General features: G+C 68.5%; 52 protein-coding genes and 3 tRNA genes (1 of these 55 running past the window's edge). 24 read left to right on the plus strand and 31 right to left on the minus strand.

Annotated features, from left to right (window positions below; genetic code table 11):
* The 3 genes from ACIRA5_RS41270 to ACIRA5_RS41280 form a co-directional block, all read right to left on the minus strand.
* Positions 1–91, minus strand: a 91-nt coding sequence (locus ACIRA5_RS41270; protein WP_308427085.1) for a biotin carboxylase N-terminal domain-containing protein, incomplete at its 3' end; no start/stop codon positions are given.
* Positions 92–504: 413 nt separating this feature from the next.
* Positions 505–1,518, minus strand: a complete 1,014-nt coding sequence (locus ACIRA5_RS41275; RefSeq protein WP_403700032.1) for an NAD-dependent epimerase/dehydratase family protein — start codon at positions 1,516–1,518, stop codon at positions 505–507.
* A 56-nt stretch (positions 1,519–1,574) separates the two neighbouring features.
* Positions 1,575–2,657 carry a ScbA/BarX family gamma-butyrolactone biosynthesis protein gene (locus tag ACIRA5_RS41280; RefSeq protein WP_403700034.1) on the minus strand — a complete coding sequence of 361 codons (1,083 nt, stop codon included), beginning with the start codon at positions 2,655–2,657 and terminating at the stop codon, positions 1,575–1,577.
* Positions 2,658–3,131: 474 nt separating this feature from the next.
* Here ACIRA5_RS41280 and ACIRA5_RS41285 point away from each other — a divergent pair, with 474 nt between their 5' ends.
* Both ACIRA5_RS41285 and ACIRA5_RS41290 read left to right on the plus strand, forming a co-directional pair.
* On the plus strand, positions 3,132–3,926 hold the full coding sequence (locus tag ACIRA5_RS41285) for a response regulator transcription factor (RefSeq protein ID WP_403700037.1): 795 nt from the start codon (positions 3,132–3,134) through the stop codon (positions 3,924–3,926).
* 221 nt (positions 3,927–4,147) lie between these two features.
* The gene (locus ACIRA5_RS41290; RefSeq protein WP_403700040.1) at positions 4,148–4,768 is read left to right on the plus strand and encodes a ScbR family autoregulator-binding transcription factor; all 621 of its coding nucleotides are present in this window, start codon (positions 4,148–4,150) and stop codon (positions 4,766–4,768) included.
* Between the two features lie 427 nt (positions 4,769–5,195).
* On the opposite strand, the gene ACIRA5_RS41295 is transcribed toward ACIRA5_RS41290, so the two are convergent.
* Positions 5,196–5,801 carry a TetR family transcriptional regulator gene (locus tag ACIRA5_RS41295; protein WP_403700043.1) on the minus strand — a complete coding sequence of 202 codons (606 nt, stop codon included), beginning with the start codon at positions 5,799–5,801 and terminating at the stop codon, positions 5,196–5,198.
* Between the two features lie 311 nt (positions 5,802–6,112).
* On the opposite strand from ACIRA5_RS41295, the gene ACIRA5_RS41300 reads away from it, so the two are divergent.
* The gene (locus tag ACIRA5_RS41300; RefSeq protein WP_403700046.1) at positions 6,113–7,318 is read left to right on the plus strand and encodes a sensor histidine kinase; all 1,206 of its coding nucleotides are present in this window, start codon (positions 6,113–6,115) and stop codon (positions 7,316–7,318) included.
* 135 nt (positions 7,319–7,453) lie between these two features.
* Here ACIRA5_RS41300 and ACIRA5_RS41305 read toward each other — a convergent pair.
* A tRNA-Leu gene (locus tag ACIRA5_RS41305) sits at positions 7,454–7,540 on the minus strand.
* A gap of 367 nt (positions 7,541–7,907) precedes the next feature.
* On the opposite strand from ACIRA5_RS41305, the gene ACIRA5_RS41310 reads away from it, so the two are divergent.
* The 7 genes from ACIRA5_RS41310 to pknB all read left to right on the plus strand — a co-directional run bounded on the left by ACIRA5_RS41310 (position 7,908) and on the right by pknB (position 16,237).
* A complete protein-coding gene (locus ACIRA5_RS41310) occupies positions 7,908–8,051 on the plus strand; it encodes a hypothetical protein (protein ID WP_159064449.1) in 144 nt (47 codons plus the stop codon).
* The gene (locus ACIRA5_RS41315) at positions 8,039–8,896 is read left to right on the plus strand and encodes an FhaA domain-containing protein (protein WP_403700050.1); all 858 of its coding nucleotides are present in this window, start codon (positions 8,039–8,041) and stop codon (positions 8,894–8,896) included. The genes ACIRA5_RS41310 and ACIRA5_RS41315 overlap by 13 nt, the downstream gene beginning before the upstream one ends.
* A gap of 10 nt (positions 8,897–8,906) precedes the next feature.
* Complete coding sequence (locus ACIRA5_RS41320; protein ID WP_054236405.1) at positions 8,907–9,434, plus strand: FHA domain-containing protein; 528 nt, start codon at positions 8,907–8,909, stop codon at positions 9,432–9,434.
* Positions 9,435–9,532: 98 nt separating this feature from the next.
* Entirely contained in the window at positions 9,533–11,119 is a 1,587-nt protein-coding gene (locus ACIRA5_RS41325; RefSeq protein WP_403700414.1) for a Stp1/IreP family PP2C-type Ser/Thr phosphatase, read from the plus strand.
* Between the two features lie 26 nt (positions 11,120–11,145).
* Positions 11,146–12,594, plus strand: a complete 1,449-nt coding sequence (locus ACIRA5_RS41330; protein ID WP_403700053.1) for an FtsW/RodA/SpoVE family cell cycle protein — start codon at positions 11,146–11,148, stop codon at positions 12,592–12,594.
* Positions 12,591–14,075, plus strand: coding sequence for a penicillin-binding transpeptidase domain-containing protein (locus ACIRA5_RS41335; RefSeq protein WP_403700057.1), 1,485 nt, complete (start codon positions 12,591–12,593; stop codon positions 14,073–14,075). Before ACIRA5_RS41330 ends, ACIRA5_RS41335 begins: the two co-directional genes overlap by 4 nt.
* A gap of 170 nt (positions 14,076–14,245) precedes the next feature.
* Entirely contained in the window at positions 14,246–16,237 is a 1,992-nt protein-coding gene (gene pknB, locus ACIRA5_RS41340; protein WP_403700060.1) for a Stk1 family PASTA domain-containing Ser/Thr kinase, read from the plus strand.
* Between the two features lie 117 nt (positions 16,238–16,354).
* Here pknB and ACIRA5_RS41345 read toward each other — a convergent pair whose 3' ends face one another.
* The 6 genes from ACIRA5_RS41345 to ACIRA5_RS41370 all read right to left on the minus strand — a co-directional run bounded on the left by ACIRA5_RS41345 (position 16,355) and on the right by ACIRA5_RS41370 (position 20,854).
* Positions 16,355–17,107 carry a class E sortase gene (locus ACIRA5_RS41345; protein WP_403700063.1) on the minus strand — a complete coding sequence of 251 codons (753 nt, stop codon included), beginning with the start codon at positions 17,105–17,107 and terminating at the stop codon, positions 16,355–16,357.
* A gap of 62 nt (positions 17,108–17,169) precedes the next feature.
* The gene (locus ACIRA5_RS41350; protein ID WP_403700066.1) at positions 17,170–18,441 is read right to left on the minus strand and encodes a class E sortase; all 1,272 of its coding nucleotides are present in this window, start codon (positions 18,439–18,441) and stop codon (positions 17,170–17,172) included.
* Positions 18,438–19,076, minus strand: a complete 639-nt coding sequence (locus ACIRA5_RS41355) for an aminodeoxychorismate/anthranilate synthase component II (protein ID WP_067376619.1) — start codon at positions 19,074–19,076, stop codon at positions 18,438–18,440. Before ACIRA5_RS41355 ends, ACIRA5_RS41350 begins: the two co-directional genes overlap by 4 nt.
* Positions 19,073–19,234 (minus strand): hypothetical protein, encoded by a 162-nt coding sequence (locus ACIRA5_RS41360; protein WP_403700069.1) that lies wholly within the window; start codon positions 19,232–19,234, stop codon positions 19,073–19,075. The genes ACIRA5_RS41355 and ACIRA5_RS41360 overlap by 4 nt, the downstream gene beginning before the upstream one ends.
* Positions 19,235–19,307: 73 nt before the next feature.
* On the minus strand, positions 19,308–20,039 hold the full coding sequence (locus tag ACIRA5_RS41365) for a class E sortase (RefSeq protein ID WP_403700417.1): 732 nt from the start codon (positions 20,037–20,039) through the stop codon (positions 19,308–19,310).
* A 35-nt stretch (positions 20,040–20,074) separates the two neighbouring features.
* Entirely contained in the window at positions 20,075–20,854 is a 780-nt protein-coding gene (locus ACIRA5_RS41370; protein WP_403700072.1) for a DUF881 domain-containing protein, read from the minus strand.
* Between the two features lie 142 nt (positions 20,855–20,996).
* On the opposite strand from ACIRA5_RS41370, the gene crgA reads away from it, so the two are divergent.
* Positions 20,997–21,251 (plus strand): cell division protein CrgA, encoded by a 255-nt coding sequence (crgA, locus tag ACIRA5_RS41375; RefSeq protein ID WP_054236413.1) that lies wholly within the window; start codon positions 20,997–20,999, stop codon positions 21,249–21,251.
* A 265-nt stretch (positions 21,252–21,516) separates the two neighbouring features.
* Here the strand turns inward: crgA and ACIRA5_RS41380 are convergent, their stop codons facing one another.
* Together ACIRA5_RS41380 and ACIRA5_RS41385 are read right to left on the minus strand one after the other, a co-directional pair.
* On the minus strand, positions 21,517–22,428 hold the full coding sequence (locus ACIRA5_RS41380; RefSeq protein WP_403700075.1) for a rhomboid family intramembrane serine protease: 912 nt from the start codon (positions 22,426–22,428) through the stop codon (positions 21,517–21,519).
* Positions 22,429–22,584: 156 nt separating this feature from the next.
* Positions 22,585–23,118: a peptidylprolyl isomerase gene (locus ACIRA5_RS41385; RefSeq protein WP_403700078.1), complete on the minus strand. Its 534-nt coding sequence runs from the start codon at positions 23,116–23,118 to the stop codon at positions 22,585–22,587.
* A 312-nt stretch (positions 23,119–23,430) separates the two neighbouring features.
* Between ACIRA5_RS41385 and ACIRA5_RS41390 the strand changes: the two genes are divergently transcribed.
* Complete coding sequence (locus ACIRA5_RS41390; RefSeq protein WP_403700081.1) at positions 23,431–24,117, plus strand: DUF5324 family protein; 687 nt, start codon at positions 23,431–23,433, stop codon at positions 24,115–24,117.
* A gap of 642 nt (positions 24,118–24,759) precedes the next feature.
* Here the strand turns inward: ACIRA5_RS41390 and ACIRA5_RS41395 are convergent.
* A tRNA-Ala gene (locus tag ACIRA5_RS41395) sits at positions 24,760–24,832 on the minus strand.
* A gap of 182 nt (positions 24,833–25,014) precedes the next feature.
* Between ACIRA5_RS41395 and ACIRA5_RS41400 the strand changes: the two genes are divergently transcribed.
* Positions 25,015–25,563: a DNA-binding protein gene (locus ACIRA5_RS41400; protein ID WP_067376635.1), complete on the plus strand. Its 549-nt coding sequence runs from the start codon at positions 25,015–25,017 to the stop codon at positions 25,561–25,563.
* A 132-nt stretch (positions 25,564–25,695) separates the two neighbouring features.
* Complete coding sequence (locus ACIRA5_RS41405) at positions 25,696–27,324, plus strand: protein kinase (RefSeq protein WP_403700084.1); 1,629 nt, start codon at positions 25,696–25,698, stop codon at positions 27,322–27,324.
* A 38-nt stretch (positions 27,325–27,362) separates the two neighbouring features.
* Here the strand turns inward: ACIRA5_RS41405 and ACIRA5_RS41410 are convergent, their stop codons facing one another.
* A complete protein-coding gene (locus ACIRA5_RS41410) occupies positions 27,363–28,763 on the minus strand; it encodes a hypothetical protein (protein ID WP_403700087.1) in 1,401 nt (466 codons plus the stop codon).
* Positions 28,764–28,932: 169 nt separating this feature from the next.
* Positions 28,933–29,061 carry a DLW-39 family protein gene (locus tag ACIRA5_RS41415; protein ID WP_003999697.1) on the minus strand — a complete coding sequence of 43 codons (129 nt, stop codon included), beginning with the start codon at positions 29,059–29,061 and terminating at the stop codon, positions 28,933–28,935.
* A gap of 348 nt (positions 29,062–29,409) precedes the next feature.
* Here ACIRA5_RS41415 and ACIRA5_RS41420 point away from each other — a divergent pair, with 348 nt between their 5' ends.
* A complete protein-coding gene (locus tag ACIRA5_RS41420; protein ID WP_352051877.1) occupies positions 29,410–29,763 on the plus strand; it encodes a DUF6344 domain-containing protein in 354 nt (117 codons plus the stop codon).
* Between the two features lie 466 nt (positions 29,764–30,229).
* Here ACIRA5_RS41420 and ACIRA5_RS41425 read toward each other — a convergent pair.
* The 9 genes from ACIRA5_RS41425 to dnaA form a co-directional block, all read right to left on the minus strand.
* Positions 30,230–30,303 (minus strand) — tRNA-Ile (locus ACIRA5_RS41425).
* Between the two features lie 112 nt (positions 30,304–30,415).
* The gene (locus tag ACIRA5_RS41430) at positions 30,416–31,195 is read right to left on the minus strand and encodes a DUF3566 domain-containing protein (RefSeq protein ID WP_403700092.1); all 780 of its coding nucleotides are present in this window, start codon (positions 31,193–31,195) and stop codon (positions 30,416–30,418) included.
* An 18-nt stretch (positions 31,196–31,213) separates the two neighbouring features.
* Complete coding sequence (gene gyrA, locus ACIRA5_RS41435) at positions 31,214–33,808, minus strand: DNA gyrase subunit A (RefSeq protein WP_403700095.1); 2,595 nt, start codon at positions 33,806–33,808, stop codon at positions 31,214–31,216.
* A gap of 42 nt (positions 33,809–33,850) precedes the next feature.
* Entirely contained in the window at positions 33,851–35,935 is a 2,085-nt protein-coding gene (gyrB, locus tag ACIRA5_RS41440) for a DNA topoisomerase (ATP-hydrolyzing) subunit B (RefSeq protein ID WP_403700098.1), read from the minus strand.
* 341 nt (positions 35,936–36,276) lie between these two features.
* Entirely contained in the window at positions 36,277–36,864 is a 588-nt protein-coding gene (locus tag ACIRA5_RS41445; protein ID WP_403700101.1) for a DUF721 domain-containing protein, read from the minus strand.
* Positions 36,861–37,982, minus strand: coding sequence for a DNA replication/repair protein RecF (gene recF, locus ACIRA5_RS41450; protein WP_382119527.1), 1,122 nt, complete (start codon positions 37,980–37,982; stop codon positions 36,861–36,863). Before recF ends, ACIRA5_RS41445 begins: the two co-directional genes overlap by 4 nt.
* A 63-nt stretch (positions 37,983–38,045) precedes the next feature.
* The gene (gene gnd, locus ACIRA5_RS41455; protein WP_352051883.1) at positions 38,046–38,921 is read right to left on the minus strand and encodes a phosphogluconate dehydrogenase (NAD(+)-dependent, decarboxylating); all 876 of its coding nucleotides are present in this window, start codon (positions 38,919–38,921) and stop codon (positions 38,046–38,048) included.
* A gap of 170 nt (positions 38,922–39,091) precedes the next feature.
* Entirely contained in the window at positions 39,092–40,222 is a 1,131-nt protein-coding gene (dnaN, locus tag ACIRA5_RS41460; protein ID WP_403700106.1) for a DNA polymerase III subunit beta, read from the minus strand.
* Positions 40,223–41,321: 1,099 nt separating this feature from the next.
* Positions 41,322–43,403, minus strand: coding sequence for a chromosomal replication initiator protein DnaA (dnaA, locus tag ACIRA5_RS41465; RefSeq protein ID WP_403700109.1), 2,082 nt, complete (start codon positions 43,401–43,403; stop codon positions 41,322–41,324).
* Positions 43,404–43,801: 398 nt separating this feature from the next.
* Between dnaA and rpmH the strand changes: the two genes are divergently transcribed.
* From rpmH to ACIRA5_RS41510, 9 genes are all read left to right on the plus strand, one after another.
* Positions 43,802–43,939 (plus strand): 50S ribosomal protein L34, encoded by a 138-nt coding sequence (rpmH, locus tag ACIRA5_RS41470; protein WP_010985740.1) that lies wholly within the window; start codon positions 43,802–43,804, stop codon positions 43,937–43,939.
* Between the two features lie 20 nt (positions 43,940–43,959).
* Entirely contained in the window at positions 43,960–44,331 is a 372-nt protein-coding gene (gene rnpA / locus ACIRA5_RS41475) for a ribonuclease P protein component (protein ID WP_075031495.1), read from the plus strand.
* On the plus strand, positions 44,328–44,693 hold the full coding sequence (gene yidD, locus ACIRA5_RS41480) for a membrane protein insertion efficiency factor YidD (RefSeq protein WP_054236429.1): 366 nt from the start codon (positions 44,328–44,330) through the stop codon (positions 44,691–44,693). Before rnpA ends, yidD begins: the two co-directional genes overlap by 4 nt.
* 3 nt (positions 44,694–44,696) lie before the next feature.
* Positions 44,697–45,989, plus strand: coding sequence for a membrane protein insertase YidC (gene yidC / locus ACIRA5_RS41485; protein WP_403700114.1), 1,293 nt, complete (start codon positions 44,697–44,699; stop codon positions 45,987–45,989).
* Positions 45,990–46,004: 15 nt separating this feature from the next.
* A complete protein-coding gene (locus ACIRA5_RS41490) occupies positions 46,005–46,514 on the plus strand; it encodes a protein jag (RefSeq protein WP_403700116.1) in 510 nt (169 codons plus the stop codon).
* Between the two features lie 147 nt (positions 46,515–46,661).
* On the plus strand, positions 46,662–47,378 hold the full coding sequence (rsmG, locus tag ACIRA5_RS41495) for a 16S rRNA (guanine(527)-N(7))-methyltransferase RsmG (RefSeq protein ID WP_403700119.1): 717 nt from the start codon (positions 46,662–46,664) through the stop codon (positions 47,376–47,378).
* 339 nt (positions 47,379–47,717) lie between these two features.
* On the plus strand, positions 47,718–48,791 hold the full coding sequence (locus ACIRA5_RS41500; protein WP_403700420.1) for a ParA family protein: 1,074 nt from the start codon (positions 47,718–47,720) through the stop codon (positions 48,789–48,791).
* The gene (locus ACIRA5_RS41505) at positions 48,788–49,882 is read left to right on the plus strand and encodes a ParB/RepB/Spo0J family partition protein (protein WP_403700122.1); all 1,095 of its coding nucleotides are present in this window, start codon (positions 48,788–48,790) and stop codon (positions 49,880–49,882) included. Before ACIRA5_RS41500 ends, ACIRA5_RS41505 begins: the two co-directional genes overlap by 4 nt.
* A 326-nt stretch (positions 49,883–50,208) precedes the next feature.
* Positions 50,209–50,826, plus strand: a complete 618-nt coding sequence (locus ACIRA5_RS41510) for a GNAT family N-acetyltransferase (RefSeq protein WP_403700125.1) — start codon at positions 50,209–50,211, stop codon at positions 50,824–50,826.
* Between the two features lie 124 nt (positions 50,827–50,950).
* On the opposite strand, the gene trxA is transcribed toward ACIRA5_RS41510, so the two are convergent.
* The 6 genes from trxA to murJ all read right to left on the minus strand — a co-directional run.
* A complete protein-coding gene (trxA, locus tag ACIRA5_RS41515; RefSeq protein ID WP_329533345.1) occupies positions 50,951–51,301 on the minus strand; it encodes a thioredoxin in 351 nt (116 codons plus the stop codon).
* A 42-nt stretch (positions 51,302–51,343) separates the two neighbouring features.
* The gene (trxB, locus tag ACIRA5_RS41520) at positions 51,344–52,306 is read right to left on the minus strand and encodes a thioredoxin-disulfide reductase (protein ID WP_403700128.1); all 963 of its coding nucleotides are present in this window, start codon (positions 52,304–52,306) and stop codon (positions 51,344–51,346) included.
* A 184-nt stretch (positions 52,307–52,490) separates the two neighbouring features.
* Positions 52,491–53,435 (minus strand): anti-sigma factor family protein, encoded by a 945-nt coding sequence (locus ACIRA5_RS41525; RefSeq protein ID WP_403700131.1) that lies wholly within the window; start codon positions 53,433–53,435, stop codon positions 52,491–52,493.
* Positions 53,432–54,163: an RNA polymerase sigma factor SigM gene (gene sigM, locus ACIRA5_RS41530; RefSeq protein ID WP_403700134.1), complete on the minus strand. Its 732-nt coding sequence runs from the start codon at positions 54,161–54,163 to the stop codon at positions 53,432–53,434. The genes ACIRA5_RS41525 and sigM overlap by 4 nt, the downstream gene beginning before the upstream one ends.
* A gap of 28 nt (positions 54,164–54,191) precedes the next feature.
* Complete coding sequence (locus tag ACIRA5_RS41535; protein ID WP_403700137.1) at positions 54,192–55,907, minus strand: serine/threonine protein kinase; 1,716 nt, start codon at positions 55,905–55,907, stop codon at positions 54,192–54,194.
* Positions 55,908–56,025: 118 nt separating this feature from the next.
* Positions 56,026–57,671 carry the 3' portion of a murein biosynthesis integral membrane protein MurJ gene (gene murJ, locus ACIRA5_RS41540; protein ID WP_403700140.1) on the minus strand. The gene runs 658 nt beyond the window's last position, so the window shows 1,646 of its 2,304 coding nt (coding positions 659–2,304); its start codon lies beyond the right edge, outside the window; its stop codon occupies positions 56,026–56,028.

The following is a 57,671-nucleotide window of genomic DNA, read 5'->3' on the forward strand; positions in this document are numbered from 1 at the left end:
ACACGGCAACGCTCGCGATCCCGGCATCCCGGCACGCCCGGGCCACGCGGACAGCGATTTCGCCACGGTTGGCGATGAGCACCTTGCGCACGATGAACCTCCCCAGACTCCGCTCGGAGCCACAAGACTGTTCGAGTGCGCACTTCTCCTTCAATACGGTCCGTTGCAGAACTGGGTCAGAATCCGCAGACCCGGGGCAGCACTTACCGGAAGAGGAAAGGGGAAGGTCAGACCTCCGTCAAATAGCCGGGCCCGGCGGACGGATCCGCCGGGCCCGGAAAGAAAAGGAATGCGCCATTCCGCGGAGAATTTCGAGGGACGGTCGAGAAGCGTTCGGAGGCGTTCCGCAGCGGCGTTCGGAAGGGGTTCGGGAGGCGTTCGGAAGGAGTTCGGAAGGGGTCCGGAAGGCTCGGGAGGCGCTTCCCGCCGTCCCGCGGGGTTTCGCGGACCGGTCGACCACTTGGTCAGTTGATCACCTGGCCTGTTGATCACCTGGCCCGTTGATCACTTGGCCGGTCGGGCTCCCGGGCTCGTCCCCGGCCAACCGTCCCGCAGTGCCTTGCGGTACCAAGGCGCCGCGAGGGAGAAACCGGTGTCGAAACCGGCGCCGGGTGCGCGACGCAGGTCGGACCAGAGCGGGGTGCTGTCGAAAACGTGGTCGGTGGTGAACATGTCGAGTCCGGACGGCGGTACGCCGTTCTCGGCCAGGACCGCCCTGGCTCGGTCCACGGTCAGTTCCCGGTCCGGCCAGTCGACCCCGGTGCACTCGGCGACCGCGCGCAGAAGGGTGTCCACGGGGAGGGGCTCCGGGTGGGCGGCGTGGTAGACGGAGGCGGTCAGGTCGGCGGCGGGGGCGAGCGCGGTGGCCACCAGCAGCGCGGCCAGTTCGGGTACGGCGACAGCGGAGCTCCGGGCGGGCCAGCCCTCCACCGTGCCGGGCAGCACGCGCAGCATCCGGGTCAGGCCGGGCACCACCCACCTGTCGCCCTCCCCGTACACCAGGTGCGGGCGCAGGACGACGCCGCCGGCCGCGAGAACGGTGTCCTCGGCCGCGGCCCGGGTGCGGGACGTGGGCGAGCCCGGGTTGCGGCGCAGCTCTTCGGGCCGGTCGCCGCGGAAGGTGCCACGGCCGTAGACGGACGCGGTGCTCAGCTGGACGATGCGCGCAACCCCCGCGCGGCGCGCTTCCTCGATGAGCGCCGCCGTGCCACGGGCGTTGACGGCCTCGTTGGCCTCGACGCCGCCGCCGATCTGCGAGGCGCAGTGGATCAGGACGTCGACGCCGTCGCACACCCCGCGCAAGGACGCGGGGTCGGTCAGATCGGCCCGTACGACGCGAGTACCGTCATGGCCCGCAGGACGCTCCTGGGTCGGGGGACCCTCCTGGGTCGGCGGACCGGAGCCGAGCAGGGGACTGCGATGGGACATGAGCCTCAAGTCGGCCCGGTACCGGGCCGCTTCACGGGTGACGTGTCCGCCGACGAATCCGGCGGCGCCGGTGATCAGGATGGTGGGCACGGGTCTGTCTCCTCGGAATGGGGACGCTCTCCCAGGCGTACGGAGGATGCGCGGGCTCAGCGGCCGCGCGGGCTCAGGACGAGCTCGGCGGTGAAGACGGTCTCAGCGTGCTGCGTACCGCGCACCCGCACCAGTACGCCGCCCTCCGTACCGTGCGGTTCGGCCTGCGGCTCGATCCAGCAGGGCGCGTCGAACTCGGCGTAGCGCGCGAAGTTGCTCTTGAGACCCAGCAGGAGGGCGTCCGGCATCCCGGTCGACACGAGGGCGGCCTGCCGGGCGGCTTCCAGCAGGACCATGCCTGGTATGTGATCGACGGGGTGGTCGAAGAAGGTGGGGTGGGCGGTGTCGACGCGCAGTTCCCAGCGGTCGCCGCTGCCGGAGGCCGATCCGGGCTCGGCAAGCAGCACGTGCCGGTCGTCGAAGTGGCCCACCGCGGCCGGGTCGATCGCGGGCGGCACGACGCGGTCGGTGGTGGTGGGCCGGCCGGCGCGCAGCCTGCGGTGGACGGCGGGACTGGTACAGCTGAACGCGGCGCCCGCGGTGGCCAGCGCCTTTCCGTCGCGCAGCACGGTGACGTCGTAGCGCATACCGCCGAGTACCCGGCCCCTGCGGACGATGTCGCGGCAGACCGTGCGCAGTTCGACCTCCGTGGGGACGGCGTCCGCGACGAGGAGTTCGGGGGAGGTGCTGAAGAACATGTCCCACATCAGGAACTGGTGCCCGAAGGGGACGCCGAACTCCGCGTGTGCGAGCAGGGAACCGATCTGGCGGACGGACTCGATCAGGAGCATCGGGTCCTGGTAGCCGCCGGACTGGGTGAAGAAGGAGTGGCTGCGCGGCCATTGGGCGCTGACCGCGAATTCGTCCGGGTCGGGTCCGGCTGGTTCGGCGGCGGCTTCCCAGCCGGTCAGCAACACCTCCGAGACGGCGGCGCGATGGACGTACTCGCGCGGAACCGTCGTGGTCAGCCGCGGCGTCAGAGTTCGCGCGGCGGTCTGGACGGAGGCCTGGGCAGAGACCTGGGCAGAGGTCTGAACGGCGGGTTGAACGGCGCTTCGGGCAGCGGGTCGTGCGGCGCTGGTGCCCACCGTCGCGACGTCGTCTTCGACGGACACACGGGTGGAGGTGGTGTACGACATGTACGGCACTCCTGTCTGTTTCCGAGCAGGGGGCAGCAATCCGTACCGCCGGCAGCCACCCCCCGTGGCCGACGTTCTCTCGCCCACACAAGATACAGACATGTCTGTTCGGTTTTTCAAGTAAAGCTTTAGCATCCTTCGAGCGATGAGCCGCCGCTACGCGCCGGTACAGCACGATTGCGCCACCAGGAACGCCCGATCTTTCAAACCGTGCAGACCTGCATGGTTAGCGCCAAGGACACGCACAGGACAAGGGGGTCCACCCCGACGGCAACCTGCCGGAAACATGACCTTGAAGCCGGAGATCTCTCCACATACCCGCAGGTCAACGTGGGTAGATTGGAAAAGGTACGGACCGACGCGCGGGGGATTTCGAACGCGTTGACAATCAGACAAGTCTGTTTGCTATCGTCCTCATTGTGAGAGTTCAGCAGTCCGTTCCGTGATGACGAGACTGTGCCTCAGGAGGAGCAGATGAATCGGCAAGCCGTGGATCTACTCGACGCCCGATCGCAGCGCAATCTTCCGCACCGCCCCACGATTCCCCAGCCCGGGCGGGCCGTTGCCCCACAGACGGCCGCCGACCACCCCAGCCCCCCGGCCGGAGCACTGCGCGTCCTGGTCGTAGAAAACGATGTCAGGGCCGCCGACTCCCTCGTCCAGGGCCTGTTGCGGCAGGGGTACGCCGCGCAGAGCGTGGCCACCGGCACCAAGGCGCTCCAGGCGCACCGCGATGCCGATCTCCTGCTGCTCGACCTGGACCTGCCCGACCTGGACGGGCTCGAGGTGTGCCGGGGCATCCGGGCGGTCTGCGACACCCCGGTCATCGCCGTCACCGCGCGCGGCTCCGAGCTCGATCGCGTGCTCGGACTGCAGGCCGGCTCGGACGACTACCTGGTCAAGCCGTACGGCTTCCGCGAGTTGCTGGCCCGGATGGAGGCGGTGATGCGCCGGGTGCGTCAACAGCCCGCCGCCGCCCAGGTCATCACCCACGGGCCGCTGCGCATCGACGTCGGAACCCGGGTGGCCACGCTGAACGGGAAGCCGGTGGACCTGACCCGCAAGGAGTTCGACCTGCTGCATCTGCTGGCCTCGCAGCCCGGCACCGTCATGCCGCGGCGCCAGCTCATGGCGCAGGTCTGGGACGACACCTGGTCCCACCGCGGGCGCACCATCGACACCCATGTCAGCAGCCTGCGCGGCAAGCTCGGTTCGAGCAGTTGGATCATCACCGTACGCGGTGTCGGTTTTCGGCTCGGCCACCCGTGAGCGGCACCCGCAGGCCGTACGAGGACCACGTGAAGGCCGCTTGAGGGCTGCTTGGAGACCACTCGAGGTCCACTTGAGAAGCACGCGATGAATGGCCGAGGACCGACCGAAAATCGAGCCAAACCGGAAGCAAATACTCCCGCCTACTGGCGGCGTGCCGCCTTGCCGATACAATACAGACCAGTCGGTAAAATTCCAGTGGGCGAGAGCAAGGACCTGGTATGGCCACACAAGAGCGCGGGACGAGGTCGAGGCACTCGATCCTGGAGTCCGCGGCCCGCGTGTTCGACGAGCGCGGCTACGACGCGGCGAGCACCAACGACATCCTGGCCCGGACGGGCCTCACTCGAGGCGCGCTGTACCACCACTTCCCCTCCAAGGAAGCGATCGCCGTGGCCCTCGTGACCGCGCACAGCGAGGCGCTGGTGGTGCCGGACCAGGCGGTGAAGCTCCAGGCCGTCATCGACCTCACCCTGGAGTTCGCCCAGCGCCTCCAGCGCGATCCGGTGCTACGGGCCAGCGTGCGGCTCGCCGTCGAGCAGACGTCGTTCTCGCGGCCGCCGCAGACGGCGTACGAGCAGTCGGGCGCCGCCATACTCGCCCTGCTGCGGCAGGCCGAGGAGCAGGGCGAGATCCTGCCGGGCGTGGACATCCAGGAAGCCACGTCGACCATCGTCGGCGCCTTCACCGGAATGCAGTTGATGTCCCAGGTCTACAGCAACCGCGAGGATCTGCCGGAACGCATCGGTGCGTTCTGGCGCTTCATGCTGCCCGGCCTGGCCACGCCCGGCATGCTCGGCCGCCTCCGCACCATCCCGCCGCCGGCCCGCGAGACGGCCTGACCCCCGCCAGGACCCCACAGCCAAGCCCCACGCCCTGTCCCACACCCTGTCCCACACCCTGCACCGCGCCCTGCACCGCCAGTCGAACAGCACACGGCGCCCCGAACGCGAACTCCCGGGCGGGGCCGCCTACCCGTGACGGACCCGAGCCCGACACCTCACCCGGGCCGATCCCCCCACCACGGGTGCCTTTCGCATGCCGTCCCGTTCACGGGCACCGCCCCGCAACCGGCCTCTGGACACCGAGGGCTCCGCCCACACCCGGGCTCCAGCCCCTCCCGCCTCCCGGACGGGGCCGGCGTCCCCCAGGTCCTGGGCCACGCACCCAAGCCCTGCCGAGTTGCGCGCCGGCCCTCAGGCCAACTCCGCCCAGGACGCGCGATCTTGAGGAGACGGCAGGGGCCCGCCCTCACCCCCGCTTCAGAACTCAGACCCCCTCGGACCCGCTCCCCACCCGTCGTTCCTCCTGCGCCAGTCCCTCCCCGGCCAACGAGAACAACGGGCGCAACAACGCCCACAACCGCTTGGACGTCTTGGGGTCCCACCACTCCGCGTCCGTGTGCCCGAGCGACTCCAGCCCCGCGGCCACCACCACCGCCAGCTCGGCCAGATCCTCCGGCGCCGGCACGACGTCCCGGTGCGCGTCGACCACCCGCCTGCGCACCAACGCCAGTACGTCGTCACGCAACCGAGGCGGCCCCGCCGACCCGTCCACCGCCAGCTGTATGCCGGCCCGGACCAGTTCCTCCGTACGCAACGCCTCGCACAGGGCGACCAGGAGGCGCTCCGGGGCATCCTCCACAGGCCCCTCGAAGGCCTCGTCCATCAGCGCGACGACCCGCTCGTGCGCCTGCTCGTACACCGCGGCCGTCAACTCCGCGGTGGAGGTGAAGTGGTGGTAGAGAGCCCCCCGGCTCACCCCGGCCCGGCGGCAGATGTTGACCAGTCCCGCATCGGAGAGCCGGCCGTTCGCTATCAGTTCCGCCGCGGCACGGACGAGAGCCTGACGGGTCTGTTCAGACCGGGTCTGCATCAGGCTGCACCTGCCTATTCCTGCTCTTGGCATGAAGGAGCGCGCGGGTGCCCCGAAGGCGCCAGCAGCAACCGGAATCATACAACCATGCCTGTTTTAGTCGACAGCCCCGTGCACCCAGACCTTCATGCAATCCCCATAAATCATGCAGCTCTTGCCCATGGACGGGCTCTTGACGACCGGGCGATCCCGTGAGCACACCCCATCCGGAACGCCCGTCCACTCTTGACAATCAGACAAGTCTGTTTGTTACGTTGGCGCTGGCCACGTTGCCCCGGCACCCAAGCGTCACCCGAGCGTCGAGGAGTCCGATGAGCAGCACGACCGCCCCCACCGCGCCCACCTCCACGAGCGCGCCGACCTCACCGACCGGCCCGATCCCCCCTGTCACCGCGGCGATCCCCCTGGTCGGCAGTGGATTCGGCGAAGCCCTGCACGAGGGCCTGGTCCGCGCGGCGGCCCGGATGTCGTCCCGCCCGGGCCACTCCCCACTCATGGCGTCCGCCACCACCCTGGGGTCCTGGGAGACCGGCGCCGTCCTGGACCGCTTCACCACCCGCCTCCCCACCGCACTCGCCCCCGCCGAGGCGGAAGTGCCCACCTTGCGCACCACGCTGACGGAGTTCGCCCGCACCGTCCTGACCCGCGCCGCGGACACCACCCCCGCACCCACCCCCATCGCCCCGCCCGCCGCCTCCCCGCACCAGGTGGCCGCCGCGGTCGCCCTGCTCCTCGAGTGCGCCCTCCTGCACGTCCTGGAGAACGGCATCGCGCGCCACGAGAGCGCGCTGCCCCGCGCGGTCGCGGTCGTCCGGCGCCTCGGCGAGGTCGTCCGGGAGGCAGGGGAGGGCATGTGGTCCGGCGACGACGGCCGCGGCGAGCGCCGCCGGCTGGCCCGGCAGCTGCACGACGAACTGGGCGGCGCCCTGTCCCTCGCCCGACTCAGCCTCGACGCCGCCGCGACCTGCGCCCCCGTCAGGACCGGCTCATCCGCCCCTGGCTCTCCCGGCGCCGTCGCGGCCCACCTCGCCACCGCCCAAGGGGCACTGGCCGCGGCGGCCAGGGAGAACCAGGCGCTCATCGACGGCGTGCGCCACCGCGCCGACCTGCCGCCCCTGCGCGAGGCCCTGGAGGCCTTCCTCGCGGGCCCTCGTCCCGTCGACGGCCGCCGTATCCAGGCCTCCGTCGAGGTCATCGGTGACGAGTGGACCCTCTCCGAGCGGCACCGGGAGGAGACCTTCCTCGCCCTGCGCGAGGCCCTGCGCGACCGCCTGGCCCGCTCGGGCGCGCGCCGCGTGGACACCGTCGTACGCGTCACCAGGCGCTGGCTGTATGCGAAGGTGACCGACGACGGCCAGGGCCCCGCGGCGGGTTCCGCCGGCTCCGCCGATTCCGCGCGGGCCCTACGCTCCCTCACCGACCGCGTCGAGGACCTCGGTGGGCGGACCGGCATCACTCCGGGCACCCCCACCGGCACCCTGCTGGAGATCCATCTGCCCCTGCGCGGACACCCCTGAGCCCCGCCCGAGGAAAACTGAGAGACAGAACACACTCCGACCAGCGCCCCGGCCGACCCCACCCCGGCCCCGCCCGAGGACCCGTACCGGAGACATGGAAAAGGGCCCATCGTCTTGACGATGAGCCCTTTTCGCTGGTGCGCGAGGGGGGAGTTGAACCCCCACGCCCTTGCGGGCACTGGAACCTGAATCCAGCGCGTCTGCCTATTCCGCCACCCGCGCATTGGGTGTGTCTTTGGTCTCTCACCGAGTGGTGCGAGCCCCTGTCGACATGCAGAAGATTAGCACGCTGTCCGGGGTGGAATCACATCCCTTTCCACGGCCACGGGCCCCGCCGGCACCGCACGTCTCAGGCCTAACCGGTTCACGTATCAACCTCGTACCGGTCCAGGCCATCTCTCCAGGAGCAGGACAGGGTGCACAGTCAGGTGCGGGACACTGGTCTCGGGCCGCCTCTACGATCCATGGCAGGAGTAGTGCCGGGAAGTGTTCGAAGAGGAGCCCCGGAGGGAACTCCGGGAAGGGACTTCGGAAGGCGTCGACACCCGTCGACAGGGCCGACAGGGGGAACCAGCCGATTTCCCGACGCGTGGATACGATCAGTAAGCAGTACCAGCAGGACCAGGACGACTACGGCAGGCCGTACGACACGGCGGGCCGTACGCAGTACGACGTGGACAGCAGGCAGAACCAGGACGGTTACGAAGGAGGAGGTGCCCCATGGGAGTCCTGAAGAAGTTCGAGCAGCGCCTCGAAGGTCTGGTCAACGGCACCTTCGCCAAGGTGTTCAAGTCCGAGGTCCAGCCCGTGGAGATCGCCGGAGCACTACAGCGCGAGTGCGACAACAACGCCACGATCTGGAACCGCGACCGGACCGTCGTACCCAACGACTTCATCGTGGAGCTGAGCGCGCCGGACTTCGAGCGCCTCAGTCCCTACTCCGGCCAGCTCGGCGACGAGCTCGCCGGGATGGTGCGCGACTACGCCAAGCAGCAGCGCTACACCTTCATGGGCCCCATCAAGGTCCACCTGGAGAAGGCGGACGACCTCGACACCGGTCTCTACCGGGTGCGCAGCCGTACGCTCGCCTCCTCCACCGACCAGCAGGCCCCCGAGCGCGCCCCGGCGGGCCCGCCCCCCGGCCGTCCCGGTGGCTACGGCTATCCGGCGGCCGCCCCGGGCGCGGGTCCCACGGGCGCTCCCCCGATGCCGTCCGCGCCGCCGCCCGGCGTGCGCCCCGGCCCGTCGCCGATGGGCTCCCGGCCCGGCGCGGCTCCGGGCCCGGTGGCAGGCGGCCGCATGCGGCACTGGATCGAGATCAACGGCACCCGCCATCAGATCTCCCGCCCGACGTTGGTGATGGGCCGCAGCACCGAAGCCGACGTGCGGATCGACGACCCCGGCGTATCCCGCCGGCACTGCGAGATCCGGACCGGAACGCCCTCGACGATCCAGGATCTCGGGTCCACCAACGGCATCGTGGTGGACGGGCAGCACACCACCCGCGCTACGCTCCGCGACGGCTCGCGGATCGTCGTGGGCAGCACCACCATCATTTACCGGCAAGCCGAAGGGTGAAGCGGGGGCAATGTCAGAGCTGACCCTCACGGTCATGCGGCTGGGTTTCCTGGCCGTACTGTGGCTGTTCGTGATCGTGGCCGTGCAGGTCATCCGCAGCGACCTGTTCGGAACGCGCGTCACACAGCGCGGCTCGCGCAGGGACGCCTCCAGGCCGCAGCAGGCCGCGCGCCAGGCCACACCACCTCCGCAGCGCCAGCAAGCGGCGCCGCCGAGCGGCGGCGGTGGCCGACAGCGCCGCGGCGCCCCCACCAAGCTGGTCGTTTCCGAAGGCACTCTCACGGGCACGACCGTCGCGCTCCAGGGGCAGACCATCACCCTGGGCCGCGCGCACGACAGCACCATCGTGCTGGACGACGACTACGCGTCCAGCCGCCATGCCAGGATCTACCCGGACCGGGACGGCCAGTGGATCGTCGAGGACCTCGGCTCCACCAATGGCACGTATCTCGACCGGAGCCGACTGACGACTCCCACGCCTGTTCCGCTGGGCGCGCCGATCCGCATCGGCAAGACCGTCATCGAGCTGCGGAAGTAGTGCTACGTCATGAATGAGCGCGAGCGGAGCGAGCACGCAGCAGTGGTCCACACGACGGACCCCGGCGCGCTCCCGACCGGAGGGTGGGCACCGTGCGGATGTACCCGGAGCCGACGGGCGAGGTGCGCATGAGTCTGTCACTGCGCTTCGCCGCCGGATCGCACAAAGGCATGATCCGCGAGGGCAACGAGGACTCCGGTTACGCCGGTCCCCGGCTGCTCGCGATCGCCGACGGTATGGGCGGCCAGGCCGCCGGTGAGGTCGCCTCCTCAGAGGTGATCTCCACCATCGTCGCGCTCGACGACGACGTCCCGGGCTCCGACATCCTCACCTCGCTGGGCACCGCCGTGCAGCGTGCCAACGACCAGCTGCGGATGATGGTCGAGGAGGACCCCCAGCTGGAGGGCATGGGGACCACCCTCACCGCACTCCTGTGGACCGGTCAGCGCCTCGGCCTCGTGCACGTCGGCGACTCGCGCGCGTACCTCCTGCGTGACGGCGTCCTCACGCAGATCACCCAGGACCACACGTGGGTGCAGCGCCTCGTCGACGAGGGCCGCATCACCGAAGAGGAAGCCACCACCCACCCGCAGCGCTCCCTCCTGATGCGCGCGCTGGGCAGCGGCGACCACGTCGAGCCGGACCTCTCCATCCGCGAAGTCCGCGCCGGCGACCGCTACTTGATCTGCTCCGACGGCCTGTCCGGCGTCGTCTCCCATCAGACGATGGAGGACACCCTCGCCAGCTACCAGGGCCCGCAGGAGACAGTCCAGAACCTCATCGAGCTCGCGCTGCGCGGCGGCGGCCCCGACAACATCACCGTCATCATCGCCGACGTCCTCGACATCGACTCGGGCGACACCCTCGCCGCCCAGCTCTCCGACACCCCGGTCGTGGTCGGCGCGGTCGCCGAGAACCAGCACCAGCACCAGCTGCACGACAACGGCGCCATGCAGACCCCCGCGGGCCGCGCCTCCAGCCTCGGCCGTCCGGTGCCCGGACAGGGCGGTGGCGGCGAGTTCGGCCCGCCCGGCAGCGGCGACACCACCGGTTACGTCTCCACGGGCGGCTACGGCGACTACTCCGACGAGGACTTCGTCAAGCCGAGCGCCGGACGCAAGTGGCTGAAGAGATCCCTCTACACCGCGCTGGCCCTCGCCGTCGTCGGCGGCGGTCTGTACGGCGGCTACCGGTGGACGCAGACGCAGTACTACGTCGGCACCCAGGACCAGCACGTCGCGCTGTACCGCGGGATCAGCCAGGACCTGGCCTGGGTCTCGCTCTCGAAGGTGGAGAAGGATCACCCCGAGATCGAACTCAAGTACCTGCCGCCGTACCAGCAGAAGCAGGTCAAGGCGACGATCGCGGAGGGCGGCCTCCAGAACGCCCAGAAGAAGGTCAGCGAGCTCGCCACACAGGCCTCCGCGTGCAAGAAGGACGCCGAGCGCCGCGCCGTCGACAGCCAGAACAGCGCGAAGACCGGCACGGGCCAGGCAGGTGGAACCACGGGAACCACAACCACCTCGCTGACGTCCAAGGCCACGTCCAGCCCGTCCGCGACGCCGAACCCATCGAGCTCGGCACCGTCTTCGAAACCGTCCACCTCCGCCGCACCCACTCCCACACCCGGCCCCAGCCTCTCCGACGAGGAGCAGAAGCTGGTCTCGCTGTGCGGTAAGCAGTAAGAAGCCGTGAGGGGCCCTGTCACACCATGAGCAGTAGTACGAACACGCCGACGCACCACACATCGACCATCGGTTCGATCGGCACACCGAGCCGCCGTAACACCGAGTTGGCGCTGCTGGTGTTCGCCGTCCTCATCCCGGTCTTCGCGTACGCCAACGTGGGCCTCGCCATCGACGAGAAGGTGCCCTCCGGCCTGCTGAGCTACGGCCTCGGCCTCGGCCTGATCGCGGGCGTCGGCCATCTCGGCGTCCGCAAGTTCGCGCCGTACGCCGACCCGCTGCTGCTGCCGCTGGCGACGCTGCTCAACGGCCTCGGCCTGGTGATGATCTGGCGTCTCGACCAGTCCAAGCTGCTCCAGTCGCTGCCCAACTTCGCCCCGGCAGCACCCCGCCAGCTGATGTACACCGCGCTGGGCATCGGTCTGTTCGTCGCCGTGCTGATCTTCCTGAAGGACCACCGCGTCCTGCAGCGCTACACCTACATCTCCATGTTCGGCGCCCTGGTCCTGCTCCTGCTGCCGCTGGTCCCGGGCCTCGGCGCCAACATCTACGGCGCCAAGATCTGGATCTCGATCCCCGGTCTGGGCACCCTCCAGCCCGGCGAGTTCGCGAAGATCATCCTTGCGGTCTTCTTCGCCGGCTACCTCATGGTGAAGCGTGACGCGCTGGCCCTCGCCAGCCGCCGCTTCATGGGCCTCTACCTGCCGCGCGGCCGCGACCTCGGCCCGATCTTGGTCGTCTGGTTCGTCTCCATCCTGATCCTGGTCTTCGAGACCGACCTCGGTACCTCGCTGCTGTTCTTCGGCATGTTCGTGATCATGCTGTACGTCGCCACGGAGCGGACCAGCTGGATCGTCTTCGGTCTGCTGATGTCGGCGGTCGGCGCCGTCGGTGTGGCGAGCTTCGAACCGCACATCCAGACGCGTGTCCAGGCCTGGCTCAACCCGCTGCACGAGTACAAGCTCAGCCAGGCCGGAACCCACGACGGCATCCTCCACTCCGAGCAGGCCATGCAGGCCCTGTGGGCCTTCGGCTCCGGCGGCACGCTCGGCACCGGATGGGGACAGGGCCACTCCGAACTCATCCGGTTCGCCGCCAACTCCGACTTCATCCTCGCCAGCTTCGGCGAGGAACTGGGCCTGGCGGGGATCATGGCGATCCTGGTCATCTACGGCCTGATCGTGGAACGCGGCATCCGTACGGCGCTAGCGGCCCGCGACCCGTTCGGCAAGCTCCTCGCCGTAGGCCTCTCCGGCGGCTTCGCGCTCCAGGTCTTCGTCGTCGCGGGCGGCGTCATGGGCCTGATCCCGCTCACCGGTATGACGATGCCGTTCGTGGCCTACGGAGGCTCCTCCGTCATCGCCAACTGGGCGCTGATGGGCATCCTCATCAGAATCAGCGACACCGCCCGCCGCCCGGCCCCCGCGCCCGCACCCAGCCCCGACGCCGAGATGACTCAGGTGGTCCGCCCGTGAACAAGCCCCTGCGCCGGATCGCGCTCTTCTGCGGGCTCCTCGTCCTCGCCCTGCTCATCCGCGACAACTACATCCAGTACGTCCAGGCGGACAGCCTGCGGACCGACTCACTCAACCGCCGCGTCGCCATCGAGCGGTACGCCACCCCGCGCGGCGACATCATCGTCGACGGCAACCCGATCACCGGGGCCGCCAAGTCGGCCAAGAGCGGCATCAACGACTTCGAGTACAAGCGCACCTACAAGGACGGCGCGATGTGGGCGCCCGTCACCGGGTACGCCTCCCAGGCCTTCGGCGCCACCCAGCTGGAGAGCATCGACGACGGCATCCTCACCGGCAACGACGACCGGCTCTTCTTCCGCAACACCCTCGACATGATCACGGGCAAGAAGAAGCAGGGCGGCAACGTCGTCACCACCCTCAACGCCGCCGCGCAGAAAGCCGCGTACCAGGGCCTGCTGAGCCGCGGCAAGGGCGCCGTCGCCGCGATCGACCCGCAGACCGGCGCGATCCTGGCGTTGGCCTCGACCCCGTCGTACGACCCCTCGACCTTCGCCGGGAACTCGACGAGCGTCGACGGCAAGGCCTGGACGAAACTGCAGAAGAAGAACAACCCCGACGACCCGACGCTCAACCGGGCCCTGCGCGAGACCTACCCGCCCGGCTCCACCTTCAAGGTGGTCACCGCGGCGGCGGCGCTGGAGAACGGCCTGTACACGTCCGCGGACCAGAAGACCAACTCGCCGCTGCCGTACACCCTGCCGACCACCACGACCCCGTTGAAGAACGAGGGGAACATCCCCTGCGAGAACGCCACCATGCGCGTGGCACTCAAGGTGTCCTGCAACACGGTCTTCGGCAAGATCGGTGCGGATCTCGGCAAGGACAAGATGCTCGCGGAGGCCGAGAAGTTCGGCTTCAACTCCGAGCAGTTCACGCCGGTGCGCTCCAACGCCTCGAACTTCCCCAAGACGATGGACAAGCCGCAGACCGCGCTCAGCTCCATCGGCCAGTTCGAAACCGCCGCGACCCCGCTGCAGATGGCCATGGTGGCCTCGGCCGTCGCCGACAACGGCACGCTGATGAAGCCGTACATGGTCGACAAGCTGCAGGCCCCGAACCTCGACGTCATCTCGCAGACCGACCCGCAGAAGATGAGCCAGCCGCTCTCCAAGGAGAACGCCCAGATCCTGCAGTCGATGATGGAGACGGTCGTCAAGGAGGGCACGGGTACGAAGGCGCAGATCTCCGGCGTCACCGTGGGCGGCAAGACCGGTACCGCCCAGCATGGTGTCGCCAACAGTGAGAAGCCGTACGCGTGGTTCATCTCATACGCCAAGCTCCCCGACGGCAGCTCGCCGGTCGCCGTGGCCGTGGTGGTCGAGGACGGCGCCGCGAACCGTGGAGACATCACGGGTGGTGGTCTCGCCGCCCCCATCGCGAGGAGCGTGATGAAGGCAGTGATCGACAGCAAGAAGTGACCCCTGTCACGTCCCCTTCACATCGGTGCACGTTGCGATACCGGTCCTGTATCGGGTGACGGGCTTGGCCAGGTCACAGAAGCCGAGCCGGGTACGGTATGCCCGGACGGCACACCGCCGGACCACACATGCGTGCGGTCGGGACCGACGGAGAGGGCTGGTAGGTAGCTATGGAAGAGCCGCGTCGCCTCGGCGGCCGGTACGAGCTGGGCCAGGTGCTCGGCCGTGGTGGCATGGCGGAGGTACATCTCGCCCATGACACCCGGCTCGGCCGCACCGTGGCGGTGAAGACGCTGCGAGCCGACCTCGCACGCGACCCGTCGTTCCAGGCCCGGTTCCGCCGGGAGGCCCAGTCGGCCGCCTCGCTCAACCATCCCGCGATCGTCGCCGTGTACGACACGGGTGAGGACTACATCGAGGGCATCTCCATCCCGTACATCGTGATGGAGTACGTGGACGGGTCCACGCTGCGCGAGCTGCTGCACTCGGGCCGCAGACTGCTCCCCGAGCGGTCCATGGAGATGACCATCGGCATCCTCCAGGCCCTCGAGTACTCCCACCGCGCCGGAATCGTCCACCGTGACATCAAGCCGGCCAACGTCATGCTGACGCGCAACGGCCAGGTCAAGGTCATGGACTTCGGCATCGCCCGCGCCATGGGTGACTCCGGCATGACGATGACGCAGACCGCCGCGGTCATCGGCACCGCCCAGTACCTCTCCCCGGAGCAGGCGAAGGGCGAGCAGGTCGACGCGCGCTCGGACCTCTACTCGACCGGCTGCCTCCTCTACGAGCTGCTGACCGTGCGTCCGCCCTTCGTGGGCGACTCCCCGGTCGCGGTCGCGTACCAGCACGTACGCGAGGAGCCGCAGCCGCCGTCGGTCTTCGACCCCGAGATCACGCCCGAGATGGACGCGATCGTCCTGAAGGCACTGGTCAAGGACCCGGACTACCGCTATCAGTCCGCCGACGAGATGCGCCAGGACATCGAGGCCTGCCTCGACGGCCAGCCCGTCGCCGCCACGGCCGCCATGGGCTCCGTGGGCTACGGCGGCTACCCGGACGACCAGGCCACCACGGCGCTGCGCTCCACGGACGCCCAGGCCACGTCCATGCTGCCCCCGATGAACCCGGACGACGGCGGCTACGGCTTCAACAACTACGACGACCGCCCGGACCGCCGCCGCCAGCAGAAGAAGTCGAACACCTCGACGATTCTGCTGGTCGTGGCGGGTGTGCTGGTCCTGGTCGGCGCGATCCTCATCGGAAAGTGGATCTTCAGCGACAGCGGGGTGAGCAACAACACCGTCTCCGTCCCCAACCTCGTCAGCCAGTCGCAGAAGGACGCCACCCAGCTGGCCACCAACGCCGAGCTGAAGGTTTCGGTCACCAATAAGCCCTGTGAGGACGAGAAAAAGGGCAACGTCTGCTCCCAGGACCCGAAGGCGGGCGTGAAGGCCACCAAGGGCGACACCATCAACCTGGTGGTGTCCACGGGGGCGCCGAAGGTGGTCGTGCCCGGCGTCACCGGCCAGAGCCTCGACGACGCCAAGGCGAAGCTCGAGGGCGACGGCTACAACTTCGAGGTCAAGACGCAGACCCAGGTCTCCACGGAGGACCCGAACACCGTCCTGGACCAGGACCCGAAACTCGGCGCGGAGGTGCAGAAGGGATCCACGATCACCCTCACCATCGCCAAGGCCGCCGAAAAGGCCACGGTCCCGGACGTCGCCGGCAAGTCCTGTGAAGAGGCCAAGGCGCTGATGACGGCCAACAACCTGGTCGGCAACTGCACCGACATCGACGTGACCGACCCGAACCAGGCCGACAAGGTCGTCTCGACCGTTCCGGCGATCGGCAGCTCGGCCGACAAGAACTCCAGCGTCAACATCCAGGTGGGCAAGGCGCAGAACCAGCAGGTCACGGTGCCGACTCTGACCCAGATGTCGCTCAAGGACGCCAAGAAGGCAATCCAGAATGCGGGGCTGACGGTGGGCAACATCACCGGGTCCCAGGACGACAACGCGATCGTTTTCAACCAGGATCCGCAGCCCAACAGCTCGGTCGCCCAGGGCACCCCCGTCAACCTGGTCGCCATCCAGAGCGGCAACGGCAACAACAACGGCGGTAACAACTTCGTCGGCGGCCTCACCGGAGGCTGACGCAGCGGTTGAGACAGCGGTCGAACGAACTGTGCCCCGCCCGGGAATCCTCCCGGGCGGGGCACAGTTCGTTCGAGTTCGGTGTCGAGCCCGGTCGAGTCGTTCGACCGGCCCGCCTCAGCCCAGTTCCTTCGGCGGCGTGCGCGCGCTGTCCACCTTCTGCACGCGCTCCAGCTCACCCCACACGATGTAGCGGTACTCCGACGTGTACACCGGCGTGCAGGTCGTCAGGGTGATGTAGTGGCCCGGCTTCGTCTTGCCCGACTGCTTCGGGACCGACTGGAGGACCTTGACGTTGTACTTCGAGGTCTCCGGGAGGATCGAGAAGACCTTGTAGACGTACCAGTCGCCCTTGGTCTCGAAGACGATCGGGTCACCCTTCTTTATCTTGTCGATGTTGTGGAACTTGGCGCCGTGGCCGTCGCGGTGGGCGGCGAGCGTGAAGTTGCCCGTCTTGTCGGTCATCGGCAGCGTCGCCTTGACGGGGTCGATGTAGTAGCCGGCGACGCCGTCGTTGAGGATCTTCGTGGAGGTGCCCTTCTCGACCAGCACCTCGCCGTTCTTCATGGACGGAACGTGCAGGAAGCCGATGCCGCCGTTGGTGTCCAGGGCGCCGGGGCCGCTCTTGTCCTGCGCCCAGGTGTCGCGGACCTTGTCGCCCTGCTTGTCGGCCTTGCGGTCCGCGACGACGTTCGTCCACCACAGCGAGTAGACGACGAACAGGGCGAGCACCAGGCCCGCGGTGATGAGGAGTTCACCCAGGATGCTGACCGCCATCGCGATCCGGCTCACTCCACGACGCTTCGGAGCGGCCGCTTCGGCGTCGGCCTCGGCCTCGGCGCGCTCGTCGTGGTCGGTCCTCGCTGCCACTGTGCATCTGCCCCGTCTGGTCTGTCTCAGGTTGTCTCACGTGCTGGTGCCCGACGGGGCTCCTACCCGAGGAGCGCGTCCGGCTTGCCCTTGCTGCGCGGGCGTTCCTCGACCATCTTGCCCCACACGATCATGCGGTACTTGCTGGTGAATTCCGGCGTGCAGGTGGTCAGTGTGATGTAGCGGCCCGGCGCCTTGAAACCGGACCCCTGGGGGATGGGGTCCAGCACCTTCGTGTTCGACGGGGACGTCACCGGCAGGATCGACGTCATCTTGTACACGAAGTAGTCGTCCTGAGTCTCGACCACGATGGAGTCACCGGGCTTGAGCCGGTTGATGTACCGGAACGGTTCTCCGTGCGTGTTGCGGTGCCCGGCGAGACCGAAGTTGCCGGTCTTGGCGTCCGGCATCGCCGTCTTCAGGGCTCCCTCGCCGTAGTGGCCCACCATTCCGCGGTCGAGGACCTTCGTCTTGCTGGTGCCCTCGGCGATCGGAGCGACCACGTCCAGCTTCGGGATGTGCAGGATGGCGAAACCCTGTCCCGGCTCGAACGTCCCGGGACTCCGCTTGCCGCTCGCCCAGTCCTCCTGGAGGTGGTGCGCGGCACTTCCCGCCTGCTGGTGTGCCCGCACGTTCGACCACCACAATTGGTAGGTCACGAACAGCAGCATCAGGACGCCGGTGGTGATGAACACCTCGCCGATCACCCGGCTGACGAGGACGGCCGCACCGGGCTTCTGTGCGCGCGCCGCCCGCCGGGCCTGAACACGGCTCAGCGGCGCGTCAGCGGCCTTCTCCGCCGACTCCACCGACTCCTGGGCACCCTGGGACTCCTGGGGCTCCTGAGCCCCTCCGTGGCGCCCGTGACGCCGCGCCGCCTTGCGCCGCGCCGCACGACCCCCGGAAGCGGGCATCCCCTCGTTCCTGGCCCGACCCGCCAACTGCTCGGCCCTGCGCCGCGCCTCGGAGACCTCCGAGGCCCGCAGCGCCACGGTCTCGTCGTCCAGCTTCGGAGCCGCGACGACCGGTTCGGCGTACCCGGGCATGGGTCTGGTGAGCGGTTCGCCGTAGGCGGGAGCAGGATTCTGCGCACCCCCCGGCGCGCCCTGCCAGTCGCGCGCGTACCCCTCGGGGCCGTCCACGGCGTACTGGTGCTGCCCCTGCCCGGACCACTCCTGGCCCGGCAGCGGATCGGTGAGCGGATCCGCGAGCTGCTCGACCGCGGCCTCGAACGCGCCGGGTCCCCCGTACGGCTGCTGCCCGTACGAGGACCCGTCGTCTCCGGTGCCGCCGTAGGCGGCGCCGGACTCGCGCTCGGGGCGCAGGGCGGTCACGCCGTGGCCCTGCCCACCACCGGGGCGAGCCCCACCGACCTCGCCACGGCACCCTGGTCGCCGCACTCCACCAGCCAGTTGGCGAGCATCCGGTGACCGTGCTCGGTCAGCACCGACTCGGGATGGAACTGCACACCCTCGACCGGGAGTTCACGGTGGCGCAGCCCCATGATGATCCCGTCGTGGGTACGGGCGGTGACCTCCAGCTCGGCCGGCACGGTCTCCGGCTCGGCGGCCAGCGAGTGGTAGCGGGTCGCGGTGAAGGGGGACGGCAGTCCGGCGAAGACACCTCTGCCCTCGTGCTCCACCAACGACGTCTTGCCGTGCAGCAGCTCGGGCGCCCGGTCCACGACACCGCCGTACGCCACCTGCATCGACTGCATGCCGAGGCAGACGCCGAAGACGGGGACACCCGTGTCCGCGCAGTGGCGGACCATGTCGACGCAGACGCCGGCCTGCTCGGGAGCTCCGGGGCCGGGTGACAGCAGTACGCCGTCGAATCCGTCCTGGGCGTGCGCGGTCGAGACCTCGTCGTTGCGCAGCACCTCGCACTCGGCGCCGAGCTGGTACAGGTACTGGACCAGGTTGAAGACGAAGCTGTCGTAGTTGTCGACGACGAGGATCCGCGCGCTCACTGGTTGTTCACCGTCACATCGTTGAAGGGGAGCAGCGGTTCGGCCCACGGGAAGACGTACTGGAAGAGTACGTAGACCACCGTGAGGACGAGCACGAGTGAGATCAGCGCCTTCGCCCATGCGTTACCCGGCAAATGCCGCCAGATGAAGCCGTACATGCTGTCCCTTCCGTCGCATCACGGCACCAGAGCCACGCCATACACCATCGGACCCACGCCGTACGGGACCAGACTAACGGCGTAGCGCCTGAGGTTTCCCGGCCTCCACGGGCTGCGTGGAATCCAGGTGGGCCCAGACGATCAGCCGATGACTGTGTCCCCACTCCGGATCGCACGTGGTCAGCGTGAGATAGCGGCCCGGAGCCGTGTACCCGGACTTACGTGGCACAGGATCGATCACCTCAACGTCCGTGGGCACTGTTTTGTAGGGGCCTTTGTCGATCCGATACGTGAACCAGGTCGTCCCGTCGGTCAGCACCACCGCGTCCCCCCTGCGTAGCTGGGGAAAGTCCTTGAACGGGTCACCGTACGTGCGCCGGTGCCCCGCGACGGCAAAGTTCCCCTCCTGCCCGAGCTGGGCCGTCCCCCGGTAATGCCCGAGCCCCTTCTGCAGGACGCTCGTGCCGGTGCCTTCGAGTACGGGCTTGTTCCACGTGAAACCAAGACGGGGGATGTACATCACCGCGAAGGGCTTGCCGTAGGCGTAGGGGCCCGGGGCCTTCGGGCTCTCGGTCGTGCTCGCCGTCGGCGTCTTCGGGTTCCCGGTGGCCGGGGTAGTCGGAGGCGTCTTCGACTGCTGGGCGACCGATCCCTTCGACCACTGCTTCTGGAGCTGGTCGATCTGGTGGTTCATCTCGCTGTCGGCCTTCACGCCCGTCCAGAACAGGACGTAGACCACGAAGAGCACGATGAGCGTGCCGATGGTGATGCACAGTTCGCTCACTGTCCGGACGAGCACTCGCACCGACACGGGACCCCCAGCGGCAGCTGCTTCAGCCACTACTCCACAGGTTTTGCGTAGTGGAGATCCACTGTGCCCGAGTAGCCGGGAAGAGTCACCGTCCCGTCCTGCTCGACTTTCCAGCCGAGCCCGTAGACGTTGACGTACACCATGTAGTTCTGGATCGCCGGAGAGTCCGCGAGAGCCTTCTGGAGCTTCTGGGGGTCACCGATCGCGGTGATCTTGTACGGGGGTGAGTAGACCCGGCCCTGGAGGATCAGGGTGTTTCCGACACAGCGCACGGCGCTGGTGGAGATCAGCCGCTGGTCCATCACCTTGATGCCCTGGGCGCCACCCAGCCACAGGGCGTTCACCACCGCTTGCAGGTCCTGCTGGTGGATGACCAGGTAATCGGGCTGCGGCTCGGGGTAGCCGGGCAGCTTGGCCGTGGCGTTCGGCGGCGCGTCGTTGAGGGTGACCGTGACGGCCTTGCCCTTGAGCTTCTGGGTGCCGGTGTTCTTCTCCAGCGCGGCGAGCTTGGCGGCGTCGGCCTTGCTGCCACCGTTCTCCCGCCCGGCGAGCGTGTCGACCTCGTCACGCAGGACGCCGTTGGACTCGTCCAGCGACGCGTTCTTGTGGCTGCGCTCCTGGATGAGGTCGGAGAGTTTCAGCAACGACGCGTCCGTGCGGATATTGGTGCCCTTGGCCGTGTTGAAGCTGGTGAAGAAAATCAGCCCGGCGAGCGCGAAGACGGCGACGGTGAGTACACGTACGGGCCGGAAACGGCGCGTAACGGCAGGACTGGAACCCGTCCCGGGGGAGTCGGCAGAATTGCTCAACGTACCCTTATCTCCTTCGGCGCCGCGGAAGCACTACGCTAACGGACGCCCGGGGGAGCGCTCAGTGTCCCCTTGTACGCTGCCCCGGAGCCCGCCCCAGTTCCCTGCGCGGCCACGCAGCGCATCGACAGGAGAGACCCTCGTGCCGAAGTCACGTATCCGCAAGAAGGCCGACTACACGCCGCCCCCGGCGAAGCAGGCGACCAACATCAAGCTGACCAGCCGCGGCTGGGTCGCACCGGTCATGCTGGCCATGTTCCTCATCGGCCTCGCCTGGATCGTCATCTTCTACGTGACGGACGGCTCGCTGCCCATCGACGCCCTCGGCAACTGGAACATCGTGGTCGGCTTCGGCTTCATCGCGGCGGGATTCGGCGTCTCCACGCAGTGGAAGTAGCTCTGCCCAGGGTTATCCACTGAGTTATCCACAAGAGTTTTCCACAGGTGGAAAAAGAACGACGATCTGTGGATAACTCATCCGGGGTTGACGCCGGTGTGACTGACCTACCGGGATCCGCAAACCTGTTCGCCCCCTGTCCGACCTGCGAAAACTCGGGTCAGTGACAGGGGGCACAGCTGTTCCCACACAGCGTGCACAAGATCCGCCACGATCTGTGGACAACACCGCGCTCCAAGGCTTCTCAAGTGAGCCGAGTGGTACCTCAGGTGAGCTGAGCCGTCCTGACCAGCGTCGCGACGACCACCGCGGCCAGGACTACGGCACACACCCCGTACTGGATCAGGGTCCGCCGCTCGCGCGGGGCGTGGACCATGGCGTAGCCGACGACCACACCGCCGACGAGTCCGCCGATGTGGGCCTGCCAGGCGATGTTGCTCCACCCGAAGGTGAAGATCAGGTTGATCACCAGCAGGGCGATCACGGGGCGCATGTCGTAGTTGAGCCGGCGCATCAGAACGGCGGTCGCGCCGAAGAGGCCGAAGATCGCGCCGGAGGCGCCCAGCGAGGGCTGGTTCGGCGCGGCGACGAGGTAGGTGAGCGCGCTGCCCGCGAGACCCGAGACGAAGTAGAGGGCGAGATAGCGGGCACGGCCGAGGGCCGCTTCCAGGGGGCCGCCGATCCACCACAGGCTGAGCATGTTGAACAGGATGTGGATGTAGCTGCCGTGCAGGAACATCGCCGTCAGCATGCGGTACCACTGGCCCTCCGCCACGCCCTCGACCGAGCCGAGCAGCGGGACGAACGCGCGGCCGATGAGGTCGAAGCTGTCGGTGAAGCGGTCGCCCACCGACAGCTGGACCAGGAAGACGGCGAGGTTGAGCCCGATCAGGATCTTGGTGAGGAGCCGGGGGTCCGCGGTGACGGTGCCGCCCGCGAGGGTGCGCGGCTGCGAGGCCGACGGCGCGTGGCCCGTGCCCGAGCCGGCGCGGACGCACTCGGGGCACTGGAAGCCCACGGAGGCACTGATCATGCACTCGGGGCAGATGGGGCGCTCGCAGCGGGTGCAGCGCACGCCGGTTTCACGATCCGGATGCCGGTAGCAGGTGGGCAGGGCCTGGGCGTCCTGATGTCCCTGGTCCTGCGGGCCCTGCGGGTTGCCTGGCGCCTGGTCCATGGGGTCCCCTCAATCCGGTCGTACGCAATGCACCGCCCCGCCCATCCTTACGGATGAGCGGGGCGTTTGGTTCCCTGCGGGAGCCCTCGGGACCTTCGGGTCCTTCGGGCCCTTGGGTCTCAGCCTTCGCGGGGTTCAGCCTTCGCGGGGCGGGTCTCAGCCCTTGCGGGTCTCGACGACGACCGACTCGATGACGACGTCGTTGACCGGGCGGTCGGTGCGCGGGTTGGTCTGGGTGCCCGCGATGGCGTCCACGACCTTCTGGCTGGCCGCGTTGGTGACCTCGCCGAAGATGGTGTGCTTGCGGGTCAGCCAGGCGGTCGGGGAGACGGTGATGAAGAACTGCGAGCCGTTGGTGCCGGGGCCGGCGTTGGCCATGGCCAGCAGGTACGGCTTGTCGAAGGCGAGCTCCGGGTGGAATTCGTCCTCGAACTGGTAACCGGGGCCGCCGGTGCCGTTGCCCAGCGGGTCACCGCCCTGGATCATGAATCCGCTGATCACCCGGTGGAAGACCGTGCCGTCGTAGAGCTTGTTGGTGGACTTCTCACCCGTCTCCGGGTTGGTCCACTCACGCTCGCCCGTGGCAAGCTCGACGAAGTTCCGGACCGTCTTGGGCGCGTGGTTCGGCAGAAGCCGGACTTCGATGTCGCCTTGGTTGGTCTTCAGGGTGGCGTAAAGCTGCTCGGCCACGATCTGCCTTCCGTTGCCTTCTTTTGACCCCCCGATCCTCGCACGGACCGGGCCTCGCGTCGCTCGGCCACCACCTCCGAGCGAATACCCGGGGTCGCCCTTGCGGAAATCCCGTCGAGTCCGTGCGTGCACGGGACGCGAAGCGGCGATCCGTGGCATTGTCGGCGACAAGCTCCTGTTGCCCCGTATGCCCTATCTCGCATGCCTCGCGGCCCCTCGGGGGGCATGATCTCGAACAGGGCGGAAAGGTGAACCGTGCCCCCTTTGGGGTACTCGAACGCCCACGTACGCCACCGAGGAGGAGGAAAACCCGTGACCCGCATTGACAGCGTGCGCGCCGCGACCGGCTCGGCGAAGGACAGCGTGCTGCACGCCGCGGAAGTGGTGGCGCCTTACGCCGACACGGCCAAGGACCGGGCCTCGTACTACGCGAACGAGGCACTCGTACGGCTCGCGCCCAAGGTGTCGCTGGCCGCAGAGCAGGCCCGCGTCCAGTACGGCGCCCATCTCGCGCCGCGCCTTGAACAGGCCCGCACGCATGTGCCGCCGAAGGTCGACCAGGCCGCCATCCGCACCCGGCTGGCGGCCGCGCAGGCCGCCGAGTACACCAGGCCGAGGATCGAGCAGGCGGTGGCCGCGGCCCAGCCTGTACGTGAGGAGGCCGCGTCACGCGGTGTGGCGGCGATCGCCGCGCTGCGCGGACAGGTCTCGCCCCAGGAGATCCAGAAACTGGTCCGCAAGCACGAGCGACGCGCGAAGGCCGGCCGCGTCGCCAAGGGGCTGCTCATTCTGGGGATTCTCGCGGGCGGCGCCTTCGCCGCCTGGAAGTGGTGGGACAAGCAGGCCAACCCCGACTGGCTGGTCGAGCCGCCCGCCGCGACGGAAGTGCCCGAGACGGGCCGCCTGTCCTCGGTCGACGGCACCGGCCTGTCCGACCTGGACCCCGAGGTCCAGGCCAAGCAGGCCGAGGAGGAGACGGACCGCGACGACCGTCGCTGACCCCGGACCAGGGAGACGAGCCCTGAGCAAGGGCAACAACATCGCCGTGGGGGGGGGGGGGGGGGGGGGGGGCGGCCCCCCGCGCGGGGGGGGGGGGGGGGCGGGGGGGGGGCCCCCCCCGCCCGGGCGGGGGGGGGGGGCGGCCCGCCCCCGGCCCCCCCCCCCCCCCCCCCCCCCCCCCCCCCCCCCCCCCCCCCCCCCCCCCCGCGGGGGCCCCCCCCCCCGCCCCCCCCCCCCCCCCCACGGCGATGTTTCACGTGGAACCGGCGGAACCGGCGGAACCGGCGGAGTGGAACCGAACGACGGACCCGTGGGCGCGGCACGATAACAAGCCGATGTACGCCTTCCGCCACGATGACGTTTGCAACGACCGATGCTCACAACATCCGCACAGATCCTCTTCACCCTGCGCATTGCCATGATTACGCATATCTGCTTACAGCAGCTCACAGGATGCTTCGACGGCGGCGCGGACCTCCCCCGTGTCCCGTCGGCCACCGGTGGGGCGCCATCGGCGCCCGCACGCAAGCCGACCGTTTGCGCAAACAACTGCAACGACTGCGAAGTCTGCTGCGTGACTCAAGTCACCGGAAAACAAGAACCGGCCAGCCGCCGCGAAGGGCGTCTGACCGGTCCGGGATGTGGAGCCTAGGGGAGTCGAACCCCTGACATCTGCCATGCAAAGACAGCGCTCTACCAACTGAGCTAAGGCCCCGGAAGACAGGCGTCCGGCCGGTGGAATCGGGTACCGGAGGGCGCCGCAAACCAGAGTACCGGGTCACCCCCGGGATCTCGCAAAAAGATTGGGGGTCCCCGTGGGCGACCACTCTCCGTAAGATGCTCGACGTGGTTCGCGACAGCGAACCGCCGTATTTGGGGAAGCGATGGGGAGACGCAATGGACGCTGCACAGCAGGAAGCAACCGCAAGAGCCCAAGAGCTGCAGCGGAACTGGTACGGAGAGCCGTTGGGGGCGCTCTTCCGTAGGCTCATCGAGGATCTGGGCCTCAACCAGGCGCGTCTTGCCGGGGTGCTGGGACTTTCCGCGCCCATGCTGTCGCAGTTGATGAGCGGTCAGCGTGCCAAGATCGGCAATCCCGCGGTGGTGCAGCGCGTGCAGCTGTTGCAGGACCTGGCGGGGCAGGTCGCGGACGGCAGCGTCAGCGCCGCCGAGGCGACCGAGCGCATGGACGAGATCAAGAAGTCGCAAGGGGGCTCGGTGCTCAGCAACACCACGCAGTCGACGAGCAGTTCAGGTGCGCCTACGGTGAAGCGGGTGGTCCGCGAGATCCAGTCGCTGCTGCGCTCCGTGGCAGCCGCGGGGGACATCATCGACGCGGCCGACACCCTCGCCCCGACCCACCCGGAACTGGCAGAGTTCCTCCGGGTGTACGGCGCCGGCCGCACCTCCGACGCGGTAGCCCACTACCAGTCGCACCAGAGCTGAGCCGGCGGCCCGGCAGCCGCACACCCGGCGCCGGGGGCTCAGGACGCCGCCCGGCTCCGCACCTCGGGCCGCCGGGCGTCTCAACGGGGGGCCTGCGCCGGACCGACCGCCGAAGGGGAGCGACGCACGACCATGGGTGAGGTCTTCGCCGGACGCTACGAACTGGTCGATCCGATCGGCCACGGGGGAGTCGGTGCGGTCTGGCGCGCCTGGGACCAGCGGCGGCGCCGTTATGTGGCCGCCAAGGTGCTCCAGCAGAGCGACGCACACGCGCTGCTGCGCTTCGTGCGGGAGCAGGCGCTGCGGATCGATCACCCACATGTGCTCGCGCCCGCCAGCTGGGCCGCCGACGACGACAAGGTCCTGTTCACCATGGACCTGGTGGCCGGGGGCTCCCTGGTCCATCTGGTCAACGACTACGGCCCGCTGCCGCCGTCGTTCGTCTGCACCCTGCTCGACCAACTCCTCTCGGGAGTCGCCGCGGTCCACGCGGAGGGCGTCGTGCACCGCGACATCAAGCCCGCCAACATCCTGCTCGAAGCCACCGGCACCACCCGTCCACGGCTGCGGCTGTCCGATTTCGGCATCGCGATGCGACTGGGTGAGCCACGGCTGACCGAGACCAACTACGTGGTGGGAACCCCCGGTTACTTCGCTCCCGAGCAGATGATGGGCGCCGAGCCGGACTTCCCCGCCGATCTGTTCGCCGTCGGGCTGGTCGCCCTCTACCTGCTCGAAGGGGCCAGACCCGATGCCAAGGCCCTGATCGAGTACTTCGCGGAGAACGGCACACCGGCCGCTCCTCAGAGCATCCCCGAGCCGCTGTGGCAGGTCGTGGCCACGCTGCTGCAGCCGGACCCGCGCGCACGGTTCCGCACCGCGACCGGGGCACGCAAGGCGCTGGCCTCCGCCACCGAGCTGCTGCCCGAGCCCGGCCCCGACGACGAGCTGGTCGAGGTCTTCGACCAACTCGGTCCGCTTCCTGCGGGGTTCGGCCCGGAAGGACCGCTCAGGGCGACCGCGCCACGCACCACGGAGAACGCGGCTTCATGGTCCAACTCTGCCTCCGACACCGGCTCCGGCACCGCGACCGGGACCGGCCCCGACTCCGCCACCAGCTTCAGCACCCCGTCTGGCCCGGCTTCCGGCGCTGCCTCCGGTGCCGGCACCGGTTCCGGCCCCCACGACTCGGGGCCGTGGCGTCACGCTTCCGGGGCGCTGTCCCGGGAGCCCGTCTCCGGGGCCGCGTGGGCGGATCGTTCCTCCGGGGGCGTATGGCCTGCGTCCGACTCGGGCGGCGTACTGCACGAGGCCGCCCCCAGCTCCGTACGACACGAGCCCGCGCCCGGCGCCGTACCGCCGCACCCCGCCCCCGACGCCACACCCCCGCAGCCCGCTCCCGGTTCCGTACCACCGCACCCCGCCTCCGACGCCACGCCCCCGCAGCCGTCCACGATGTCGGACACCGGCAGCTTCCACCTGCCACCGCCGCAGCCACGGCCCCAGTCCTTGTGGCAGCACGATCAGCCCCCCACTCCCCCCACCTCGGTCGTGCTGCCGGTGCCGACCCCCACCGATGCCCTCCCGTTCGACCACACGCCCGTGCAGCCGCCCTCCCTGGTGCGGCCCGCGGATCCGAGCGCCGCGACGCGTCATCACGCGCAGCCCCGCCCCGGACCGCCCGCGAAGGTGGCCGTCCCGGTGCTGCTCCTCGCGCTGGCCTGTTTCGCGGTGGGCTTCTGGGCGCTGACCCAGATCTGAGCTGCGGCGCCCGTAAGCCCTGTCCCCCTTGATGAGGCCTACCAGCCGCGCGGCGTCGCCCGCCGTCGCGCGGCCACCGTCCACACCCCGAGCGCCAGCACCAGGACGGTCCCGGTGCCGATTCCGCCCACGGCGACCACCTTCATGGTGCTGCCGTCGTCGCTACCGCCGCTTCCGGCAGGCGCCATCCCACCCGGGGCCGGCCCGGAGTCACCGGTCGCGGCGTCGAACACGTCCTGCGGTACGGCGCGCCCCGCGTACGCCGGGCCGGTCCGCGCGGCGCCGTCCACCCGTACGCGCACGGTCAGTCCGAACGGCCCGTCGCCGAACTTGTCGGCGACCTGCGCCGCGAGGTGTACGACGAGGTAGTACGAACCGGCGAACCGCATGCCGCTGATCCGGTCGTTGAAGGCGTAGCGGTTGTCGTACTCGACGGGCGGCAGCGGATCCAGAGCGGCCGACCGCTGGCTGCCGTCGTATCCCACGCCCACGTCGGTGACGAGTCCGCGCACGGGGTTGTAGAGGGACAGGACGAGAGCCGTGCCCATGAATCCCTCGCCGCCGCTCGAACTGCCGAGTTCGGCGGTGGCGTAGAACTGCTGTCCCCAGTCGACCGGCACCTTGTAGAAGAGCGTCTGCCCGGGGCTGATCCCGTCCTTCCAGACTCCCTGTTCGAGGGCACCGGCCGTGGTGAACCCCGCGCCGCCCCGGCGTGGCCGTGCGTCCCCCTGGAGGGGTTCGGGCGAGGCGGAGTTCCAGGTCTCGGGGGCACTGGTCGAACCCGCCTTCTTCAAGCGGGGTTCCGAGACATAGCTCAGTTCGAGGTCCCAGGCGTCGGGGGAGGAGGGCGGGGAGGCCGAGGAGACGGGTGCCGCGGTGCGCTCGACGACCACGTAGTACGTTCCGGCCGTCTGGCAGGCGTACTTGCCGGGGCCGATCTCGCGCGACGCCCACGCGGCGATGGGGTGGGGGCTCTGGGAGGCGCCGAAGTGGGCGGTCGTGGCGGAGGAGCAACTGCCACTGTTGCCGTCCTGTACGGAGACTTTGACGCCGTCTGAGTAGGCGACCTCGGCGCCCGGCCTGGGGACGGCGGTGGCGGCGATGTACGCGTTGGAGGTGGCGTCGAGCTCCAGGCGGTAGTAGAGCTTGCCGTCCTTGCCGAGGGAACTGCGGTACGTCCCACCGGGCTCCAGCCGTACGGCGTCCGTGGTGCCCGTGGCGCCCTGGACCGTCGTGGCGTCCTGGGCGAAGACGTACGGCTTCGGAGTACCGGTCTCGGCTGCCATGGCGGCCCGCCCGGGCAGGGCCACCGTCGCGCACAAGACCGTTGCCACGATCGCGAGCGGCCGACCGCCGTGCCACCATGCCGTGCGCCGCCCCATCACGCGCCACCCCTCGTCGTCGCCCCGGACCGTGGCCCATCCTGCCCCGCCGGTCACGGAGCCACCCCCGCTATCCGTACAAGCGGCCGAAACGACCCACCCAAAGGCCGACGCCTTCGCTTACGCAATCGATTCGTTCACTTAAGCGAATCCAGAGTGGGTCGGGGCAATACAAAACCCCGACCGCGAGGGCGGCCGGGGTCTGATCTGAGACTGGTGTCGATTCTCACGAACCCGTGGGCACGGAGTCAGTCGCCTCCGTCCACAGATCCTGCTCGGCGCGATCCGCCTGGATCTGGCGGTACACGAGGAGCCCGCCGATGGCGGCCAGTGCGACCAGGAGAAGCTTCTTCACCGCGCGACCTCGTCTTTCGTTGACGTAGGGGACCTCTGGCGCCCGACTATACACACCGCCCGATATCGATCGGTGACCTGCATCGGCCCCCAACTGCCGCCCGGCGGAGAGCAGTAGGAGCGGATCCCGCTGCTCCGGCCACGGTCGTATCGCAGGGTGATCACACCTTGCACACAGTGACCTTCTGCACCTTCTCGTACCTTTCAGGCACTTTTCTGACCTCTTGCGTCCATCCGAGTGGTGTTGATCTGAACATCGACGCGCCACGGGCGTCGGTCCACCACTTCGCGGCCCACATACACATCATGAGGAAAGTACGCAAATCGCCTGACCCGAAAGTGAGGGGCCATGACCCAGAACAAGGTCATGAAGCTGTGGACCGCCATCGTCACCGCCTTCGTCGCGCTGTGCACGGCGCTCGGTTTCATCACGACCACCGCGGCCGCGGCCGTACCGCAGGCCGAAGCGACGCGCAACAGCACGATCTCCGCGACAGTGCCGACGATCTCTCCCTGGTCCGGTCCATACAGCCGGGCCCTGCCCCCCACGATGAAGCAACGCATCCGCGCCGAGGCCCACGGCTCCTCACCGAGCTGCCGGCACCGCCCGCCGACCGAGGCCACCGAGGCCGACCCGGCCGACCTCGCGTCGCTCTGCGCCCCTGAGGCCCACACCGAGCCCGAGACCCGCCTGCAGCGCTGACCGGCGCGACTCCGCCTCATCCCCCGGTCCCTCTCCCCCGACGTAGCGGCGAACTTGCGTACACCGCACCCACAGATCCGAACGCCCGGCACCTCGAAAGAGCTGCCGGGCCTTCGCCATGTCCGGAACGTCGCGCCGTCCGGCACACCAGCGCCGCTCGACCATCGTCAGGACTGTCTCCTGGCCGGGCTGACCACGTTCGGGCTCCACCAGGCAGGCCACACCGTGGGCCTGCTGGGCGAGCCCGGCACGCGCACGGTCCGGCACGCTTCGCCGTGAACCCGTCCTTGGCCTCAGGGCAGACCACCCACCTGGACCGGGTCGACGCCGGCTCCTGCCTTTGCGGGGATCGGATTCACCTACCGGGCGAACTCCACCGGCCGCCCCGAACTCCGCGCAGCCCACACTGATGTCAGCCGTATACGCCAAAACCCCCGGGTGTGATCACCCGGGGGTTTTTGGTCGGTGGGGCTAACAGGATTTGAACCTGTGGCCTCATCCTTATCAGGGATGCGCTCTAACCAACTGAGCTATAGCCCCGCCGCGCTTTGCGGTGTGTGTCCCGCGCGCTGACCTCTGAAGATTAGCGCACGACGCGGCCAGTCCCAAAATCGGTATCCCAGGCCTCCTGGCCGGGCCCGACGAGCTGCTGTTACTCGTCCTCGGCGAGGGTCAGTTCAATACCGCCGACGAAGCCCGCGGAGAGGTTGTAGATGAACGAGCCGAGCGTCGCGAGCGCCGTGGCGAGCACGACGTCGATGACCGCGATGATCGACGTGAACATCAGGACGTGCGGCAGGGAGAGGAACGACTGCAGGTCGAAGCCGTTCGACTCGTTCGAACCCGTCGCCTCGGAGATCGTGCCGCCGACCGTCGAGAAGACACCCATCGCGTCCAGGACCATCCACAGCACCGCCGCCGCCACGATCGTGCAGATGCCGAGCGCGATGGAGAGCAGGAAACTGACCTTCATCACCGACCAGGGGTCGGTCTTGGCCACCCGCAGCCGCGCCTTGCGGGTACGGGGCGCGGTGCGCGCTCCGGTCCGCGGCCGGCGTACGGCGCCGGACGGCGTCTGAGCCGGGTACGCCTGCGGCGGGTGGTAGGGCTGCGCGGGCTGCTGCGGCTGCCGCTCCCCCGGCAGCGCGGAGCCGGCCTCGGGTGCGGCCCCGGCAGGGGCCGCCGAAGCGGGCGAACCGGCCGAAGGAGCCCCCGGTGGGGGCGCCGAAGCGGGCGCGGCCTTGGTCTTTGCCGGACCGGCCGCCGCCGGGCCCGCTCCGGCCGCGTACTGCTGGGCCTGCGGGCCTCGGGTGTCCGTCACAGTTCCCCCCTGGGATCCATGAGAGTCATGGGAGTCAGTCGCCTCCGCGGCGGAGCCACGGCCGCCGTCCGTATCCGTACCGGTCGATCCGGCGCCCGTGGCTCCGCTCACGATGACTCACTCCTCGCGCTACTCGGGCGAGGACTGCTCGCCCTCGTCCGTACCGACGGCCTCGACGCCCTCGGCGGTCTCGTCCTCGGCGATCTCGCCGTCGACTTCCTCCGCCTCGCGACCGGCCTCGGCGTTACGAGCGATGCCGACCACGGCATCGCGCTTGCCCAGGTTGATCAGTTGGACACCCATGGTGTCACGGCCCGTCTCCCTGACCTCGTTGACTCGCGTGCGAATCACACCGCCGGACAGGGTGATGGCGAGGATCTCGTCCGTCTCCTCGACCACCAGCGCGCCGACGAGGGACCCGCGGTCCTCGACGATCTTGGCAGCCTTGATACCGAGGCCACCACGACCCTGAACGCGGTACTCGTCAACAGCGGTCCGCTTCGCGTACCCGCCGTCCGTAGCAGTGAACACGAACGTACCGGGTCGAACAACATTCATCGAGAGCAGCTCGTCGCCCTCGCGGAAACTCATCCCCTTGACGCCCGAGGTCGCACGGCCCATGGGCCGCAGGGCGTCGTCCGTGGCGGTGAACCTGATCGACTGCGCCTTCTTACTGATCAGCAGCAGATCATCCTCGGCCGATACGAGTTCGGCTCCGATCAGTTCGTCGTCGGATCCGTCCTCCGTCTCGCGCAGATTGATCGCGATGACACCGCCGGAGCGCGGGGAATCGTAATCCTTCAGAGGCGTCTTCTTCACGAGGCCGCCCTTGGTGGCCAGCACCAGATAAGGAACCGCCTCGTAGTCACGGATCGCGAGGATCTCGGCGATCGCCTCGTCCGGCTGGAAGGCCAGCAGGTTCGCGACGTGCTGTCCACGCGCGTCACGTCCGGCGTCCGGGAGCTCGTACGCCTTCGCGCGGTAGACGCGGCCCTTGTTGGTGAAGAACAGCAGCCAGTGGTGCGTGGTCGACACGAAGAAGTGGTCGACGATGTCGTCCTGCTTCAGCTTCGCGCCGCGTACGCCCTTGCCGCCCCGCTTCTGCGAGCGGTAGTCCTCGGTCTTGGTCCGCTTGATGTAACCGCCACGCGTGATGGTGACGACGATGTCCTCTTCGGCGATCAGGTCCTCGATGGACATGTCACCGTCGAAGGGCACCAGCTTGGAGCGACGGTCCTCGCCGAACTTCTCGACGATCGCCGCGAGTTCCTCGCTGATGATGGTGCGCTGGCGCTCCGGCGAGGCAAGGATCGCGTTGTACTCGGTGATCTTCGCCTGGAGCTCGTCGTGCTCCTGGATGATCTTCTGGCGCTCCAGGGCGGCCAGTCGGCGCAGCTGCATCTCGAGGATGGCGTTGGCCTGGATCTCGTCGATCTCCAGGAGGCCCATCAGGCCCTCGCGCGCGATCTCGACGGTGTCACTGCGCCGGATCAGCGCGATGACCTCGTCGATGGCGTCCAGAGCCTTCAGGAGACCGCGCAGGATGTGCGCGCGTTCCTCGGCCTTGCGCAGCCTGAAGCGCGTACGACGGACGATGACCTCGATCTGGTGCGTCACCCAGTGGCGGATGAACGCGTCGAGCGACAGCGTGCGCGGAACGCCGTCCACCAGCGCCAGCATGTTGGCGCCGAAGTTCGACTGCAGATCGGTGTGCTTGTAGAGGTTGTTCAGGACGACCTTGGCGACCGCGTCGCGCTTCAGGACGATGACCAGCCGCTGGCCCGTACGGGACGAGGTCTCGTCGCGGACGTCCGCGATGCCGCCGACCTTGCCGTCCTTCACCAGGTCGGCGATCTTCTGCGCGAGGTTGTCGGGGTTGGTCTGGTAGGGGAGCTCCGTGACCACCAGGCACTGGCGGTTCTGGATCTCCTCGACCTCGACGACCGCGCGCATCGTGATGGAGCCACGGCCCGTGCGGTACGCCTCCTCGATGCCCTTGCGGCCCACGACAAGGGCGCCGGTCGGGAAATCGGGACCCTTGATGCGCTCGATCAGGGCGTCGAGCAGCTCCTCGTGGCTGGCCTCGGGGTTCTCGAGGTACCACTGGGCGCCGGCCGCGACCTCACGGAGGTTGTGCGGCGGGATGTTGGTGGCCATGCCGACCGCGATGCCCGCCGAGCCGTTGATCAGCAGGTTCGGGAACCGGGCCGGCAGAACCGTCGGCTCCTGGTTGCGGCCGTCGTAGTTGTCCGTGAAGTCGACGGTCTCCTCGTCGATGTCACGGACCATCTCCATGGACAGCGGCGCCATCTTGCACTCGGTGTAGCGCATGGCGGCCGCGGGGTCGTTGCCCGGAGAGCCGAAGTTGCCGTTGGAGTCCACCAGCGGCATCCGCATCGACCACGGCTGCGCGAGGCGGACCAGCGCGTCGTAGATCGAGGAGTCGCCGTGCGGGTGGTAGGTGCCCATGACGTCGCCGACGACGCGGGCGCACTTGTAGAAGCCCTTCTCGGGCCGGTAGCCGCCGTCGTACATGGCGTACAGGACGCGGCGGTGGACGGGCTTGAGGCCGTCCCGGACGTCGGGCAGCGCACGCGACACGATGACGGACATCGCGTAGTCGAGATACGAGCGCTGCATCTCCGTCTCGAGCCCGACGGGCTCGACGCGCAGGGTGATCTCGCCGCCTTCTTCAGGCGTGCTCGGAGTGTTCTCGTCGGCCATTGCTGGTGAAGATCCTTTCTGCTGCGGTCAGCTGAGACCGACTCAGATGTCGAGGAAGCGGACGTCCTTGGCATTGCGCTGGATGAACGCGCGGCGGGCCTCGACGTCCTCGCCCATGAGGACCGAGAACAGGTCGTCGGCCTGGGCGGCGTCGTCGAGCGTGACCTGGCCGAGGACCCGGTGCTCCTGGTCCATGGTCGTGATCCGCAGCTCCTCGGCGTTCATCTCGCCGAGGCCCTTGAAGCGCTGGACCGAGTCGTCGCGGATGCGCTTGCCGGCCTGCTTGCCCAGCTCGATCAGCGCGTCGCGCTCACGGTCCGAGTAGGCGTACTCGAAGTCGTCCCGGCCCCACTTGATCTTGTACAGCGGGGGGCGCGACAGGAACACGTGCCCGGCCTCGACCAGCGGCCGCATGAAGCGGAACAGGAAGGTCAGCAGCAGGGTGTTGATGTGCTGGCCGTCGACGTCGGCGTCCGCCATCAGGATGATCTTGTGATAGCGGAGCTTCTCGATGTCGAAGTCCTCGTGGACTCCGGTACCGAAGGCCGAGATCAGCGCCTGGATCTCCTGGTTCTGCAGGATCTTGTCGATCCGCGCCTTCTCGACGTTGAGGATCTTGCCTCGGATCGGGAGGATCGCCTGGTACTGCGGGTTGCGGCCGGACTTGGCCGAGCCACCGGCGGAGTCACCCTCGACGATGAAGATCTCGCACTTGGTGGGGTCGTTCGACTGGCAGTCGGACAGCTTGCCCGGCAGGGACGCCGTCTCCAGGAGGCCCTTGCGGCGGGTGAGGTCGCGGGCCTTGCGGGCCGCCACGCGCGCGGTGGCGGCCTGGATGGACTTGCGGACGATGTCCGCGGCCTCGTTCGGGTTGCGGTCCAGCCAGTCGTTGAGGTGCTCGTAGACGGCCTTCTGGACGAAGGTCTTCGCCTCCGTGTTGCCCAGCTTGGTCTTCGTCTGGCCCTCGAACTGCGGCTCGCTCAGTTTGACCGAGATGATCGCGGTCAGACCCTCGCGGATGTCGTCACCGGTGAGGTTGTCGTCCTTCTCGCGCAGCAGCTTCTTGTCGCGCGCGTACTTGTTGATCAGCGAGGTCAGCGCCGCACGGAAGCCCTCCTCGTGCGTACCGCCCTCGTGGGTGTGGATGATGTTGGCGAAGGAGTACACGCCCTCGCTGTAGCCGCTGTTCCACTGCATCGCGACCTCGAGGGACAGGCTCTTGTCCTTGTCCTCGGCCTCGAGATCGATGACGGTGGGGTGCACCACGTCTCCCTTGCGGGAGTTGAGGTACTTCACGAAGTCGACGATGCCGCCCTCGTAGTGATACGTGACGGTCTTGACCTCGGCCTTCTCGTCCGCACCCGCCTCGTCCGCACCGGCTGTGGCCTTCGCCGACTCGCGCTCATCAGTGAGTTTGATCGTCAAACCCTTGTTGAGGAACGCCATCTCCTGGAAGCGCCGCGAGAGCGTCTCGAAGGAGTACTCGGTCGTCTCGAAGATGTCGCCGTCGGCCCAGAAGGTGACCGAGGTGCCGGTCTCGTCGGTGGCCTCGTGCTCGACGAGAGGGGCGGTCGGGACGCCCATCTTGTAGTCCTGCGTCCAGCGCCGTCCGTCGGTCCTGACCTCGACGGAGACCTTGCTCGACAGGGCGTTCACGACGGAGACGCCGACGCCGTGCAGACCACCGGAGACCGCATAGCCGCCGCCGCCGAACTTACCGCCCGCGTGCAGGACCGTCAGCACGACCTCGAGGGCCGGCTTCCCTTCGGAGGGAACGATGCCCACGGGGATGCCGCGGCCGTTGTCCACGACACGCACGCCGCCGTCGGCGAGGATCGTGATGTCGATCGTGTCCGCGTGGCCGGCCAGCGCCTCGTCGACGGAGTTGTCGACGACCTCGTACACGAGGTGGTGCAGTCCGCGCTCGCCGGTCGAGCCGATGTACATACCGGGTCGCTTGCGAACCGCGTCCAGACCCTCGAGGACGGTGATGGCGCTGGCGTCGTACGAGGCTGTGACCTCGCCGTTCGAGGTCGTGGCCTCGGCGTTGTCGCCGGCGTCGGTGGACGGGGTGTTCTCGTTGGGGTTGCCGGAATCGGCCACGAAGCGCCCTTTCTGGCACAGCACAAGCCAAGCTCGTCGGCGGGTTGCCGGAGCGGCTGCGGCACGTTGCGTTGGTAAGCCTTGATCAGCGTTGCTCAGCTTTTCCCGGACGGTCCCCGCAAGCGGGGCGGGATTAGCTTCCAGTCTACCGGTAGCGCCGACAGTGATGGGGGTTTGCCGGTACCTGAGTCCGCATGTGCCGCCCTGAACCGGTCTCTCCCGACTCCCCATATGTGCACCCGGGCTCAAAGAGGCTTACAGCGGCACTCAGCGCTTCCGGGTGTCAACCCTTGGCTACCGCGGAGTCAGGTCGGTGTTCGCAACCGCGTGCACTCCCGCGCGGGGGCCGGTCGATGTGGCCTGTGTCACCCGTAGGTGTCGCCGGGACCCGTGCTTCCAGGGGCGCGCAAAGGGCCGAAGCGGCGCGCGGGACCATTGGGGCCCTGCACCTTGATCAGTCGCACCGTGCCGTGCCCGAGGTCCTGGTTCAGCCGCGCGACCACCTGCGGGGCGAGCAGCCGCAACTGGGTGGCCCAGGCGGTCGAGTCGCACTGCACGGTGAGCACCCGCTCGGCAGGGTCGTCGTCGTACTTCAGCGGGACGCAGTGCTTGGCCAGGTCCTCGCCGACGATCTGCTGCCAGCGGCCCATCACACCGCCCACCGCGGCCGGGGTCTCCCAGCCGCGCTCGGTGAGCAGCCGGTTGATCGCGGCGCCGAGCGCCATCGGATCACGCCCGTCGGCGCGCGCGCCGGAGCGCAGACCGCCGCGCCGCGCCTGCTTCTTCTGCTGCGCCGCGTCCCCCCGCGCGCGTGCCTGCTCCTTCGCCGCGCGCAACGCCACGCGCGCGAGGTCGACACCGGAGTGCTCGGGGGTCTTCTTGGAGGCCGTTTCCGGGCCCGTCTCCGGAGCTCCCTCGGAGGCGGCCGAACCGCCGGGTGTGTTCTCCGTCATACCCGCTCCACCGTGCCCTCGGAGACGACGTACCGCGTCCCCGTCAGTACGTCCGGTACGTCGTCGTCGACCGCGGCCGTCACCAGGACCTGCTCGCCGGGAGCGACGAGTTCGGCGAGGCGCTCTCTTCTGCGGCTGTCCAGCTCGGCGAAGACGTCGTCGAGGACCAGCACCGGTTCATTGCCCTCGGCCCGCAGGAGGTCGTACGAGGCCAGGCGCAACGCCAGCGCGTACGACCACGACTCGCCGTGGGAGGCGTATCCCTTGGCGGGCAGCTGACCGAGTTTGAGCACCACATCGTCCCGATGGGGTCCTACGAGGGTCACGCCCCGCTCGATCTCCTGCTTGCGGACCTCGGCGAGCGCCGCCATCACCTGCTCGTACAGGTCCTCGCGAGTGTGCGCCTCACCGGGCGCGGACGGCTTGTACTCCAGGGCGACGGGTCCGCCACCGGGGGCCAGCTGCTCGTACGCCTTGTCGGCCAGCGGCTGGATCGCGGCGACCAGGTCGAGCCGCTGGGCCAGCAGCTCGGCGCCCACGCGCGCGAGGTGCTGGTCCCACACGTCGAGCGTGGAGAGGTCCATGGTGCGGCCGCCGTGACGGCGGGCCAGCGCGGCCGACTTCAGGAGGGTGTTGCGCTGCTTGAGGACCCGCTCGTAGTCGGAGCGGACGCCCGCCATCCGCGGGGAGCGGGCGGTGATCAGCTCGTCCAGGAAGCGGCGCCGCTCACCGGGGTCGCCCTTGATCAGCGCGAGATCCTCGGGCGCGAACAGCACGGTCCGCACGATGCCGAGCACATCACGGGGTCTGACCTGCGAGGACCTGTTGATGCGGGCACGGTTGGCCCGGCCTGGATTCAGTTCGAGCTCGACGAGCTGCTGGCGCTCGCCCTGGCGGACATTGGCCCGGATGATCGCCCGGTCGGCGCCCATGCGCACCAGCGGCGCGTCGGAGGAGACGCGGTGGCTGCCGAGGGTCGCGAGATAGCCGACCGCCTCGACCAGATTCGTCTTGCCCTGTCCGTTGGGGCCCACGAACGCGGTGACGCCCGGGTCGAGCGGGACCTCGACCCGGGCGTACGAGCGGAAGTCGGCCAGCGACAGATGCGTGACGTGCATGGTCGTTCGCCGACCTCCCCCAGGGTTGTGGATCCACCGCCGCACGGCCTGTGGATCTGTGGATTACTTCGTCTCGACCGCGTGGCCGCCGAACTGGTTGCGCAGCGCCGCGACCATCTTCATCTGCGGCGAGTCCTCCTGCCGCGAGGCGAACCGCGCGAACAGCGACGCGGTGATCGCGGGCAGCGGCACCGCGTGGTCGATGGCGGCTTCCACCGTCCAGCGGCCCTCGCCGGAGTCCTGTGCGTAGCCGCGCAGCTTCTCCAGGTGCTCATCCTCGTCCAGGGCGTTCACCGCCAGGTCCAGCAGCCAGGAACGGATGACCGTGCCTTCCTGCCAGGAGCGGAAGACCTCGCGCACGTCGGTGACGGAGTGGACCTTCTCCAGGAGCTCCCAGCCCTCGGCGTAGGCCTGCATCATGGCGTACTCGATGCCGTTGTGGACCATCTTGGAGAAGTGGCCCGCGCCGACCTTGCCGGCGTGCACCGCGCCGAAGTCGCCCTCCGGCTTGAGTGCCTCGAAGACCGGCTGCACCTTGGCGATGTTCTCGGCGTCGCCGCCGTACATCAGCGCATAGCCGTTCTCCAGGCCCCAGACGCCGCCGGAGACGCCGCAGTCGACGAAACCGATGCCCTTGGCCGCCAGTTCCTCCGCGTGCTTCTCGTCGTCCGTCCAGCGGGAGTTGCCGCCGTCCACGACGACGTCGCCGGGCTCCAGGAGCTCGCCGAGCTGGTCGACGGTGGACTGCGTGGCGGCACCGGCCGGGACCATCACCCACACCACACGCGGACCCTTGAGCTTGCCCACAAGCTCTTCCAGGCTGTGGACATCGGCGAGGTCCGGGTTGCGGTCGTATCCGATGACGGTGTGGCCTGCGCGGCGGATCCGCTCGCGCATGTTGCCGCCCATCTTGCCGAGGCCGACGAGACCGAGCTCCATCAGTTGTTCCTTAGGTTTTCGACGTGGCGTGAGGGCACTTTCGTACCTGTGTCTGAGCCTAAACCCGGACGCTCACGCACACCTGTGGGCATAGCCGCTCAGGTGTTCGCCCCACCTGCGGATGCGCCCGCCGGACCGATCGGAGCGACCGTCCGGCGGGCTCACCTCACTCAGCCGCTCAGACGCACCGGCATGATCAGGTACTTGTAGGCCTCGTCCGCCTCGGCGTCCACCGCGGGCTTGCCGCTCAGCAGCGCGGGCTTCGTGGACGTCGTGAAGGAGAGCTGCGCCACCGGCGAGTCGATGGCGCTGAGGCCGTCGAGCAGGAACGTCGGGTTGAAGGCGATCGAGACGTCGTCGCCCTCCAACTGCGCGTCGACCCTTTCCACAGCCTGTGCGTCGTCGCTGGAGCCCGCCTCCAGGATCAGCACGCCCTGCTCGAAGCTCAGACGCACCGGGGTGTTGCGCTCGGCGACCAGGGCCACACGCTTGACGGCCTCCACGAAGGGGGCGGTCTCGATCACCGCGATGGAGTTGAACTCCGTCGGGAACAGCGAGCGGTACTTCGGCAGGTCGCCCTCCAGCAGGCGGGTGGTCGTGCGTCGGCCCGCCCCCTCGAAGCCGATGAGGCCCTCGCCGGCGCCCGAGCCGGACAGCGCCAGGATCACGCTGTCGCCGCTCGTGAGGGCCTTGGCGGTGTCCAGGAGCGTCTTGGCGGGCACCAGGGCCACCGCGGACGCCTCGGGGTTCTCCGGCTTCCACAGGAACTCGCGGACCGCGAAGCGGTAGCGGTCGGTGGAGGCCAGCGTGACCGTGTCGCCCTCGATCTCGATGCGCACACCGGTGAGCACCGGCAGCGTGTCGTCACGGCCCGCCGCGATGGCCACCTGGGCGGCCGCCGAGGCGAAGACCTCACCGGGGACGGTGCCGGTCGCGGACGGCATCTGCGGCAGCGAGGGGTACTCCTCCACAGGCAGGGTGTGGAGTGTGAATCGCGAGGATCCGCAGACCACGGTCGCCCGTACACCGTCTGTGGAAATCTCCACCGGCCGGTTGGGGAGGGCGCGGCAGATGTCCGCGAGCAGACGACCGGAGACGAGGACCGTGCCCTCCTCGTCGATCTCCGCGTCCACGGAGACGCGTGCCGAGACCTCGTAGTCGAAGCTGGAGAGGCTCAGTGCGCCCTCCTCGGCCTTCAGAAGGAGGCCGGCGAGCACAGGCGCCGGCGGACGGGCCGGGAGGCTGCGTGCCGCCCAGGCCACTGCCTCCGCGAGTACGTCGCGTTCCACCCGGATCTTCACCGTTGCCGCCTCCGTCTGTTGCCGGCGCTCTCGCCCTGCTGGCCTTCGTCGTCTGACTCGGTGTCGTTCAGCCCTGTGGCGGGAAGGACACCGGGGACCAGTCTGACGCACCGCACTGACAGTCGGTGCCCCTCGGGGTCAAGTCGTGCCGAGCGGCACCAGAGCCTCCGAGAGCGAGTTGTGCACAGCCCCGTCTTCGAAACGATTCCCAGCCTCTATCTAGTTGGTCTTAGTAGTAGGGCCTGTGGAAACCGTGGATAACCGCGTTTTCGCAGGTCAGCTGGGATTTTTTGTCCACTGACCCTGTGGGCGAAGGCGGTGGACAACCGGGGGTCTCTGTGGACGACGAAAAGTTCTGCACACTCGATGCACAGCCTCGGGCCACTTCTCCCCAGATCCGTCCCCAGCTTTACCCACGTTCCCCACAGGCCAATCCGGCACCTTGGTGTGACGCCTTTCACTCGACACGGTGATCGGGCGCGTCACGTTGCCGAACAGTGGACAGGGGTGTGGAGAAGCTGGGGATGGCTGGGGACAACCGGCTCCAGCCTGTGGGTCGTCGGTGGACAACTTCGTGCACACCCTGTGGATCTTTTCTTCGTCCACAGTCTGTGGAGAGTCTTCGTCCACGAATCCACAGGGGGCTGACCTGGTCTGATGGTCTTTCAACAGCGGCCCCTGTGGACACGATCGGGACAACTTCGCGGTCCCCAGGGTGTGGACGCCAGAAAGTCACCGAATCTGTGGAGAGTGGCCGTAACCCGGCTCGTATTCGAACAGCTGATGTCGTTCCGGTAGCGGTGAAACGAGGGCCGACCGCCTCGAAGCGGGCCCCAGAAGCCCTCGAAGCCCCCTTGGGACCGGGTCTCAGCCCCCTTGCGGGCCCCTCGGAGCGAGGTCCAGCACCTTCCGTGGTTCCTCTCGGAGCCGGGTGCCGGAGGCTCTGGGACGGCTGCCGGAATCCCGCGCGGCGCGCGGACGAGAGCCGCGGGCCGGAACTGCGGGCTGGTGCCGCGCGCCGGAACAGCGCGCCAAACAGCGAAAGGCGCCCTCGGGACCGTGTCCCGGGGCGCCCTCGGCGGCCGTGCCGCCGCGCCTGTCAGCCGTTCTTGATGCGGTTGGTGAGCTCGGTGACCTGGTTGTAGATGGAGCGGCGCTCGGCCATCAGCGCGCGGATCTTGCGGTCGGCGTGCATGACGGTGGTGTGGTCGCGGCCGCCGAACTGCGCGCCGATCTTCGGCAGCGAGAGATCGGTGAGCTCGCGGCACAGGTACATGGCGATCTGCCGCGCGGTCACCAGGACGCGACTGCGTGAGGACCCGCACAGGTCGTCCACCGTGAGGCCGAAGTAGTCCGCGGTGGCCGCCATGATCGCGGTCGCGGTGATCTCCGGGGCGGAGTCCTCGCCGCCCGGGATCAGGTCCTTCAGGACGATCTCCGTGAGCCCGAGATCCACCGGCTGCCGGTTGAGCGACGCGAACGCCGTCACCCGGATCAGCGCGCCCTCCAGCTCACGGATGTTGCGCGAGATCCGGGACGCGATGAACTCGAGCACCTCCGGCGGAGCGTTGAGCTGCTCCTGCACCGCCTTCTTACGAAGGATGGCGATACGGGTCTCCAGCTCGGGCGGCTGGACGTCCGTGATCAGACCCCACTCGAAACGGTTCCGCAGCCGGTCCTCCAGGGTCACCAGCTGCTTGGGCGGCCGGTCGCTGGAGAGCACGATTTGCTTGTTCGCGTTGTGGAGCGTGTTGAAGGTGTGGAAGAACTCCTCCTGCGTCGACTCCTTGTCCGCCAGGAACTGGATGTCGTCGACCAACAGGATGTCCATCTCGCGGTACCGCTTGCGGAAGCTGTCGCCCTTGCCGTCGCGGATGGAGTTGATGAACTCGTTGGTGAACTCCTCGGAACTCACGTACCGCACCCGCGTGCCCGGGTAGAGGCTGCGCGCGTAGTGCCCGATCGCGTGCAGCAGGTGCGTCTTGCCGAGACCCGACTCCCCATAGATGAAGAGTGGGTTGTACGCCTTCGCCGGCGCCTCGGCGACGGCGACCGCGGCCGCGTGCGCGAAGCGGTTCGAGGCGCCGATGACGAACGTGTCGAAGAGGTACTTCGGGTTGAGGCGCGCGGTGGGCTCGCCCGGACCGGACGCCGGCGCGGGCTTCGCGCCCAGCGGGCCGGGAGCGCCGCTGGAGGACGGCAGCGAGGGGCCGCCGCGGTGCGACGGCGCACCGCCCGAGGACGGCTCCTGGAGGTCGCGGCGATCGGGGCGCTCGTACTCGGAGCGCGGCTGGTCGTAGTCCGGGCGCTGCTGCTCGTAGGGCGGGCGCTCCATCGACTGCGGCCGGTAGTCCTGCGAGGGCGAGGCGTACGGGTCGCGGTCGGGGAAGCCGAGACGCTGCTGCTGCCAGCCGTAGTCGTCCTGGGTGTGCCGCGGCCAGGCGCCGGGCTCGGGGCGCTGGTAGTCCGGGTAGGCGGGGCGGGCGGTCGGCAGGTGGTCCGCGCGGGACTGGTCGGAGCGGCCGGGCGGCAGCTGGTCGCCGGGGGCGCCCGGAAGCTGGTCGGAGCGACCGCCGCGGTGGTCACCCCGGTGGTCGTCGGCGCGGTGGCGGCCGTACCCCTCGTACCCGTCGCGGCGCTGTGCGTCATAGGAGTTGCGCTCGTCACGGCCCGGGGAGTCGTAGCCGCCCCGGTCTTCGCGGCCCTGGGAGTCGTAAGCGTGGCGCTCGTCACGGCCCTGGCCGCCGTAGCTGTTGCGGTCCTCGCCACCCTGGCCGCCATAGGGGTTCCGCTCGTCGCCGCCCTGACCGTCGTACGCGTCACGGCCCTGGCCGGAGCCCGAGGGGAGCTCGGGCTCGTCGTAGCGGGCCTGGGGGGCGGGCGGCGTCGGAGGCTGGGGTTCCCCGGCCGAGTCGTCGACGGTGATCGCGATGCGGATCGGCCGGCCGCACTCGCGGCTCAGCGTGTCGCTGACGATCGGCGCGAGACGTCCTTCGAGGACGCCCTTCGCGAATTCGTTCGGAACCGCGAGCAGCGCGGTGTCCGCGACCAGTGCCAGCGGCTGGCAGCGCTTGATCCAGTGCTCGTCCTTCGCCTCCACACCCTGACCGCGGCCCTCACCGAGGAGCTGTTCCAGTACTCGTGGCCACACTGCGGCAAGATCGGCAGGTACATCAGCCACAGGGCACGCTCTCTCACGGGTCCCACGAACGTGTGGTTCTGGGAACAGGTTGGGAAGTCAGTCGGGTGGTGCGGTGGGAACAAATCCGCTGGGGCGGTGGGAAGGGAACGAATCGGAGTTCAGCCACGGTAGTCAGGGCGACCGCTGCGGTTCAAGTTGTTGTCCCCAGCCTGTGGATAGTGTCTCCCGCCAGGAGCTGGTTTGACCGGATGGCGCAGCCGCGCGTACCGTAACCAGGTCGAGTTGTCGATGGCTGCTGCCGCCTGCCTCCGATGGGCACAGATCGCGAAGAGTGATCGGGAAGCGGTGCACTCGGGCGTAATGCGAGCTACCTCGTGGGCGCACGGTGACAGCCAGGACGGCACCCCGCCACCACCGATTCTTTCTGGAGCCCCCGAGTGAGCAAGCGCACCTTCCAGCCGAACAACCGTCGTCGCGCCAAGACCCACGGCTTCCGCCTGCGGATGCGCACCCGTGCCGGCCGCGCGATTCTCGCGAGCCGCCGTGGCAAGGGTCGCGCCAGCCTGTCCGCCTGATAACAACAGGTCATGATGTCGTGCTGCCTACCGAGCATCGGCTGAGGCGGCGCGAGGACTTCGCGACCGCGGTACGCCGAGGACGCCGGGCCGGACGCCCGCTCCTCGTCGTCCATCTACGTAGCGGTGCAACGGACCCGCACGCGCCTGGGGAGAGCGCTCCCCCGACGCGTGCGGGTTTCGTCGTGAGCAAGGCCGTGGGTGGAGCGGTTGTCCGCAACAAGGTGAAGCGCAGACTTCGCCATTTGATGCGTGACCGAGTCGCCCAGTTGCCCCCCGGTAGCCTGGTAGTCGTACGAGCGCTGCCCGGTGCGGGCGACGCCGACCATGAACAGCTGGCCCGAGACCTGGATGCCGCCCTTCAGCGGCTGCTGGGAGGGGGCGCGCGATGAAGTACCCGCTGCTGGCTCTTATCAAGCTGTACCAGTGGACGATCAGCCCGCTGCTCGGGCCGGTGTGCAAGTACTACCCGTCGTGCTCCCACTACGGCTACCAAGCCATCGATCGGCACGGTGCGATCAAGGGAACGGCACTCACCGCCTGGCGCATCCTCCGGTGCAATCCGTGGTCGCTGGGCGGCGTGGACCATGTTCCGCCGCGCAAGCGTCCGCGGTGGCACGAAATGCTGCGTAACGCCTGGCGCGCACGCAAGGGCGGGAACTCCGCCGCCGAACCGGCCATTGAGGGTCATGGAATGTCCGACCATCCCTCGAGCCCGGCCGCCGAGACCCCGTCCCATGCTCAAGGAGCCTGATTAGTGGACACGATTGCCAATCTTTTCAGCTTCATCACGACACCCGTTTCCTGGGTCATCGTCCAGTTCCACTCCGTGTACGGGAAGATCTTCGGTCCCGATACGGGCTGGGCCTGGGGCCTGTCCATCGTGTCCCTGGTGATCCTGATCCGTATCTGCCTCATCCCGCTCTTCGTGAAGCAGATCAAGTCGACTCGGGCGATGCAGACGCTGCAGCCCGAGATGAAGAAGATCCAGGAGCGCTACAAGAACGACAAGCAGCGCCAGTCCGAAGAGATGATGAAGCTGTACAAGGAGACGGGTACCAACCCGCTCTCCTCGTGCCTTCCCATCCTGGCGCAGTCGCCGTTCTTCTTCGCCCTGTTCCACGTGCTCAGCGGCATCGCGACGGGCAAGACGATCGGCGTCATCGACGATCAGCTGCTCGCCAGCGCCCGTAAGGCGCACATCTTCGGCGCACCGCTCGCGGCGAAGTTCACCGACAGCGCCGACAAGGTCGCCCAGCTCGGTGCCACTCTGACGGATGTCCGTGTCGTCACCGCGGTCATGATCGTGCTGATGTCGGCCTCGCAGTTCTACACCCAGCGTCAGCTGATGACGAAGAACGTCGACACCACGGTGAAGACGCCCTTCATGCAGCAGCAGAAGATGCTGATGTACGTCTTCCCGGTCATGTTCGCCGTCTTCGGCATCAACTTCCCGGTCGGTGTCCTCGTCTACTGGCTGACCACCAACGTGTGGACCATGGGCCAGCAGATGTACGTCATCCGCAACAACCCGACCCCGGGTTCCAAGGCTCAGGCGGCGTACCTCGAGCGCCTGCAGAAGCACGTCACGCACCACGAGAAGACGCGCAGCCGTGGCGAGAAGGCCATCGTCAAGGCGATCGTCACCAAGGGCCGCGACCGTAACGAGTTCGAGCGCAAGTTCATCAACAGCCTGACCAAGGTGGGCCTGGTGGCCCAGGCTGACGGCACTGTGGTGAAGGGTCAGGCCGAGGCGACGGTCGAGGCCGAGGACGGCACCACGACCACCACTGGTGGCGCTCCCAAGCGTCAGCAGCCGAAGCGCCAGTCCAAGTCCCAGCGTCAGTCGGGCACGGCGGCCGGTGGGGCGAAGGCGGCGGGTGAGCCCGAGCCGAAGACCTCGCTGACCAAGTCCGACGAGCCGCAGGACGCCAAGCCCGCCGCCAAGCCGGCAGGCGGCGGCAACAAGCCTGGCACTGGTACCCGCAGCAAAGCCCAGTCCGGACAGCGCAAGGGTCCGCAGCGGCCCAAGTCCCCGTCCAAGAAGTAAGAAGGAGTCCATCCCGTGACGGAAGGCACCACCTCCGCCGCCGCTGAGGGCGACACCCTGACCCGCCTTGAGCAGGAAGGCGAGATCGCGGCGGACTACCTCGAGGGTCTGCTGGACATCGCCGATCTCGACGGCGACATCGACATGGACGTCGAGGCCGACCGCGCCGCTGTCTCGATCATCAGCGACGCCAGCAGCCGTGACCTGCAGAAGCTGGTCGGTCGCGACGGCGAGGTGCTCGAGGCCCTCCAGGAGCTCACGCGCCTGGCCGTTCACCGGGAGACCGGGGACCGCAGCCGGCTGATGCTGGACATCGATGGCTACCGCGCCAAGAAGCGCGAGGAGCTCTCCGAGCTGGGCGCCAAGGCCGCGGCCGAGGTGAAGAGCTCCGGCGAGCCGGTGAAGATGAAGCCGATGACGCCCTTCGAGCGCAAGGTCGTCCACGACGCGGTCAAGGCCGCGGGTCTGCGCAGTGAGTCCGAGGGCGAGGAGCCGCAGCGCTTCGTCGTCGTGCTTCCCGCCTGATCGGTACGAAGGTTTCTTCGGCCCCGTCTGTTGAGCAGGCGGGGCCGAACTTTGTCAGCCTGATAGTCCCTCGTAGTTCCTGGTAATCCCTGGTAGCCCTGGTGGTCAGCGCTCAGCGCGCTTATGCGGTACGGAAGGACGGTCCCCGTGACGGAGGCAGCGGAGCTTCCCCCTGCGCCCGAGCAGGCGCGCGAGGTATTCGGCGATCGCTTCGAAGACGCGGTCCGGTACGCGGAGCTGCTGGCCGAGGCGGGAGTGCAGCGGGGGCTGATCGGCCCCCGCGAGGTGCCCCGGCTGTGGGAACGGCACCTGCTGAACTGCGCGGTGCTCTCCGAGGTCGTGCCCGAAGGCGTGACCGTGTGCGACGTCGGCTCCGGCGCGGGGCTGCCCGGCATTCCGCTGGCACTGGTCCGGGACGACATCAAGATCACTCTGCTGGAACCGCTGCTGCGGCGGACCAACTTCCTCACCGAGGTCGTCGAACTCCTCGGCCTCGACCATGTCACCGTCGTGCGCGGCCGCGCCGAGGAGGTCATGGGAAAGCTGCCGGCCGTCCACGTGGTGACGGCCAGGGCTGTCGCTCCACTGGACCGGCTGGCGGCATGGGGCATCCCCCTTCTCCGTCCGTACGGCGAGATGCTGGCTCTCAAGGGCGACACCGCTGAAGAGGAGCTGAAGAGCGCCGCGACGGCCCTCAGTAAGCTCGGCGCCGTGGAGACGTCGATCCTGCACGTCGGTGAAGGCATCGTGGACCCGCTGTCGACTGTGGTGAGGGTCGAGGTCGGGGAGAGCCCGGGTGGCGTGCGCTTCGCCGCGAAGAGGGCGAAGGCGGCCCGGACGGGGCGGACGCGCCGACGGCGCTGATCCTGAGCGCGAAATGGATCGTGGACTCCCGGTTCCGCAGGGCGGAGCCGGGAGTTTTTTATCACTCTGGCTGATCCGTCCTGACGACGAGCCGTACTCCACACAAGCTGCCAAACCTACGCATCTCGGAGTGTCGCGCCGTGATGGCCCTGGCCGCTAGGCATCGTGTTTCACGTGAAACGTCGCTCACTGCTGCACGGCATCATCAGTCGCGGCCGCGCCGCGGCCGAACCCCGCGACCGGAAGCCTCTCGGTTCACTCGCGGAGGGTGCGGAGTTGTCCACAGAGGTGGATTTCTCCACAGAAGAACGGGCCTCGCTGGTTCACGACCCCGAAGACATGGGAGGCTCTGTTCATTGCGAGCCTGAAGTCGAGGAGAGTGAATCCTTGCGGTCCGACGCCAACATCGCGGGACCGATGACCGATCCGGTCCCCGGTCCCCGTACCGAGTCGATGGGGGAGGATGTTTCACGTGAAACACCACCCCCAATGGACGACACTCCTATTGGTCGTGCTGCCCAACTGGCGGTGGAGGCGCTGGGTCGCGCCGGTGAGGGCCTGCCACGGCCCGAACGGACCCGCGTCATGGTCGTCGCCAACCAGAAGGGTGGGGTGGGCAAGACCACGACCACGGTCAACCTTGCTGCCTCGCTTGCCCTGCATGGCGGCCGTGTCCTGGTGATCGACCTCGACCCTCAGGGCAACGCCTCCACCGCGCTCGGCATCGATCATCACGCCGAGGTGCCTTCCATCTACGACGTGCTGATTGACAGCAAGCCGCTCTCCGAAGTCGTCCAGCCGGTCCCCGATGTCGAGGGCCTCTTCTGTGCGCCTGCCACGATCGATCTCGCCGGTGCGGAGATCGAGCTGGTGTCCCTGGTGGCACGGGAGAGCCGTCTGGAGCGAGCAATCCAGGCGTATGAGCAGCCGCTGGACTACATCCTCATCGACTGCCCGCCGTCGCTCGGCCTCCTCACGGTCAACGCGCTGGTCGCCGGTGCGGAGGTCCTCATTCCTATCCAGTGTGAGTACTACGCGCTGGAGGGCCTGGGCCAGCTTTTGCGTAACGTCGACCTGGTGCGGGGGCATCTCAACCCCAACCTCCATGTCTCGACGATCCTGCTCACCATGTACGACGGCCGGACGCGCCTCGCGTCCCAGGTCGCGGACGAGGTGCGCAGCCACTTCGGTGACGAGGTGCTGCGGACGAGCATTCCTCGCTCGGTCCGCATCTCCGAGGCTCCGAGCTACGGCCAGACGGTGCTGACCTACGATCCAGGGTCGAGCGGCGCCCTCTCGTATCTTGAGGCCGCACGAGAAATCGCCCTCCGCGGAGTCGGAGTGGCGTACGACGCGCAGAACGCCCATGTGGGCGGACAGAACAGTCAGAACATGGTGGAGGGGATCCAGTGAGTGAGCGACGACGAGGGCTGGGGCGGGGCCTCGGCGCACTGATCCCCGCGGCTCCGACAGAGAAGACGGTTCCCTCGCCGGCAGGCGGAGTCTCCGCCTCGTCGGCGGCTGGACCCGTGCTCACGGCAGAGCGCGGGGTCGCCGCGGCGAAGGTGACCACACTGCCGCCTGTTTCACATGAAACAGAGGAGTCGCCGACGATCGGGACCGCGGAGGTGCCCTCCGCGCCTGTCGGAGCTCACTTTGCTGAACTGCCTCTCGACTACGTCACTCCCAACCCGCGTCAGCCCCGTGAGGTGTTCGACGAGGACGCTCTTGCCGAGCTGGTTACCTCCATCAAGGAGGTCGGGCTTCTCCAGCCGGTCGTGGTGCGTCAGGTGGGTCCGACGCGCTACGAGCTCATCATGGGTGAGCGGCGCTTCCGTGCCTGCCGTGAGGCGGGGCTTGAGGCCATTCCTGCGATCGTGCGGGCCACGGAGGACGAGAAGCTTCTCCTGGACGCACTGCTGGAGAACCTGCACCGCGCCCAGCTGAACCCGCTGGAAGAGGCGGCTGCCTACGACCAGCTGCTGCAGGACTTCAACTGCACGCATGACCAGCTGGCCGACCGTATCGGTCGCTCGCGCCCGCAGGTCTCCAACACCCTGCGGCTGCTGAAGCTCTCGCCGGCGGTTCAGCGTCGTGTCGCCGCCGGAGTACTCTCCGCGGGCCACGCCCGCGCTCTGCTCTCCGTCGCGGACTCGGAGGAGCAGGACCGGCTGGCCCACCGCATCGTGGCCGAGGGACTGTCGGTGCGGGCCGTCGAGGAGATCGTCACCCTCATGGGGTCGCGCCCTCAGACCGCTCCGCGTTCCAAGGGACCGCGGGCCGGTACCCGGCTCTCCCCGGCACTGAGCGACCTTGCCACCCGCCTCTCGGACCGCTTCGAGACCCGCGTGAAGGTCGACCTAGGGCAGAAGAAGGGAAAGATCACGGTCGAGTTCGCCTCGATGGACGACCTCGAGCGCATCCTCAGCTCTCTCGCCCCCGGTGAGGGAGGCGTTCTCCAGAGGAGTCTCCTGGACGACGACTCCGAGGACACGGAGGCCTGAGTCGCGCGGCCACGGGGCCGTTCCCGTCGGTCGACCACAAGAGCGGGTCGTGTCCGGTGTGTACCGGAACACGGCCTGCTCTTTGCTTTCAGGCAGTATCGATGCAATCGCATCGTGGATACGATGCGAACGGGTATGGCGCATCCACCTGGCGGCACCTTCATTGGGGAGGCGGGGGCCATGCAAACCGTGAGCCGTACCGGACTGGTGACCGCGGGCCTGGGACTGGGGGCGGTCGGTGGGTTCATCGGCAGCCTGCTCAGGGAACGAAGCGCTCTGACAGCAGCTCGCGATGCTGCGGGCGACGGAAGCGAGGAACATCCTTCATGGGGCGCCGGCTCGTACCGCTCACGCTGGACAACCTTCCGGACCTTCCCAAGCGCTGTCGCGCGTGTGTCTTCTGGGAACTGGATCCCGTCAGTGGGGAAGCCGCGGTAAAGGCAGGAAGGCCCGAACTCGAGAAGGAGGCGTGGATCTCTGCTGTCCTTCTGGAGTGGGGATCCTGCGGCCGCGTGGTCTACGTGGACGACGTACCGGTGGGCTTCGTGCTGTACGCGCCCCCTGCCTACGTACCCCGCTCCACCGCGTTTCCCACGAGCCCGGTCTCACCGGACGCCGTCCAGCTGATGACCGCCTTCATCATGCCGGGCTATCAGGGGCAGGGACTCGGCCGGGTGATGGTGCAGACGGTCGCCAAGGATCTGTTGCGCCGAGGGTTCAAGGCGATCGAGGCTTTTGGGGACGAACGGTGGAAGGAACCGGCCTGTGTGCTCCCCGCCGACCATCTCCTCGCGGTCGGCTTCAAGACGGTGCGCCCCCACCCCAGGTACCCCCGTCTGAGGCTGGAGCTGCGGACGACGCTCTCCTGGAAGGAAGACGTGGAGTTGGCGCTGGACCGCCTCCTGGGAGCGGTACAGAAGGAACCGGCGCTTCGTCCTCTGTAGCCGTGTAGCCGTGTAGCCGTCCGCTGACGCCACCCCTCCGCCATGCGAATGGGCCAGCCCTTCCGGGCTGGCCCATTCGTGTTTCACGTGAAACATCGCCGTCGTTGAAGGACGGCGCTTCCGGTCAGACGGTCTTCTCGGCGCCCTCGGTGATGAAGTCCTCCAGGTCGCGGACGATCGCGGCCTTCGGCTTCGCACCCACGATGGTCTTGGCGACCTCGCCACCCTGGTAGACGTTCAGGGTCGGGATGGACATGACGCCGTACTTGGCGGCGGTACCCGGGTTCTCGTCGATGTTGAGCTTGACGACCTCGATCTGGTCGCCGTACTCCGCGGCGATCGCCTCGAGGGACGGCGCGATCTGACGGCACGGACCGCACCAGGCGGCCCAGAAGTCCACCAGGACGGGCTTGTCGTTCTTGAGGACGTCCTGCTCGAAGGAATCGTCGGTCACATTCTTCAGGGTGCCGGCCACGGCGGGCTCCTTAACTGGTTGGTGCGGTGGGGTGGACGGGGGTCAGACGGTGGCAGCCGCGGCGGTCTCGCTGTCCGCGAGGGCAGCGAGGTAGCGCTCGGCGTCGAGGGCGGCGGAGCAGCCGGTGCCGGCCGCGGTGATCGCCTGGCGGTACGTGTGGTCGACGACATCACCGGCGCCGAAGACACCGGTCAGGTTCGTCCGGGTCGAAGGCGCTTCGACCTTGAGGTAGCCCTCCTCGTCCAGGTCGAGCTGGCCCTTGAAGAGTTCGGTGCGCGGGTCGTGGCCGATCGCGATGAACAGGCCGGTCACCGCCAGGTCGGAGATCTCACTGGTCTTGAGGTTGCGCAGCTTCAGGCCGGCAAGCTTGGGGTCGCCCTCGATAGTGGCGATCTCGCTGTCCCAGACGAAGTTGATCTTCGGGTCGGCGAAGGCACGCTCCTGCATCGCCTTGGAGGCGCGCAGGGTGTCGCGGCGGTGCACGATCGTCACGGACTTGGCGAAGCGGGAGAGGAAGGTGGCCTCCTCCATCGCGGTGTCGCCACCGCCGATCACTGCGATGTCGTGGTCCTTGAAGAAGAAGCCGTCACAGGTCGCGCACCACGAGACGCCGCGCCCGGAGAGCGCGTCCTCGTTGGGCAGACCGAGCTTGCGGTGCTGCGAGCCCGTCGTGACGATGACGGCCTTGGCGCGGTGCACGGTGCCCGCGGTGTCCGTGACGGTCTTGATCTCGCCCGTCAGGTCGACAGCGACGACGTCGTCCGGGATCAGCTCGGCACCGAAACGCTCGGCCTGGGCGCGCATGTTGTCCATGAGCTCGGGGCCCATGATGCCGTCCTGGAAACCGGGGAAGTTCTCCACCTCGGTGGTGTTCATCAGCGCACCACCGGCGGTGACGGCGCCTTCGAAGACCAGTGGCTTCAGCGACGCGCGCGCGGTGTAGAGCGCTGCCGTGTAGCCGGCAGGCCCGGATCCGATGATGATCACGTTACGGACGTCGCTCACGGCTTGATTCCTCGTCTCTGGAGACTGCTGCGTACTACCGGTGGGAGCCTCTCTCAGAACTCTCACCCCACCCAACGGATCCTAAGGGGCTTGCATTCCCTCTGTGTCCGGGCACACGGAGGCGGGACACTGCGCAGAGATCCCATGGGGTTATTGGGGAGGGGGCCGGTCGACGCGGAGCCGCTCAGGAGCGGGCGTACGAGTGCGTCAGCAGGAGCTTGCCAGGGGACGCCGAAGCCTGCTTTACACACGCGGCTTCGACGATGTACGCCGTGACCTTCGTGCTGTCGGAGGCGTCGGGCACTACGACGAGATACACCGTCGTCCCCTTGTATGTGCCCTGTTGCGCCGCGAGGATCGTCGCGGCGCTTCCGGTTCCCTTCTGAATGCAGTCCGGGACCTGCACCGTGGGTGTGATCAAGGTGTCGACCCCGGCGGACCCGTTGCCCGCGTCGTTGGACTGGACTCCCCAAGGACGCTTCGGGCTGGCGGAGGGGGTGCTCGCGCTCTTGTTCTTCGCGAGGAGATCCGCGACCTGAGTCTTCAGCTTCCCCTCGGAGAAAGTGTCCTTCGCTCCCTGCTGCGTCACCGTCTGCGGGCTCTTGCCGGAGCCGTCGACCAGCGACTGCACGAGGATCGTGCCCAGCCCGAGAGCGGCGGCCGTGAACACCGTGCCGAGAACGACCACCCTGCGGCGCCCACGGCGGCCCCGACGTGAGCGACCGGGGCCGGTGGCAGCGTGGGGCCGTCCCGAGGGGCGGTCAGTGAGGGAAGCGGGGCTCGGTTCGCCCGACGTGAGTGAAACCCCGGCGAGCGATGTTTCACGTGAAACACTCGCGCTGTCGTCCTCGGCCGCTTCACGGTCGGGCGCCGTGGCACTCAGGAGAGCCTCCGCGGCAAGGGCGGCATCGATACGCCCGGCCACATCATCGGGCATGCGCGTGGGGCCCGGCAGAGTGCCGAGCAGCCCCCGGATCTCCTCCAGGGAGTCGTACACGTCGGCGCAGAGCACGCACTCGTCGAGGTGTCGCCGTACGTCCGCAGTGCGGGAAGGCGGGAGCAGTCCCTCGGAGAGGTCGGAGATCTCCGCGACATCCGGGTGCCCGGCCGTATCCGTCGTGGATGTCACGCTCGCCCACCTCCGCCCTTCACAGCAGCTGAATCGCTTGGTCCTGCATCGCGTGGACCTGCATCATGCGGTCCCGCTGCCGGTGGGACGGATGTCCCCTGCGTCCGGTTCCTTCCGCCCCCCGACTTGTTGCCGCCCTCGCCATTTCCGTTCTCGGTACGGAGATGGGTGAGCAGTGGCAGCAGTCTGGCTCTGCCCCGTGCGCAACGGCTTTTCACCGTGCCGACGGGCACATCGAGGACGCGGGCCGCCTCCGCGACGGGGTAGCCCTGCATGTCCACAAGGACGAGAGCGGCGCGCTGGTCGGCCGGGAGCGTACTCAGTGCTGTCAGCAGCTCGCGGTGCAGATCGTTGCGCTCGGCCGGGGCGGAGGCGGACTCGTGCGGTTCGAGGAGCTGTTCCAGGCGTTCGGTGTCATCGACGGGAGACGTCTTCCTGGACGCTGCCTTGCGGGCGCGGTCCAGGCAGGCGTTCACCGTGATGCGGTGCAGCCAGGTCGTGACGGCCGACTGGCCGCGGAAGGTGTGAGCGGCCCGGTAGGCGGAGACCAGCGCGTCCTGGACGGCGTCAGCGGCCTCCTCGCGGTCTCCCAGCGTCCTCAGGGCTACTGCCCAGAGCCGGTCGCGATGACGCCGCACGATCTCGCCGAAGGCCTCGTGGTCGCCCTCTACGTGACGGGCGAGGAGGTCCTGATCGCTTGCGTCGCCGTATCCGGTTTCGTCGGCCATCGGACCCCCTCCCCTTCGTCGACGAACGTCAGCCGGTGAACTTCACGTCCGTGATGGCTTGCTTGTAGCCGGCGCCGCTGTACTGATCACCGGACGCGTAGGGCATCGCCGTGATCCAGAGCAGCACGTACTGAGTCTTCGCCTTCTTGCTGACCGTGATCTTCGCGCTGGTGCCGCTCGTCGTCATGGTCCCGATCTTCGTCATCGAATCCACCGACGTCGAGGAACTCATCGAGTCCGTCCCATAGAGGGTGATCGTCGTGTGGCCCCCGGGGTACCGGAGCCCTATCGAAGCCCCCGTGACGGTCTGCTGCGAACCGAGGTCGTAGACGATGCCGACGCCGGGCTTGAAGGCCGGCTTCATCTCTGGACCGTCCACGAAGCTCTTGCTCCGCCAGTACGTCGAGCTGTCGCCGTCGTACGTCTTGCCCACGTCCCCGGGTGCCTGGGCGTCACCCTTCGCGACGTACTCCTGCGCACCCTTGATGGCGATCGGCTTGACCGGCTTGGTCTTGTCGGTGCCCTTGCCGTTGCCGTCCGTCGTCTTGGTCTTCTGCGTGTCGTCGGACTTGCTGTGTTGCATCAGAGTCTCCGCGAGCTGCCAGCTGCCGAGGCCCAGGGCGGCGATCAGGAGGGCCGACACGGCCCACTTGAGGGCCTTGCCGGTGCGGCTCTGCAGCGGGGGCGGCGGGGCCGTCACGGGCTGCGTGGCGCCCATGCGGGGCGCGGGGCGGCCGTAGCCCTGCTGGTACGAGGTGCGCTGGTACTCCGGCGGGGCCGTGAACGTGGGCTCCGGCGGGCGGATGCGGGGCATCTCGGCGATCGCCTTCACCAGTTCCTCCGGCGTGGTGCACGGAGTCTCGTGGCGGGAGGCGGTCGCGCCGTCGTTGGCGAGCGCACGCATGGCGAGCTCCGACAGGCCCCGGTGGACACCGGCGCGTACCTGGTCGGGGGCGATCAGGCCGACCCCCTTGGGGAGCCCGGACAGACCGTAGGCGTCGTTGTCGTAGGGCCAGCGCTGGGTGAGCGCGGCGTACAGGAGCGCCCCGATAGCCTCCGTGTCGGTGCGCTGCGGGGTGTCCGAGCTGATGCCGCGCAGCGCGGCGTTCACGGCGAGCCCACGGATGCGCCACTGGCCGGACGAGGTGCGCAGCACGGCACTGGGCGTCAGCCGCAGATGCGCGAGGCCCTCACGGTGCGCGGCGGCCATGGCCTGGGAGACCTGGCTGACCATCTGGTAGGCCTCGTGCACCTCCAGCGGGCCCGAGGCCAGCAGCGCGGTCAGCTCCGTGGCGTCCGGCAGCCACTCGTGCACCACATAGACGAGGTCGTTCTCCTCGACCGCGTCCAGGACCTGGACGAACCGGGGATCACCCAGCAGGGCCGAGGAACGGGCCGCCGCCAGTACGGAGCGGGCCCGTGGATGGTCGGCGGGCAGGAGATGCACGCCGACGGCGCGGCGGAGTTTCTCGTCCACCGCACGCCAACTGCTGAAACCGTCCAGACGGGTGACACACTCCTCGAGGCGGTAACGCCTGGCGAGTTTGTGTCCGCTGTGCAATTCGGGCGGTGAGGCCTTTCCGGGACTCTCGGTCCCGCCGCTCCCCTGTGCCTCTTCGCTGTCCGTCTCCCGCTCCCGGTTCTGGGCCACCCCGTCGGACGTGGACTGGTCCGCCTTGGCGGTCAGCGGCTCGTCGCCGCTGTTGTCTGCCACGTCGACGGCAGCCGTGCTCCGTTCCGCCACCGTCGTTCCCGCCTCCCCATTCATTGCGCGCTGTCCGACGCAGAAACCAATTGTGCCCACAGTCCGGCGCTATGCACGACACACGGCGACGGACGATGGTTGTGCGCCTACCCCCGCCTCAGCGCCCCAGGCGCCCGCGGACCATTCCGACCATTGAGTTGAGTTCTTCGATGCGCATCTTCCGCGCGGCGACGTAGAAGACGCCGAGCAGGGCGATGCCGCCCGCGAGGAGGGCCGCCAGGGAGCCCCCGACGCCCTGTCCGAGGGTGTGGCCGATGCCGTAGCAGGCCGCGCCGCTCAGCAGGGCCGCGGGCACCGAGGCGATGCCGAGACGGGCGTACGTGCGCAGGACGCGATTGCCGTCCAGGTCCCCGCCGAGCCGCTTGCGCAGCCTGCTCCAGGCGACACCGACGCCGATCGCGTAGGCGAGACCGTAGGAGGCGGCCATGCCGACCACGGCCCAGCGGGCCGGAAGCACGAAGTAGCACGCGGCGGAGGCCACGGCGTTGACGGCGGCGACGATGACCGTGTTGTAGAAGGGGGTGCGCGTGTCCTCGTACGCGTAGAAGGCACGCAGGACGACGTACTGCACGGAGTACGGGATCAGGCCGAGGCCGAAGGCCATGAGCATGAAGCCCATGTTGGTGGCTTCGCTGGTGCCCGAGGAACCGAAGATCAGGGTGCACATCGGGATGCCGAGGGCGACGAAGCCGAAGGCGATCGGCACGATGGCCACGGCAGTCGTGCGCAGTCCCTGAGAGATGTCGTCACGGACGGCGCCGCTGTCGCCCTCGGCCGCCGAGCGGGCCAGGCGCGGCAGCAGGGCGGCCATCAAGGACACGGTGATGATCGCCTGCGGCAGGCCCCAGATCAGCTGGGCGTTGGCATAGGCCGCGAAGCCGGTGCCGTCGGCAGGAGAGTCCTTGCCCGCGGCGGTGGACAACTGGGAGACCACGATCGCGCCCGCCTGGTTGGCGAGGACGAAGAGCACGGTCCACTTGGCGAGCATCGCCGCCTTGCCGAGGCCATGGCCCTTCCAGTCGAAGCGCAGTCGCAGCCGGAATCCGGTCTCGCGCAGGTAGGGAATCATCGCCAGGGCCTGCACGACCAGGCCGAGCAGGACGCCGACGCCGAGGAGACGCTCGCCATCCGGCGGGATGGTCGTGACCTTCATACCGGAGTTCGCCGCGGAGCCGTAGACCCACATGAACATGCCGAGCGTGAAGATGATGACGATGTTGTTGAGGACCGGGGTCCACATCATCGCGCCGAACTTGCCGCGCGCATTGAGGATCTGGCCCATCACCACGTGGATGCCCATGAAGAAGATCGAGGGCAGGAAGTAGCGGACGAAGGTGATGCCGACCTGGTTGGCCGCCGGATCGCTGGCGACCGGGTTCGACAGCAGCCGGATCAGGACCGGAGCGGCGAAGATGCCGAGTGCGGTGAGGGCGCCGAGGGCCACCATGACGACGGTGAGCAGCCGGTTGGCGTATGCCTCGCCGCCGTCGTCGTCCTCCTTCATGGCGCGCACGAGCTGCGGCACGAAGACGGAGTTCAGGCCGCCGCCGACGGTCAGGATGTAGATCATCGTCGGGAGCTGGTAAGCGACCTGGAAGGTGTCGCCGAGCAGGCCGACGCCCAGCGCGGAGACGATCAGCGCGGAGCGGATGAAGCCGGTGAGCCGGGACACCAGCGTGCCCGCCGCCATCACGGCGCTCGACTTCAGCAGGCCCGACGCGCGTCCGGCGGGCTTCTTCGCGG

The organism is Streptomyces sp. NPDC096311 (genome assembly GCF_044763085.1).
Taxonomy (GTDB): Bacteria; Actinomycetota; Actinomycetes; order Streptomycetales; family Streptomycetaceae; genus Streptomyces.

Excerpts from the sequence above, each read along its gene's own strand:
- yidD (WP_054236429.1), top strand. The coding sequence starts at position 44,328 with ATGAAGTACCCGCTGCTGGCTCTTATCAAGCTGTACCAGTGGACGATC.
- ACIRA5_RS41445 (WP_403700101.1), bottom strand. The coding sequence starts at position 36,864 with ATGACGGAGAACACACCCGGCGGTTCGGCCGCCTCCGAGGGAGCTCCG.
- ACIRA5_RS41380 (WP_403700075.1), bottom strand. The coding sequence starts at position 22,428 with ATGGACCAGGCGCCAGGCAACCCGCAGGGCCCGCAGGACCAGGGACAT.
- gnd (WP_352051883.1), bottom strand. The coding sequence starts at position 38,921 with ATGGAGCTCGGTCTCGTCGGCCTCGGCAAGATGGGCGGCAACATGCGC.
- ACIRA5_RS41315 (WP_403700050.1), top strand. The coding sequence starts at position 8,039 with ATGGGAGTCCTGAAGAAGTTCGAGCAGCGCCTCGAAGGTCTGGTCAAC.
- gyrA (WP_403700095.1), bottom strand. The coding sequence starts at position 33,808 with ATGGCCGACGAGAACACTCCGAGCACGCCTGAAGAAGGCGGCGAGATC.
- recF (WP_382119527.1), bottom strand. The coding sequence starts at position 37,982 with ATGCACGTCACGCATCTGTCGCTGGCCGACTTCCGCTCGTACGCCCGG.
- pknB (WP_403700060.1), top strand. The coding sequence starts at position 14,246 with ATGGAAGAGCCGCGTCGCCTCGGCGGCCGGTACGAGCTGGGCCAGGTG.
- ACIRA5_RS41325 (WP_403700414.1), top strand. The coding sequence starts at position 9,533 with ATGTACCCGGAGCCGACGGGCGAGGTGCGCATGAGTCTGTCACTGCGC.
- ACIRA5_RS41280 (WP_403700034.1), bottom strand. The coding sequence starts at position 2,657 with ATGTCGTACACCACCTCCACCCGTGTGTCCGTCGAAGACGACGTCGCG.
- sigM (WP_403700134.1), bottom strand. The coding sequence starts at position 54,163 with ATGGCCGACGAAACCGGATACGGCGACGCAAGCGATCAGGACCTCCTC.
- ACIRA5_RS41290 (WP_403700040.1), top strand. The coding sequence starts at position 4,148 with ATGGCCACACAAGAGCGCGGGACGAGGTCGAGGCACTCGATCCTGGAG.
- ACIRA5_RS41330 (WP_403700053.1), top strand. The coding sequence starts at position 11,146 with ATGAGCAGTAGTACGAACACGCCGACGCACCACACATCGACCATCGGT.
- ACIRA5_RS41400 (WP_067376635.1), top strand. The coding sequence starts at position 25,015 with ATGGACGCTGCACAGCAGGAAGCAACCGCAAGAGCCCAAGAGCTGCAG.
- ACIRA5_RS41295 (WP_403700043.1), bottom strand. The coding sequence starts at position 5,801 with ATGCAGACCCGGTCTGAACAGACCCGTCAGGCTCTCGTCCGTGCCGCG.
- ACIRA5_RS41320 (WP_054236405.1), top strand. The coding sequence starts at position 8,907 with ATGTCAGAGCTGACCCTCACGGTCATGCGGCTGGGTTTCCTGGCCGTA.
- ACIRA5_RS41285 (WP_403700037.1), top strand. The coding sequence starts at position 3,132 with ATGAATCGGCAAGCCGTGGATCTACTCGACGCCCGATCGCAGCGCAAT.
- ACIRA5_RS41360 (WP_403700069.1), bottom strand. The coding sequence starts at position 19,234 with ATGTACGGCTTCATCTGGCGGCATTTGCCGGGTAACGCATGGGCGAAG.
- ACIRA5_RS41300 (WP_403700046.1), top strand. The coding sequence starts at position 6,113 with ATGAGCAGCACGACCGCCCCCACCGCGCCCACCTCCACGAGCGCGCCG.
- ACIRA5_RS41420 (WP_352051877.1), top strand. The coding sequence starts at position 29,410 with ATGACCCAGAACAAGGTCATGAAGCTGTGGACCGCCATCGTCACCGCC.
- ACIRA5_RS41405 (WP_403700084.1), top strand. The coding sequence starts at position 25,696 with ATGGGTGAGGTCTTCGCCGGACGCTACGAACTGGTCGATCCGATCGGC.
- ACIRA5_RS41510 (WP_403700125.1), top strand. The coding sequence starts at position 50,209 with ATGGGGCGCCGGCTCGTACCGCTCACGCTGGACAACCTTCCGGACCTT.
- ACIRA5_RS41500 (WP_403700420.1), top strand. The coding sequence starts at position 47,718 with ATGGGAGGCTCTGTTCATTGCGAGCCTGAAGTCGAGGAGAGTGAATCC.